Source organism: Clostridium nitrophenolicum (genome assembly GCF_055391695.1).
In genome coordinates, this window is record NZ_AP042469.1 from 1,672,474 (window position 1) to 1,730,144 (window position 57,671).

At 30.6% G+C, this 57,671-nt stretch carries 64 protein-coding genes (2 of these 64 only partly in view); 46 read left to right on the forward strand and 18 right to left on the reverse strand.

Translation table 11 applies throughout. From position 1 onward, the window contains the following. Positions 1-122 carry the 3' portion of a dipeptidase PepV gene (gene pepV, locus ACZ5N4_RS07780; protein WP_464208700.1) on the forward strand. It extends 1,270 nt beyond the left edge of the window, so only the last 122 of its 1,392 coding nucleotides appear in the window; its start codon lies beyond the left edge, outside the window; it ends in the stop codon at positions 120-122. Continuing rightward, positions 112-705 carry a hypothetical protein gene (locus tag ACZ5N4_RS07785; protein ID WP_464208702.1) on the forward strand — a complete coding sequence of 198 codons (594 nt, stop codon included), beginning with the start codon at positions 112-114 and terminating at the stop codon, positions 703-705. The genes pepV and ACZ5N4_RS07785 overlap by 11 nt, the downstream gene beginning before the upstream one ends. Before the next feature lie 184 nt (positions 706-889). Here the strand turns inward: ACZ5N4_RS07785 and ACZ5N4_RS07790 are convergent, their stop codons facing one another. Both ACZ5N4_RS07790 and ACZ5N4_RS07795 read right to left on the reverse strand, forming a co-directional pair. After that, on the reverse strand, positions 890-1,261 hold the full coding sequence (locus ACZ5N4_RS07790; RefSeq protein WP_464208704.1) for a pyridoxamine 5'-phosphate oxidase family protein: 372 nt from the start codon (positions 1,259-1,261) through the stop codon (positions 890-892). Positions 1,262-1,283: 22 nt separating this feature from the next. Then, on the reverse strand, positions 1,284-1,703 hold the full coding sequence (locus tag ACZ5N4_RS07795) for a CGGC domain-containing protein (protein ID WP_464208706.1): 420 nt from the start codon (positions 1,701-1,703) through the stop codon (positions 1,284-1,286). Positions 1,704-1,882: 179 nt separating this feature from the next. Here ACZ5N4_RS07795 and pdxR point away from each other — a divergent pair, with 179 nt between their 5' ends. The 5 genes from pdxR (at position 1,883) to ACZ5N4_RS07820 (ending at position 7,096) form a co-directional block, all read left to right on the forward strand. Then, positions 1,883-3,301 (forward strand): MocR-like pyridoxine biosynthesis transcription factor PdxR, encoded by a 1,419-nt coding sequence (gene pdxR, locus ACZ5N4_RS07800; RefSeq protein ID WP_464208708.1) that lies wholly within the window; start codon positions 1,883-1,885, stop codon positions 3,299-3,301. A gap of 77 nt (positions 3,302-3,378) precedes the next feature. Continuing rightward, positions 3,379-3,558, forward strand: coding sequence for a YcxB family protein (locus ACZ5N4_RS07805; protein ID WP_464210866.1), 180 nt, complete (start codon positions 3,379-3,381; stop codon positions 3,556-3,558). Between the two features lie 477 nt (positions 3,559-4,035). After that, on the forward strand, positions 4,036-5,445 hold the full coding sequence (locus ACZ5N4_RS07810; RefSeq protein WP_464208710.1) for an amino acid permease: 1,410 nt from the start codon (positions 4,036-4,038) through the stop codon (positions 5,443-5,445). A gap of 226 nt (positions 5,446-5,671) precedes the next feature. Further along, entirely contained in the window at positions 5,672-6,418 is a 747-nt protein-coding gene (locus ACZ5N4_RS07815; RefSeq protein ID WP_464208712.1) for a DUF434 domain-containing protein, read from the forward strand. A gap of 246 nt (positions 6,419-6,664) precedes the next feature. Beyond that, positions 6,665-7,096: a hypothetical protein gene (locus tag ACZ5N4_RS07820; protein WP_464208714.1), complete on the forward strand. Its 432-nt coding sequence runs from the start codon at positions 6,665-6,667 to the stop codon at positions 7,094-7,096. A gap of 148 nt (positions 7,097-7,244) precedes the next feature. On the opposite strand, the gene ACZ5N4_RS07825 is transcribed toward ACZ5N4_RS07820, so the two are convergent. From ACZ5N4_RS07825 to ACZ5N4_RS07850, 6 genes are all read right to left on the reverse strand, one after another. Continuing rightward, positions 7,245-7,460, reverse strand: coding sequence for a hypothetical protein (locus tag ACZ5N4_RS07825; RefSeq protein ID WP_464208716.1), 216 nt, complete (start codon positions 7,458-7,460; stop codon positions 7,245-7,247). A gap of 214 nt (positions 7,461-7,674) precedes the next feature. Next, positions 7,675-8,949: a hypothetical protein gene (locus ACZ5N4_RS07830; protein WP_464208718.1), complete on the reverse strand. Its 1,275-nt coding sequence runs from the start codon at positions 8,947-8,949 to the stop codon at positions 7,675-7,677. A gap of 1 nt (position 8,950) precedes the next feature. Next, on the reverse strand, positions 8,951-9,703 hold the full coding sequence (locus ACZ5N4_RS07835; RefSeq protein ID WP_464208720.1) for an ABC transporter ATP-binding protein: 753 nt from the start codon (positions 9,701-9,703) through the stop codon (positions 8,951-8,953). 18 nt (positions 9,704-9,721) lie between these two features. Further along, on the reverse strand, positions 9,722-10,759 hold the full coding sequence (locus ACZ5N4_RS07840; protein WP_464208722.1) for a sensor histidine kinase: 1,038 nt from the start codon (positions 10,757-10,759) through the stop codon (positions 9,722-9,724). A gap of 18 nt (positions 10,760-10,777) precedes the next feature. After that, positions 10,778-11,461 (reverse strand): response regulator transcription factor, encoded by a 684-nt coding sequence (locus ACZ5N4_RS07845; protein ID WP_464208724.1) that lies wholly within the window; start codon positions 11,459-11,461, stop codon positions 10,778-10,780. Positions 11,462-11,557: 96 nt separating this feature from the next. After that, positions 11,558-13,549 (reverse strand): serine hydrolase domain-containing protein, encoded by a 1,992-nt coding sequence (locus ACZ5N4_RS07850; RefSeq protein ID WP_464208726.1) that lies wholly within the window; start codon positions 13,547-13,549, stop codon positions 11,558-11,560. 261 nt (positions 13,550-13,810) lie between these two features. Here ACZ5N4_RS07850 and ACZ5N4_RS07855 point away from each other — a divergent pair, with 261 nt between their 5' ends. From ACZ5N4_RS07855 to ACZ5N4_RS07880, 6 genes are read left to right on the forward strand one after another with little or no spacing between them, the layout of a single operon-like run. Then, on the forward strand, positions 13,811-14,488 hold the full coding sequence (locus ACZ5N4_RS07855) for a Crp/Fnr family transcriptional regulator (protein ID WP_464208728.1): 678 nt from the start codon (positions 13,811-13,813) through the stop codon (positions 14,486-14,488). Positions 14,489-14,502: 14 nt separating this feature from the next. Then, on the forward strand, positions 14,503-15,246 hold the full coding sequence (locus ACZ5N4_RS07860) for a nucleoside phosphorylase (RefSeq protein WP_464208730.1): 744 nt from the start codon (positions 14,503-14,505) through the stop codon (positions 15,244-15,246). Between the two features lie 14 nt (positions 15,247-15,260). Beyond that, positions 15,261-15,863 carry an ECF transporter S component gene (locus ACZ5N4_RS07865; RefSeq protein WP_464208732.1) on the forward strand — a complete coding sequence of 201 codons (603 nt, stop codon included), beginning with the start codon at positions 15,261-15,263 and terminating at the stop codon, positions 15,861-15,863. A gap of 22 nt (positions 15,864-15,885) precedes the next feature. Continuing rightward, complete coding sequence (locus tag ACZ5N4_RS07870) at positions 15,886-16,653, forward strand: energy-coupling factor transporter transmembrane component T family protein (protein ID WP_464208734.1); 768 nt, start codon at positions 15,886-15,888, stop codon at positions 16,651-16,653. Continuing rightward, entirely contained in the window at positions 16,650-17,495 is an 846-nt protein-coding gene (locus tag ACZ5N4_RS07875) for an energy-coupling factor ABC transporter ATP-binding protein (RefSeq protein WP_464208736.1), read from the forward strand. The genes ACZ5N4_RS07870 and ACZ5N4_RS07875 overlap by 4 nt, the downstream gene beginning before the upstream one ends. Then, a complete protein-coding gene (locus ACZ5N4_RS07880) occupies positions 17,488-18,300 on the forward strand; it encodes an energy-coupling factor ABC transporter ATP-binding protein (RefSeq protein ID WP_464208738.1) in 813 nt (270 codons plus the stop codon). The genes ACZ5N4_RS07875 and ACZ5N4_RS07880 overlap by 8 nt, the downstream gene beginning before the upstream one ends. A gap of 129 nt (positions 18,301-18,429) precedes the next feature. Here the strand turns inward: ACZ5N4_RS07880 and ACZ5N4_RS07885 are convergent, their stop codons facing one another. Next, entirely contained in the window at positions 18,430-18,810 is a 381-nt protein-coding gene (locus tag ACZ5N4_RS07885; RefSeq protein ID WP_464208740.1) for a VOC family protein, read from the reverse strand. 313 nt (positions 18,811-19,123) lie between these two features. Between ACZ5N4_RS07885 and ACZ5N4_RS07890 the strand changes: the two genes are divergently transcribed. Continuing rightward, a complete protein-coding gene (locus ACZ5N4_RS07890) occupies positions 19,124-20,209 on the forward strand; it encodes a diguanylate cyclase (protein WP_464208742.1) in 1,086 nt (361 codons plus the stop codon). Positions 20,210-20,359: 150 nt separating this feature from the next. Then, positions 20,360-21,574 (forward strand): MDR family MFS transporter, encoded by a 1,215-nt coding sequence (locus ACZ5N4_RS07895; protein ID WP_464208744.1) that lies wholly within the window; start codon positions 20,360-20,362, stop codon positions 21,572-21,574. A gap of 101 nt (positions 21,575-21,675) precedes the next feature. Here ACZ5N4_RS07895 and ACZ5N4_RS07900 read toward each other — a convergent pair whose 3' ends face one another. Then, entirely contained in the window at positions 21,676-22,353 is a 678-nt protein-coding gene (locus ACZ5N4_RS07900) for a DUF421 domain-containing protein (protein WP_464208746.1), read from the reverse strand. A gap of 352 nt (positions 22,354-22,705) precedes the next feature. Between ACZ5N4_RS07900 and ACZ5N4_RS07905 the strand changes: the two genes are divergently transcribed. From ACZ5N4_RS07905 to ACZ5N4_RS07945, 9 genes are all read left to right on the forward strand, one after another. Beyond that, on the forward strand, positions 22,706-23,125 hold the full coding sequence (locus ACZ5N4_RS07905) for a PTS sugar transporter subunit IIA (RefSeq protein WP_464208748.1): 420 nt from the start codon (positions 22,706-22,708) through the stop codon (positions 23,123-23,125). 12 nt (positions 23,126-23,137) lie between these two features. Next, positions 23,138-23,632 carry a PTS sugar transporter subunit IIB gene (locus tag ACZ5N4_RS07910; RefSeq protein ID WP_464208750.1) on the forward strand — a complete coding sequence of 165 codons (495 nt, stop codon included), beginning with the start codon at positions 23,138-23,140 and terminating at the stop codon, positions 23,630-23,632. 12 nt (positions 23,633-23,644) lie between these two features. Further along, positions 23,645-24,466 (forward strand): PTS mannose/fructose/sorbose/N-acetylgalactosamine transporter subunit IIC, encoded by an 822-nt coding sequence (locus ACZ5N4_RS07915; protein WP_464208752.1) that lies wholly within the window; start codon positions 23,645-23,647, stop codon positions 24,464-24,466. 1 nt (position 24,467) lies between these two features. Then, positions 24,468-25,286, forward strand: coding sequence for a PTS system mannose/fructose/sorbose family transporter subunit IID (locus ACZ5N4_RS07920; RefSeq protein ID WP_464208754.1), 819 nt, complete (start codon positions 24,468-24,470; stop codon positions 25,284-25,286). A gap of 110 nt (positions 25,287-25,396) precedes the next feature. Further along, the gene (locus tag ACZ5N4_RS07925; RefSeq protein ID WP_464208755.1) at positions 25,397-25,651 is read left to right on the forward strand and encodes a hypothetical protein; all 255 of its coding nucleotides are present in this window, start codon (positions 25,397-25,399) and stop codon (positions 25,649-25,651) included. Between the two features lie 23 nt (positions 25,652-25,674). Further along, positions 25,675-26,448: a glucose-6-phosphate isomerase family protein gene (locus ACZ5N4_RS07930; protein ID WP_464208757.1), complete on the forward strand. Its 774-nt coding sequence runs from the start codon at positions 25,675-25,677 to the stop codon at positions 26,446-26,448. Between the two features lie 14 nt (positions 26,449-26,462). Continuing rightward, a complete protein-coding gene (locus ACZ5N4_RS07935; RefSeq protein ID WP_464208759.1) occupies positions 26,463-27,023 on the forward strand; it encodes a glucose-6-phosphate isomerase family protein in 561 nt (186 codons plus the stop codon). Between the two features lie 25 nt (positions 27,024-27,048). Continuing rightward, entirely contained in the window at positions 27,049-28,806 is a 1,758-nt protein-coding gene (locus ACZ5N4_RS07940) for a class I mannose-6-phosphate isomerase (RefSeq protein WP_464208761.1), read from the forward strand. Between the two features lie 123 nt (positions 28,807-28,929). Continuing rightward, positions 28,930-29,658 (forward strand): GntR family transcriptional regulator, encoded by a 729-nt coding sequence (locus ACZ5N4_RS07945; RefSeq protein ID WP_464208762.1) that lies wholly within the window; start codon positions 28,930-28,932, stop codon positions 29,656-29,658. Positions 29,659-29,765: 107 nt separating this feature from the next. Here the strand turns inward: ACZ5N4_RS07945 and pyk are convergent, their stop codons facing one another. The 5 genes from pyk to ACZ5N4_RS07970 all read right to left on the reverse strand — a co-directional run bounded on the left by pyk (position 29,766) and on the right by ACZ5N4_RS07970 (position 35,284). After that, positions 29,766-31,187 (reverse strand): pyruvate kinase, encoded by a 1,422-nt coding sequence (pyk, locus tag ACZ5N4_RS07950; RefSeq protein WP_464208764.1) that lies wholly within the window; start codon positions 31,185-31,187, stop codon positions 29,766-29,768. A gap of 152 nt (positions 31,188-31,339) precedes the next feature. Beyond that, positions 31,340-32,350, reverse strand: a complete 1,011-nt coding sequence (locus tag ACZ5N4_RS07955; RefSeq protein ID WP_464208766.1) for an ABC transporter ATP-binding protein — start codon at positions 32,348-32,350, stop codon at positions 31,340-31,342. 12 nt (positions 32,351-32,362) lie between these two features. Beyond that, the gene (locus ACZ5N4_RS07960) at positions 32,363-33,175 is read right to left on the reverse strand and encodes an ABC transporter permease (RefSeq protein WP_464208767.1); all 813 of its coding nucleotides are present in this window, start codon (positions 33,173-33,175) and stop codon (positions 32,363-32,365) included. Then, complete coding sequence (locus tag ACZ5N4_RS07965) at positions 33,168-34,046, reverse strand: ABC transporter permease (RefSeq protein ID WP_464208769.1); 879 nt, start codon at positions 34,044-34,046, stop codon at positions 33,168-33,170. Before ACZ5N4_RS07965 ends, ACZ5N4_RS07960 begins: the two co-directional genes overlap by 8 nt. Then, entirely contained in the window at positions 34,043-35,284 is a 1,242-nt protein-coding gene (locus ACZ5N4_RS07970; protein WP_464208771.1) for an ABC transporter substrate-binding protein, read from the reverse strand. The genes ACZ5N4_RS07965 and ACZ5N4_RS07970 overlap by 4 nt, the downstream gene beginning before the upstream one ends. 298 nt (positions 35,285-35,582) lie before the next feature. Between ACZ5N4_RS07970 and ACZ5N4_RS07975 the strand changes: the two genes are divergently transcribed. The 10 genes from ACZ5N4_RS07975 (at position 35,583) to ACZ5N4_RS08020 (ending at position 44,658) form a co-directional block, all read left to right on the forward strand. Beyond that, positions 35,583-36,476, forward strand: coding sequence for a nucleoside hydrolase (locus tag ACZ5N4_RS07975; protein ID WP_464208773.1), 894 nt, complete (start codon positions 35,583-35,585; stop codon positions 36,474-36,476). Positions 36,477-36,483: 7 nt separating this feature from the next. Then, on the forward strand, positions 36,484-36,852 hold the full coding sequence (locus ACZ5N4_RS07980) for a PadR family transcriptional regulator (RefSeq protein WP_464210868.1): 369 nt from the start codon (positions 36,484-36,486) through the stop codon (positions 36,850-36,852). Positions 36,853-36,945: 93 nt separating this feature from the next. Continuing rightward, positions 36,946-38,274 carry a protease complex subunit PrcB family protein gene (locus ACZ5N4_RS07985; protein ID WP_464208775.1) on the forward strand — a complete coding sequence of 443 codons (1,329 nt, stop codon included), beginning with the start codon at positions 36,946-36,948 and terminating at the stop codon, positions 38,272-38,274. Positions 38,275-38,279: 5 nt separating this feature from the next. Then, positions 38,280-39,047 (forward strand): SIMPL domain-containing protein, encoded by a 768-nt coding sequence (locus tag ACZ5N4_RS07990; protein WP_464208777.1) that lies wholly within the window; start codon positions 38,280-38,282, stop codon positions 39,045-39,047. A 230-nt stretch (positions 39,048-39,277) separates the two neighbouring features. Then, the gene (locus tag ACZ5N4_RS07995; protein ID WP_464208779.1) at positions 39,278-39,964 is read left to right on the forward strand and encodes a response regulator; all 687 of its coding nucleotides are present in this window, start codon (positions 39,278-39,280) and stop codon (positions 39,962-39,964) included. Positions 39,965-39,966: 2 nt separating this feature from the next. Beyond that, on the forward strand, positions 39,967-40,941 hold the full coding sequence (locus tag ACZ5N4_RS08000) for a sensor histidine kinase (protein ID WP_464208781.1): 975 nt from the start codon (positions 39,967-39,969) through the stop codon (positions 40,939-40,941). A gap of 127 nt (positions 40,942-41,068) precedes the next feature. After that, a complete protein-coding gene (locus ACZ5N4_RS08005) occupies positions 41,069-41,206 on the forward strand; it encodes a hypothetical protein (protein WP_464208783.1) in 138 nt (45 codons plus the stop codon). A 51-nt stretch (positions 41,207-41,257) separates the two neighbouring features. Further along, positions 41,258-42,016 (forward strand): ABC transporter ATP-binding protein, encoded by a 759-nt coding sequence (locus tag ACZ5N4_RS08010; RefSeq protein ID WP_464208785.1) that lies wholly within the window; start codon positions 41,258-41,260, stop codon positions 42,014-42,016. Then, positions 42,003-43,919, forward strand: coding sequence for an ABC transporter permease (locus ACZ5N4_RS08015; protein ID WP_464208787.1), 1,917 nt, complete (start codon positions 42,003-42,005; stop codon positions 43,917-43,919). The genes ACZ5N4_RS08010 and ACZ5N4_RS08015 overlap by 14 nt, the downstream gene beginning before the upstream one ends. A 13-nt stretch (positions 43,920-43,932) precedes the next feature. Then, positions 43,933-44,658 (forward strand): TraX family protein, encoded by a 726-nt coding sequence (locus ACZ5N4_RS08020; RefSeq protein WP_464208788.1) that lies wholly within the window; start codon positions 43,933-43,935, stop codon positions 44,656-44,658. Positions 44,659-44,706: 48 nt separating this feature from the next. Here the strand turns inward: ACZ5N4_RS08020 and ACZ5N4_RS08025 are convergent, their stop codons facing one another. Beyond that, on the reverse strand, positions 44,707-44,856 hold the full coding sequence (locus ACZ5N4_RS08025; protein ID WP_464208790.1) for a hypothetical protein: 150 nt from the start codon (positions 44,854-44,856) through the stop codon (positions 44,707-44,709). Positions 44,857-45,051: 195 nt separating this feature from the next. Between ACZ5N4_RS08025 and ACZ5N4_RS08030 the strand changes: the two genes are divergently transcribed. The 5 genes from ACZ5N4_RS08030 to ACZ5N4_RS08050 all read left to right on the forward strand — a co-directional run bounded on the left by ACZ5N4_RS08030 (position 45,052) and on the right by ACZ5N4_RS08050 (position 48,347). After that, positions 45,052-45,504 (forward strand): GNAT family N-acetyltransferase, encoded by a 453-nt coding sequence (locus tag ACZ5N4_RS08030; RefSeq protein ID WP_464208792.1) that lies wholly within the window; start codon positions 45,052-45,054, stop codon positions 45,502-45,504. 72 nt (positions 45,505-45,576) lie between these two features. Continuing rightward, positions 45,577-46,065: a pantetheine-phosphate adenylyltransferase gene (gene coaD, locus ACZ5N4_RS08035; protein WP_464208794.1), complete on the forward strand. Its 489-nt coding sequence runs from the start codon at positions 45,577-45,579 to the stop codon at positions 46,063-46,065. Between the two features lie 81 nt (positions 46,066-46,146). Beyond that, positions 46,147-46,749: an HAD family hydrolase gene (locus tag ACZ5N4_RS08040; protein ID WP_464208796.1), complete on the forward strand. Its 603-nt coding sequence runs from the start codon at positions 46,147-46,149 to the stop codon at positions 46,747-46,749. A gap of 77 nt (positions 46,750-46,826) precedes the next feature. Continuing rightward, complete coding sequence (locus tag ACZ5N4_RS08045) at positions 46,827-47,438, forward strand: DJ-1/PfpI family protein (protein ID WP_464208798.1); 612 nt, start codon at positions 46,827-46,829, stop codon at positions 47,436-47,438. A 111-nt stretch (positions 47,439-47,549) separates the two neighbouring features. Beyond that, the gene (locus ACZ5N4_RS08050) at positions 47,550-48,347 is read left to right on the forward strand and encodes a helix-turn-helix domain-containing protein (protein ID WP_464208800.1); all 798 of its coding nucleotides are present in this window, start codon (positions 47,550-47,552) and stop codon (positions 48,345-48,347) included. Between the two features lie 7 nt (positions 48,348-48,354). Here ACZ5N4_RS08050 and ACZ5N4_RS08055 read toward each other — a convergent pair whose 3' ends face one another. Continuing rightward, positions 48,355-49,392: an acyltransferase family protein gene (locus ACZ5N4_RS08055; RefSeq protein ID WP_464208802.1), complete on the reverse strand. Its 1,038-nt coding sequence runs from the start codon at positions 49,390-49,392 to the stop codon at positions 48,355-48,357. A gap of 189 nt (positions 49,393-49,581) precedes the next feature. Between ACZ5N4_RS08055 and ACZ5N4_RS08060 the strand changes: the two genes are divergently transcribed. The 4 genes from ACZ5N4_RS08060 (at position 49,582) to ACZ5N4_RS08075 (ending at position 52,288) form a co-directional block, all read left to right on the forward strand. Beyond that, entirely contained in the window at positions 49,582-50,007 is a 426-nt protein-coding gene (locus ACZ5N4_RS08060; protein ID WP_464208804.1) for a GNAT family N-acetyltransferase, read from the forward strand. A gap of 199 nt (positions 50,008-50,206) precedes the next feature. Then, positions 50,207-50,758: a helix-turn-helix domain-containing protein gene (locus ACZ5N4_RS08065; protein ID WP_464208806.1), complete on the forward strand. Its 552-nt coding sequence runs from the start codon at positions 50,207-50,209 to the stop codon at positions 50,756-50,758. Between the two features lie 129 nt (positions 50,759-50,887). Continuing rightward, a complete protein-coding gene (locus ACZ5N4_RS08070) occupies positions 50,888-51,604 on the forward strand; it encodes an alanyl-tRNA editing protein (protein WP_464208808.1) in 717 nt (238 codons plus the stop codon). A 138-nt stretch (positions 51,605-51,742) separates the two neighbouring features. Beyond that, a complete protein-coding gene (locus ACZ5N4_RS08075; RefSeq protein WP_464208810.1) occupies positions 51,743-52,288 on the forward strand; it encodes a GNAT family N-acetyltransferase in 546 nt (181 codons plus the stop codon). A gap of 77 nt (positions 52,289-52,365) precedes the next feature. Here ACZ5N4_RS08075 and ACZ5N4_RS08080 read toward each other — a convergent pair whose 3' ends face one another. Further along, entirely contained in the window at positions 52,366-53,178 is an 813-nt protein-coding gene (locus ACZ5N4_RS08080) for a polysaccharide deacetylase family protein (RefSeq protein ID WP_464208812.1), read from the reverse strand. 255 nt (positions 53,179-53,433) lie between these two features. Between ACZ5N4_RS08080 and ACZ5N4_RS08085 the strand changes: the two genes are divergently transcribed. From ACZ5N4_RS08085 to ACZ5N4_RS08095, 3 genes are all read left to right on the forward strand, one after another. Further along, positions 53,434-54,723, forward strand: a complete 1,290-nt coding sequence (locus tag ACZ5N4_RS08085) for a WYL domain-containing protein (RefSeq protein WP_464208814.1) — start codon at positions 53,434-53,436, stop codon at positions 54,721-54,723. 1,024 nt (positions 54,724-55,747) lie between these two features. Then, positions 55,748-56,971, forward strand: a complete 1,224-nt coding sequence (locus ACZ5N4_RS08090) for an RtcB family protein (protein WP_464210870.1) — start codon at positions 55,748-55,750, stop codon at positions 56,969-56,971. A 219-nt stretch (positions 56,972-57,190) separates the two neighbouring features. Then, positions 57,191-57,671 carry the 5' portion of a TetR/AcrR family transcriptional regulator gene (locus tag ACZ5N4_RS08095; RefSeq protein ID WP_464208816.1) on the forward strand. Its footprint extends 131 nt past the window's final position, so the window shows 481 of its 612 coding nt (coding positions 1-481); the start codon lies at positions 57,191-57,193; its stop codon lies beyond the right edge, outside the window.

Sequence of the window (57,671 nt, forward strand, 5' to 3'; positions counted from 1 at the left end):
TTGGACCGATATTCCCAGGAAAGCCAGATCTTGACCATCAGGCTAATGAGTATATTGAAATTGGCGATCTTGTTATGAATGCTAAAATATATGCTCATACATTATATGAACTTGCAAAATAATTTAAAATTAAAAGCGACTGGTAAAAGCCAGTCGCTTTTTTCGTTATTATTGAAAAAATTATTTACAGTAAATTATATGATATGGCATAAAGTTTTTAATAAAGGAGAAATTATAGAAATGAACAAAGCGGAGGTGCAGTTCATGGTTTTAAATATTGTTTTAGGCTTTATTATTCCTTGGATAATTGCTTTAACTATTATTCGTGAATATAAAATTATATATTATATAGCTCCCTTTGCCAGTGTTATATCATTTATAGTTAACGATTTAGGATTTTACTATTTTTGGCGCCTATATCCTTTTAATCTTAATAATCTTTCAGCACTACCCTTTAGCATAGGGTTATTTTGCCTCTATCCATGTGTTACTATTGAACTTATGAGAAAATATCATATTAGAGCTTATATTCTATTACCGGTGACGGGTTTAACGCTTACATTAATAGAGTGGTATGGAGTATGGATGGGGAGAGTAGTTTACTATAATCATTGGAATATAATAGCGACATACTTTTCATATTTTATTTCATTAGTTAATTCTTACGCATTTTATAAATTTTTAAAGAAACAAAATCTTATTTGATTATAAACTTATATATTTTTTCTTTGAATTCGTCTTCTAGAAAAGCTTCAAAATTCATAATACAAAAATTAACAGATTACTAGTGAATTATACACCCGCTTAGTGGGAAGGTTGGTGCTATGCTAGCTTAATGAGCACTTTATTTAATAAAAGTGCTCATTTTCTGGAGCTAGATAACATAATGCTAAAGTGTTTGCTTTGCAGATGTAACTGTTATCTCTAACACTCTACTTAGGAAAGGGTATTTTTCTTTCATCATATCAAATTCTGAACCTGATTCAACAAATTTTGCAGTTCCTTCAATTAGGAAGCCTGTACCTAAGTATTTATATCCCATAACTTCTTTACTTCCTACAGTTACTTTAACTTTATTATTTAATTCTACGTTCTTTTGTGTTTTACGCATCCCAGCAGCTGGTATTAATAATCTACCATCTTCAGTAGTATTAATATATGAGTTCCAAGTATTAACTACATGCACTTCGTTATTACTGCAAGAGGCGATAGCTGTCACTCCTTCGTGAGAAATAACTTCAAGTAATTTTTCGTTTAACATTTATGATTCCTCCTCTGAAATTCTATGAATCGCTGTAACAATTATAAATACCTTCTTCTCTCTTCTTTTCTGCATTTTTACTTATGAAAGATCCCTCTATAACATTTTTATAACCCTTTTTTAATACAATATCTTTGATATATTCAATATGAGGGCATCTATCATAATGATGATGGTCCGTTGTCATACAAGAAGATAAGTGTATAGCAACTTCATCTTTGCCTATATTATTTTCAATTCTCAATTTTTTAGAAAGATGTTCTAATTTAGCGGCAATTCCCTTTCCACAGCAGCCGCCGCAGGTAAAGGAAATATATCTAGTGGTGTCATCATAGTTCTTAAAGACTTCCTCTTTATTATAAAAAGCATTTGTACAAGCGAAACCGCTGCAGCGTCTATGTGCAATATCACATTGAATAATAACCACATATTTTGTATTCATTGATTTCTCCCCCTCTTTAAAAATAATTATCTAATTTTTTAAAATAAACTACCTGAAAAGTCTTCATTACGAGCCCGTTGACTTTTCCATAGAACAATTATACAATCAAACTGTAATGTTCAAAAGTGCCAGTTTTAATTATTTTATAGGATACAGTTTGTGAGGGGTGGTTTATAAAGATGATTATTCTGCATAGTGATTCCAGTACTCCATTATATTTGCAAATTTATGAACAGATAAAAGAAAAAATAATTTCAGGACAAATTTCAGAAGGCAGTAAACTCCCTTCAACACGAACGCTTTCAACAACATTAAATGTCAGCAGAAACACAGTTGAAAGTGCGTATCTACAGCTTTGTTCAGAAGGATACATTGCAAGTAAGGCAGGTAGTGGGTTTATTGTTTTAAAACTAGATAGCTTAATAATCTCAAAGCTAAAGGGAGAAAAATTTAAGAATAATCAAGAACATGAAAAGATAACGGCTGAAGCAGATTATAAGAATCATAAATATGATTTTCAGTATGGAAGTTTAAGTGCTGATGATTTCCCATTAAGTTTATGGAAGAAAATTTCAAACAAATGTTTATCATCTATAAGTGCTGAAAATATGACTTCATACAAAGCAAGAAAAGGGGAACCGGAATTACAAATAGAAATTATGAAATACTTGAATAAATCAAGAGGTGTTTCTTGTAATCCGGAACAAATCATTATTTCCTCAGGTATGGAATACTGTTTAAGCATACTGTGCCAATTATTTAGAGGAGATTCTAATCAAATAGCTTTAGAAGACCCGGGGTATGTTGGTGCAAGGGATATATTTATCAATAACGGGTATGATGTTATTCCAATTGGTTTAGATAAAGATGGAATTAATATTGAGGAATTAGAAAATAGTTCAGCGAAGATAGTTTATATAACACCTTCCCATCAATTTCCAACAGGAGCAGTGATGCCAATTCAAAAAAGATTAAAGCTATTAGATTGGGCTATAAGAAAAAATGGAATTATAATTGAAGATGATTATGATAGTGAGCTTAGATATAATTCAAGACCTATTCCATCAATACAAAGTATTGATTCAAAAGAATCTGTTGTCTATATAGGCACATTTTCAAAATCCTTGTCACCTAGCTTGCGTGTAAATTATATGGTATTACCACAATCATTAATGGAAAGATATGATAAACTTTTTAATAGGTATCAGGCAGCCGTTTCAGTAATTCAACAAAAAATAATTCAACAGTTTATGTATTTAGGTCATTGGGATAGACATTTAAGAAAAATATGTCTTTCAAACAAAAGAAAACATGATATATTAGTTCATGCAATTCATGAATTAATGGGAGATAAGATTATTATCCATGGGAAAAACGCGGGCTTGCATATTTTACTGAAGTTCAATAATGGAATGTACGAAGAAGAAGCAATAAAAAAAGCTAGAGATCATGGTATTATAGTATATCCAGTATCACCATTCTGGATTAGGAAAGATAAATATTCTAATAATATGGTTTTGCTCGGTTTTGGTAGCAGTTCTGAAAATGAAATTGTTGAAGGCATAAGGATACTTAACCAAGCATGGTTCAACGATTAATTATATAGATTGGACTAATAATGGGTAATTTTCTATCCAAAATATTTTAAATTAGTAGTAAAAAGAAGGAAAAACAAATTAACACTAACTGGAATGTCGTCGAGAGACTTATAGAGACTAAAGAATATATTTATATCTATATAAGTTCTGTAAATGCCTATATTGTTCCCAAAAGAGTTTTGCAAGATACAATGCATAAAGATGAGTTTATAAATTTAATTGAGCAATATAGTGGAGTAGTTAAGGAGAACTTATAAAATTTAAATATTGCTAACTTAGCGAATTCTTTTCATAAAAGTAAATAGCAAAATTAAGCCTGTATCCACTAAGTATACAGGCTTTTAATTTTTAGCTTAATTCTCTATACCTTTTCAAAATTGGTGGGGTTATCTCTTTAAAGCAAATATAAATTACCGAGTATTTCAACAAGTTTGAAATTTAAAACAATACTTGTTTAGTAGCATTTAATGTATATTTATGCATAATGAAATATAGTTTTAGAAATATGTGAATCAGGACACTTTTCGAATTATATTAACCTTTCTGAATAATTTAAATCAAATTGTAAAAATAGTGATGAATTTTTAAGCGTTTTAAAGAAAAACTTAAATAATTTCGATGAAATGTTAGTTTCATAATTTGACGGATTATAATATATTTTTTATTATTATAAAGTATTTGGTTAATTTATAAACAAAATTTTTAGTAAGAGATGAAAAAGGAGATTAAAAAGAATGGGCTCTATTTTTAAGAAAAAAAGTGTAGATTCGGTTTTAGAACGTCACGAATCTGCATCACTAGAAAAAACTCTTGGTTCCTTTGACGTAACCTTAATGAGTATCGGTGCAGTTATAGGAACAGGTGTTATGGTTCTAACAGGACTTGTAGCATCGAGAGATGCAGGTCCAGCAGTTGTATTATCATTTATTTGTTCTGCAATAGTATGTATGCTTGTTGGTTTATGCTATGCTGAATTTGCGGCATCTATACCAACCTCGGGTAGTTCTTATGCTTACATCTATGTATCTTTAGGTGAAATAATTGCCCACCTTGTAGGATGGTCGCTTGTTATAGGATATACCGTAAGCACATCCTCTGTTGCAGGTGGTTGGGCAGCTTATTTTAATGGCTTTATAGGTGAATTTGGGATACATATACCTAAACAGTTTGTAACTATTCCAAGTCAGGGAGGTATAATGAATCTCCCAGCAACTATAGTAATACTATTGGTTACTTACCTACTTTCAAGAGGAACAAAAGAAAGTAAGAAAGTAAACAACTTTATGGTTATAGTAAAAGTTGCTGTTATAGTTTTATTCATAGCTGTAGGTGCTTTCTTTATAAAACCTCAAAACTGGCATCCATTTATGCCATTTGGTTTAAAAGGAGTGTTTGCAGGAGCGGCATCTGTTTTCTTTGCATTTACAGGATTTGATGCAGTTTCAACTTCTGCTGAAGAAGTAAAGAATCCACAAAGGGATCTTCCGATAGGAATCATTGCTTCATTAATTATTTGTACAATTATATATGTTGTGGTTTGTTTAGTTTTAACTGGTATTACTCATTACTCGCTATTAAATGTTGGAGATGCAATGGCATTCGCACTAAATGAAGTTGGACAAGGCTGGGCTGCCTCCATTCTTTCAATTGGTGCAGTCGTAGGAATTACAGCAGTTATGTTAGCCTATATTTTTGGTACATCCCGTATACTATTCTCAATGAGTCGTGACGGATTACTTCCAAAGGCATTTTCTAATATAAATGCAAAAACAAATGTGCCAACTTTCTCAACTTGGCTAACAGGTTGTACTGCTGCTTTAATAGCAGGTGTTGTTGATCTTAAACAATTAGCAGACCTTGCAAATATGACTCTTATATCAACATTCATGCTTGTTGCTGCATCTGTAATCGTATTAAGAAAAACTCATCCAAACCTAAAGAGAAGCTTTAAGACTCCATTAGTACCATTAGTGCCAATACTAGCAGTAGTATTCAGCCTATTCTTAATGTCTAACTTATCAAAGACAACTTGGATATATTTCTTAACATGGTTAGCGTTAGGAATTATAGTTTACTTTACATATTCACGTAAAAACAGTTCACTACAAAATGCGAATAAGTCTTCAATAAAAAAGGCTGCATAAATAAATCGCTATTATAAATATATATAAATAAAAGGCTTATCTTGCTTTAAGGATCTCTCTTAAAGTAAGGTAAGCTTTTATTATATTTGATTATAAAATATATATTATTAATTTTCTTAATAAATCTTGAGATTTTTCTAATAAGAATAATAACATTTAATATTTAGAGTATAATGAAGCTAAAGACTTGGAATATATACGATATCAAATGAATGGGGTGTTATATTTGAATTTAGATGAAATGCCAACAGGAAGGATAGCTAAAAGAGGTGTTGATCCTCAAGATGATAGATGGTTTTCAAAGAAAGCTGTTTTAAAACTACAAAAGGCTCAGGAAGAAGTAGAGTGGCTTCTTAATAGAGGCTATAAAATAAATGGGATTATGGATTTAGTCGGTGGAAGCTATCAATTTTCGGCACGCCAGCGTCAAGCATTAAAGCGTTCAACAAGTACCAAAGATGAGTGTGAGAAGAGAAAGCTAAACTTGCTCCCGTATTCTTCTGCAAAAGATGGAACCATTTATATTGACGGATTTAATTTAATTATAACCCTTGAAGTTGCTCTTTCTGGAGGAGTCTTAATACTTGGCAATGACGGTGTTGTTAGAGATATTGCAGGTTTACAGGGAAGTTACAGACTTATTGATAAAACAGATAAAGCACTAGAGCTTATTGGAAAGAGCTTTAGCGAGCTTAAAGTACCTCATGCCAAGTTTTTTCTTGATGCTCCTGTTTCGAATTCAGGAAGGCTCAGAGAAAAGATACTGAAGCACTCTCTAAATTGGAATTTTTCTACTGAAGTTGAGCTAGTGCCCAGTGCTGACCCTATTTTGTGGAAATTAGAGAGAACTGTAACGGGAGACTCTGTAATACTTGATAACTGCCTAAGTTGGTTTAATATGTCAAGGAAGATTATAGAGGATTATATAGAGAATGCAAATCTAGTGGATCTAAGTGGTGAAAATAAAAATTAAGTAAGGTACTCCAAAAAGTATAGCTATGATACAAGTTTAGATAAGGTGCTTGTAATATAAAACTTCATTATAAGCTCTAGAGTCGAATAGTAAGTTAACTTAAAAGAAAAATTAATGGGCCTTTATACATGTTTTGAAACAATATTGGAATATTTGTTTAAATTAGGAAGGTTTATTTGTAATTTTGTAGAATATTAATTAAGGTGGTAGAAAGTTAAAGGCTATTTTAGATTTGGAGTGATAATAATGAAAATAGAAAATATTGAATTAGCATATGTGAAAATATTAGATATATTTAAAGATGGAACTATAAATTATCTTAAAACACTAGATGCAGCACAAATAGATGAAGTTTTAAACAATAGAGATTGTGAGGTTTTTTCAACACAGTGGACTCGAGTTTATAATGAAGTAGACAAAATTAAACAAAAGGAGAACTTAACAGAAATATATAGGAAACATGATGAAAAATTAAGAAGAGTCATATTTTTAGAAGTATATAATATTACTTTATCAGGGAATATGGCAGCGTATATTTCCGACGACTTTGGATTGATATTAGATAGTCTTGTATTTGACTATAAAGATGACTGGATAAACTCCTTATGGATTCAATATATTCGTGGGAAAATACCTCAAGGAGAATTAATGCCAACAGATAAAACAATAGAATTGTAATTTTAAGAATAATTCAATTAACCTCTAAAGATCAGGAGATAATGTATGATATCTTTTAATAAATCATTGAATAGAGCTGTAACTAAGTAAAGGGTGAAAAATGGAGAGGCCGCTAAATTATTTGGCCTCTTCATTTTGTATTATTGGTCTAAACTATTTCTTTCGTATCAATATCTTGTTTAGTGCTGCTGCAGCAACTTTTTTCTTTCTTGCCACTCATCATTGTAAAAATCATAGCAACCATCATTATTGGACATAAAAATGGTACTATTTTCCCAACGAAGCTGCCTGCGCTAGGACTAAGTCTTGTTATAAGTGGTAAAAATCCTACAATAAGTATAGGTAGCCCACAACATAAAATCATGTGCAGCATATGTTTTAATGGACTATGTTTATAATCTTTGAGATTTTATTTGTTGTTCTCATGACAGTTCATAACTATTCCTCCTATATTCCTCTAAGTTACATAATAGTACTAATCATTGTAATCACTCTATTTTTTAAAGTACATAATGCCTAAAATCAATTATTCTGTAACTAGATTTTATAATATTTATATAAAGAATATATGAAGAAATTTAAGATTTAAAAAATAATATTTTATTCTTAGTAATAATATATCCTAAAAATTGTATGCTAAAATAGCATAATAATATTTTAATAGTATTCATAGCAAACTCATTATTGATGTTCAAGATATAATTATATGAAACACATGCGAAAGCTGCTAAAATTACAGGCAAAAAAAATGTTAACTTAAGCTTGCATAATAAAATATTATGTACTTCTTTAGTTGTTAACCCAACTTTATGTAATTTAATTATTCTTGGCTTCCAGTTATATAAATCTATTTTACTTTTAAAGTACAGTATGTTGGCAAATACAAAAAAGCTTAATAAAACACTAAACACATTTATTAAATTAAAAGTATCTTTTTGAAAAATACTAAAGAAATCAAAAGTCGTTTTTATATTAGGTAGATGACGAATTCTTTCGCAAATAATAAACATAAAGTTCAAAAAGATAATAAAGAAAATTACAATGTTATCATCTTTTAAAAAAGCCTTAAGTTCTTTTATTAGCAAAATCTTTTTATAGTAAAAGTTCTTATTTCTTTCTATAAAATAGTTAAAAGTCTTTATAACAAATAAAAATATTATATAAGTTCCTATTATGCAAAAGAAAGCAAAATCAACATAATATCTAGCATCAGAAGTAAGATTAAACTTTTCCAGCCAATAAAGATAATACATTATTAAAGATACTAATACTATTTTTATTAGCTTTGAGATCTTAGTATGAGCTATTGATAGGCACTCACAATTTGATGTATTTGTTATACCTAAGTTATCTATGAACCTAAATGACCACAAAGTAAAAACAGTAGTAAGCACAGCATAATGTAAAGAGATGATTTTATAAACAACTGATTTAAACTGAAAAGTTAGGATATGTATACTGGAAAAATTGAATAAAGAAAGAGCTATAATTTTTGAAAAAATTAAACCTAAAACTAAGCCGGTGGGTATACATACTAAAAAAATCAAAATGTTTTCTAAAAAGATTAATATTTTAAGCTCTCCGCATGTCATACCTAAGGTTAAGAAACGTATAAACTCTCTTTCTCTATATTTAGAAAAAGAAATATACATATAGACATACCATAAAGATGTGTTAAACACACTAATTGTTGGAACTACAAAAAAGTTATTTTCACCGATTACCACCTGTGAATTATAGAGTATTGATTGAATAAAGAAGCATAAAATTGAGGTTATTAAGGAAAAGGTATAGGCAGCATATTGCTCTAAATTTGATTTTATATTTTTAAATAATATTTGTTTAAAATTCATATCATTCCCCACTAATCACTGAAAGTGTATCTAATATTCTATTAAAGAAGGCACTTTGATCCTCTTTACGATATATTTCTGTACATATTCTACCGTCTTTCAAAAAGATAACCCTTTTGCAATAGCTTGCTGCATACATATCATGTGTGACCATAAGAATTGTTACCTTTTTTTCAGCATTTAAGGCTTCCATATACTTCATAAACTTCTTTAAAGTCTTTGGGTCGAGACTTCCTGTTGGTTCATCAGCTAAGATAACACAAGGACTGGTTAGCAATGCTCTACAAGCTGCTGTTCTTTGTTTTTCACCTACGGAAACATTATAAGGGTACTTATCTTTAATATCATATATATTGAAAAAGGTAAAATACTCTACTATCTTTTCATCAATTTCTTTAGAACTTTTTCCTTTAAATATAAGTGGAAGAGCAGCATTTTCTGCTAGAGTCATATTATCGAAAAGATTAAATTCTTGAAATATAATTCCAAGATTTTCACGTCTAAAGATTGTGCTTTCTTTTTTACTTAATGAGGTTATGTATTTATCTAATATCTTTACAGTTCCGCTGTTAGGCTTATCAATACCGGATAATATATTTAGTAGGGTTGTTTTTCCACTTCCAGACTGTCCAATAATAGCAATAAACTCTCCCTCTTCTACACTTAGATTTATGCCATTTAACACATTTGTACAATTAACTTCTAAGCTTCCTTCGTATACTTTAACGATATCTTCCGCACATAAAACTTCCATAGGCTCACTCCATTACCTTTAAACTTTAGACATATATGTAATTGAAAGGGTGGTTCCAATATTAATTTCTGACTTTATAGCTATACTGTGATTTAATTTTTTTGCTATCATTGCGCATATGTATAAACCTATACCTGTAGAGTCTCTTAATTTTCTGCCATTTTCCCCTGTAAAAAAGGGTGTGAAAATCCTTTTTATATCATAATTAGGTATGCCAATTCCTTCATCTCTAATTGTAAGTTTGGTTTCTTTATCATTAATATTTATATCAAAATACACATAGCTCTTTTTATCAGTTTTTTTAGAGTATTTAATGGCATTAGATAAAATCTGTTCAAGCATGAATTTATTCCACTTTTTATCAGTGATAATTAATGCTTCATTACATTGAAACTCCACTTTAGGAAAAACATTATTATATATAAACTGATTTTTTTTACTATTTATAACTTCTTTTATAAGGGTAACAAGGTCTACTGTCTGAGGTTCGTAATCCTTTGAAAAATCGTCAAGTCTGCTAATATTTAGTATTTGCTCTAAGCCATTTTCTACTTTATTATTTTCTTCCCGTATATCATAAAATAACTTTGATATATTTGTTTTCCAATCTTCTTTATCAAAATCTAGTTCTTTAATACATTTTAGAAGAATGAGATTAATTACTGAGACCGGAGTTTTCATATTATGAACCCATTGTGATAGAAAATATTTATATTCGGTGTTTTGTGCAGTAACTCTACTTATTGTATTTGTATAGTTTTCATGTATTTTGAATATAGCTTTAGAAGCTTCCTGCTGCTCAATTGTTTTAGGGCTTAAATTAAAGTACTTATTTTCTATGCCTTCATTAAGACTTCTATTAAACTTATAATATTTAATCCACTCATTTAATATTAAAAATAAGTAGATTACTACAGATATTAACAAAGGGTATAATATATCAATTTTTCCATTAAGCAAATGACAGTAAAGAATAATCAAAAGTGTATTAAAAAAATAGGCAATGGTAAGCTGTAGCTTGTCTTTTAAAAAGTTTATTAATATCTTCTTATTCATATTAATACCTCTTGATGATTAATGAAATTGAAACATATAGCCAATGCTTCGCTTTGTTTTTATAGCTTCGTTAATACCTATTTCTTTAAGTTTGCTTCTAATCCTTACTATATTCACTGTTAAAGTGTTGTCATCTACAAAAACAGTATCATCCCAAAGTTCTTCTAAAAGCTCTTCTCTGGTAACAATTTTATCTTCATTCTTAATAAGTTTGCTCAAAAGTTTAAATTCGTTTTTACTAAGTTCAACCTCAATATTATTATAAAGCATTTTAAAAGTATCCTTATTAAGTTTAATACCTCCAACACTCTCTATTAAGCTTGTCTCCGTTGAATATTCACCATATACTCGTCTGAGTACTGCTTGTATCTTAGCAAGAAGAAAGTCAAAATCAAAGGGTTTGACAATATAATCATCTGCACCCAACTCAAGGCCCCTAATCTGTTCGTTATTTCCGTTTCTTGATGAAATAATAATTACAGGTATTGTGGAGGAACGTCTAAAGGTTTTACACAACTGAAATCCATCATAATATGGGAGATTTATGTCTAAAAGAACTAAATTAGGTTTTAAGCTTTTTATATCATCTTCCACATTTATAAAATTTTCTATAGCAGCAACATCATATCCATATTTCTCAAGGTATTCTTTTATAAGCTCAGTCAATTTAACATTATCTTCAATAATAAGTATTTTATACAAAATAGCTTCCTCCTTTTTAAAGTATAGTTACAATATTCCAGTAGTCGTAATAAATATATTATACTTTAATTATAGAAGGAAGCATATAACCTTTAACTAAAATTTGAAGCCAAATAGATTCCAGTAATTTAGGTATAGATTAAAAATTAAAAATATGCAGCAGACTAATATAGTCCATATCTTTGAAACCAAAGTATCACTTCGCTTATTCCAGTATATGAATGTTGAAATTATTAAATATAAAGTTAATATTGTAGTGATTATCGGAATAAACAGAAGACAGATAACTATTTTAGGTAATTCAGGTAAAAACATAAGCATATGTGATAGAGAGAGACACTCTTTAATCATGCCAACTAAAAATAATGAATTTAAGATGCACACAAGTAGTGTAATATTTTTATTACGAAGAGTTTCTTTAGTATCATCCTTTCTCTTTATAATTAATATTACTTGTACCAAAAGTAGCAACAAAAATAGTATTGTAAAGGACATAAAAATTATTCTATGAAGTGCAGGATTTTGGTACCAATAAATTTTTTCAAAGGCCACTGTTGTTGACCCCTCTGGAAGCATGTAGCATATATTTCCTTGTTTATCTGCTTTAAAGGCAATAGCATCTCCTGTCTTAACATTCTTAAAAAGTAAAGGCTCTATTTCCATATATTTATCTTCCCCGCCAGAATATTTTATAACTAGTGCATCATTAGTGCTTTTTATATTTATAGCTGAAGGCATTAGTAGAAACAATTTTCCTATTTCATTTCTTGGATATCTAGTACCTTGATAGCTTCCTTCAAATTTTTTCAGATCACTTTTTACAAAGTTAACTTTATTATTTATATTAACTTTTGTATTAGATTGACTGAAGTACTTAGCTATAAACTGATCTGTTATACTAACACACATATTGATTCCCGCTTCACCATTAGTTGAAATGAAAAATCCTATATTACTGTCAGGTATTAAACATAACATGCTGTGAAAACCATAATCATCCCCACGATGATAAATTATTCTTGTACCATTTGTATACTTTTCTGAAAAGCCATAGCATACTCCAAGGGTATTTTCATTAAAGGAAAAATGCTTTTTATGCATGTCTTCTACGGTGTCTTTATTCAATATGCGTGTATTCTCATATGCGCCATTATTTAAATGAGCAATCATAAATTTAGTCATATCATCTGCTGTGGTTTTCAATCCGCCTGCTGGTGGGAGGACTCCTCCGTAAACAGGTACTTTTTTATACATACCATTTTTGTAATCATATCCTTGTGATAGATTGTTTAGTATTTTATCATTAAAAGCAAAGCTACTATTATTCATATTAAGGGGTTTAAATATACTATCCTCTACATACTTGTTAAAAGGAGTACCTGATACACTCTCGACAGCATAACCAGCTACAGACATACCATAATTACTGTACTGAGGAGCTTCACCTGGTTCTCGAATTATGGGACGTGTATGAGATATTAAGTTATCTTTAAGTGGCTTTTCCTCAAGATAACTTTTTGTTTGTTCTCCCACAATTCTTTCATCAAAACCACCTGTATGAGTCAAGAGATTTTCTAATGTTACAGGTTTTGAATAAGTATTTTTTATTTTAAAATCTTTCAAATAGTTATTTACATCCTCATTTAAATTTACCTTACCTTTTTCTTTAAGCTGCATAACAGCTGTAGCTGTAAAAAGTTTTGAAACAGAAGCGGCTCTAAAAACAGTTGTTTTAGGGTCAACGAGTGTTTTTTTATCTATATCAGAATATCCATATCCTTTCTCAAAAAGTACAGTGTTATCTTTGACAACAGCAAAAACTGCTCCGGGCACGTTAAATTTTTTTAACTGTTCATTGAAAGTGTTATCAGCAAATTTTTCTACATTCTCCTTATTTAAAGGTTCTTTATTTTGGTTATTTAATAAAGGTGGAGTGCTTTTTTCTTTACTTTCTTTTGCTGAAACAGTTTGTGTGGTATTAAACACATGATATATTACAGCTGCTGAGGAATAGAAATAAGGGAAAATATAAGCAATAAGTACAAAGATAATTAAAAACCTTTGTGTGTAAGCTATAACTTTTTTCATATTATTAAACCTCCATAAATCTAGATTTAGAATATATTTCTATTACAAATAAATTCTAAATTAGATTTAAAGGAGAACAAATTCATTTATATTCAAGTAAACTTACAGTTTTGTAAGTTTAGAGCCTTTAATATGCACTTAGGAATATTGTCTTAAATTTTTAGTAGTTTTTTTATTTTCAATTGTTGCTATAATTCTAATTGGGACATTTGTCCTGTATGTAAAGGTTTAAATATATTATCATAAAGGAGAAAACAAGAGATGAGTATTTTGAAAGTAGTAGAGGTTATTGAAAAAGAAAAAGTTATTTATGATATCTTAAAGTCTTGCCCCTATGAAATACTTAAGCAGTGGGAGATATTTAAATATAAAAAAGGTAAAGTGTTTTTAAGACAAGAAGAACTATATCCATACTTTTTTATCATAATTGAAGGAGAAGCTAATATATTTATTATGTCTGACCATGGAAAGAGATACTCTCAGTCTATATATAAGAAAGGGAATTTTATTGGAGAGCTAGAGATATTCAACAATGTGCCTTACAGTTGTTCCATTGAAGCATTGACAGATATAAAACTTTTAGCTTTAAAAAGAGATTACTTTTTAAAGTGGTATGATATGGACAAAAATATATCCAGATATATTACAGAACAGATATGTGCAGCATTTTACACTCTTTCTCAGAAATCAGCTGTAGACACTTTATATACACTAAGAGAAAGAATAAGCAGTTATCTTTTAAAAGCTTATAATAAAAGCGGCAGTACCACTATAAAAATAGACAAGGATACTTTAAGTGGACAGTTTGCGGTAACAAAGAGAAGTTTAAATAGAACTTTCATGGAGCTTAAGAAAAAAGATATTTTAGAAATAAGCAATTCTCAGGTTTTCATTAAGGATTTGAATAAACTTAAAGCACTGACAAAGAAAAATGCATAAACGGAGGAATAATCATGTCATTAGTTCAACCACATATAAGATGTTCGGAGGATTTAAAGGTAAAATATGCTATACTTCCTGGAGATCCTAAGAGGGTAGACAGGATAGCAGAGTTTCTAGAAAATGTTGAAGAAGTTGAGTTTAACAGAGAGTATAAATCCTTAGTAGGATATTATAAAGAGATAAAGATACTTGCTATGTCTACAGGTATGGGAGGAGCATCTACAGGCATAGCGGTAGAAGAACTTAAAAATATAGGTATTGAGGTTTTAATAAGAATTGGAAGTTGTGGAGCTAACCAAGAAGGAATAAAGCTTGGAGATCTTATTATACCTAATGGAATAGTAAGGGATGATGGAGCTTCCAGGGCATATGTTGAAGAAAAATACCCGGCAGTACCTGACACAGAGCTTCTATTTGAAATAATCAATAGTGCAAAAAAGCAAGGTTTTTCTTATCACATAGGCATAGCAAGAAGCCATGACAGTTTTTATACTGATGAGGAAGAAGCTATAGATAGCTACTGGAGCAAAAAAGGAATTTTAGGTGCTGACATGGAAAGCTCCGCGTTGTTTGTAATAGGAGCTTTAAGAGGACTAAAAACTGCGTCCATTTTAAATGTAGTTGTAGAAATGGATGGTAACTTAGGAGAAGACATAAACAGTTATGTTGATGGGGAGAATGGGACTTTAGATGGAGAAAAAAAGGAGATATTAACTGCATTAGAAGCGGTTTATGAATATAATAATAAAATTTAAATGGAGGGGATGTTATGAGTAAAAACAAAGGCTGGTCATTAAAGCTTTCAACTACGTCTTTAGTTCTTATTCCAGCGGCAGTAGGCATAAATTACATAGGTAAGCTCTTCGCAGGAATATTAAAGCTGCCATTATGGTTAGATGCCATAGGAACTATGCTTGCAAGTATTTTAGCAGGACCTGTAGTTGGAGCCATAAGTGGCGCTATAAATAATATCATTTATGGATTAACCATGGACCCAATATCTTTCATATATGCCTTAACTTCAATTTCTGTAGGACTTGTATTAGGTTATTTAAGTTATAAAGGTTTTGTAAAAAACTTATTTACAGCAGTTGTTGCTGGAATCATAGTAGCGTTAGTCGCAGCTTGTGTATCTACTCCAATAAATATAGCCTTTTGGGGTGGACAAACCGGTAATCTATGGGGAGATACCCTATATGCATTCTTAATATCTAAAGGACAGCCTATTTGGATAGCTTCATTAATGGATGAATTAGCGGTAGATATTCCAGATAAAATAGCTACAGTTTTAATAAGCTATGCTATATTTAAAGGCTTACCAAAGGCATTAACGGTTTTATATCAAAACAACGAAGTTTATGATTTAGATTAGTATTTAGAAGTGAGGTGATCACATGAAAAGTTTAAGTTTGTATCAAGAGGGAAATAGTTTTGTACATAACATTGATCCAATTAATAAACTTATATATATAGTAGCAGCTATAGCTATTACAGCAATAATTCCAAATGAAATATCAGCTTTAGCATGTATATTAGTAAGTTTTATATTAATATGCAATGCCAAGGTTTTTAAAAAGGTTATGCCTATTATAAATTTCAGTTTACTTATTCTTATATCTATAGTAATAATTCAGGGACTATTCTTTCCGGAGAATAAGAACGTTGCATTTTCGATTGGGAAGATAAGTTTTTATAAGGAAGGCTTATACCATGCTTTTCTTATATGTTTAAGGGTTATTAATATACTTTGTGCTTTTTCCATATTAGTTTTAACTACAAGGCCTTCAGATTTAATAGAAGAACTTGTTCAGAAGGGTTTATCACCTAAGATAGGGTACGTTTTAAGCTCAGTGCTGCAAATAATTCCTCAAATGACATCTACTATGGAAACCATAATGGATGCCCAAAAATCAAGAGGCATGGAAACAGAGGGGAAGTTAACTACCAGATTAAAAGCCTTCTTTCCACTTATAGGACCTGTAGTTATGAACTCTTTAATAGCAACTAGAGAAAGAGCTATGGCTCTAGAGGTTAGAGGTTTTTCCTCTACAAGACAAAAGACTTTTTTAAATGAAAGAGTTTACCCTAAGTTTAATGGCGTACTTAGAATATCTATGATTTTACTAATAGTTGCGGCTGTAGTAGGGAGGGTAGTCCTATGAAGAAAATAGTAGTGGAAAATCTAAAATACAAGTATCCTCTAGCAAAGGACTTATCATTAAAGGGTATATCCTTTGATATAGAAGAAGGAGAATTTATAGGGGTTATAGGTAGAAATGGGGCAGGCAAATCAACCTTATGTCAAGCTTTAACTGGGTTAGTACCTAACTTCTTCTTTGGTGGATATGGCGGTAAAGTTTTAATTGATGGATTAGAAGTAAGAAAAACCCCAATAAGTGATTTATCCTTAAAGGTAGGAATAGTTTTTCAGAATCCCTTTACTCAAGTTACAGGTTCTAAGCTCACTGTGTATGAAGAAATTGCATTTGGACTTGAAAATATGGGACTTTCAAGAGAAGAAATGAAAAACAGAATAGACTATGCTTTAGAACTTTTGGGCATGGATAAATTTAAGGACAGAAATCCTTTTGCACTATCTGGAGGACAAATGCAGAGAATGGCCATTGCAAGCATTATAGCAATGAAGCCAGATATAATAGTTTTAGATGAACCTACATCACAGCTTGACCCTCAAGGTTCTGAAGAGGTGTTTAAAGCGGTTCATAAATTAAGTAAAGAAGGCATGACTGTAGTAATGGTAGAGCACAAGATTGAAAAGATAGCTCAATACTCTGATAAGGTTATGCTTTTAAATGAAGGTAAGTTAATAGATTATGATGTACCAGAAAAAGTTTTTTCAAGAGAGGACTTAAGAGAGTATGGCGTTAAAGAGCCTTCCTATACTGAGATATGCAAAAAGTTACACTTAGTAAATCCTAAAACTGGGCTGTATCCGGTAACCTTGGAAGAAGCTTATGATTTGGTGGTGAATTCAAATGGATAAAAAAATTCAAGTTAAGAATCTTCGTTTTGAATACAATGAAGGTAGCGAGATTTTAAAAGGAATAAATCTAGAGTTAGACAATAGAAGTACGGCAATAATTGGCCAAAATGGTGCAGGAAAAACTACCTTTGTAAAGCTTCTAAAAGGACTTTTAAAGCCTTCCAGTGGAGACATATACATTGGTGGAGTAAATACTAAAGAAGCAACTGCTGCTAGTTTAGCATCAAAAATAGGACTTGTTTTTCAAAATCCAAACGACCAAATATTTAAGAACAAAGTAATAGATGAAGTTATGTTTGGAGCTTTAAATGTTGGACAAGGCAAAGATTTAGCCCATAAAAATTCTATAGAGGCTCTAAAAATGCTAGGCCTAGAGCACTTACAAGATAGTAATCCTTATGATCTAAGCTTGTCTGAAAGAAAACTTATAACTATAGCTTCTATAATATCTATGGATACAGATATCATAATATTTGATGAGCCTACTATTGCTCAGGATTATGAAGGAAGAGAAAAAATAAAAGATATAATATTTAAGCTGAGAGAGAAAAATAAACTTGTAATAACTATAATTCACGACATGGACTTTGTTGCAGAATGCTTTGAAAGAGTCATTGTATTTACTCAAGGGAAAATGCTTATGGACGACTGCACAAGAGAGATCTTTTCAAGAGAAGAGGAACTAAAAAAAGCTTACTTGGAAGCTCCTCATATAACTAAGCTTTGCAAAAGATTGGGGTTTTATGAGACATTCCTTACGGTGGATGAGTTTATAGAGTATAAGAAAAAAATAGCTGTAAGATAGCTAAAAAAGTGTGATAACTATAGGATGGTTATCACACTTTTTGCTAAGATAATTCGTTGATTTAGTTAAAGCTCCTTCTATAAGCAATAAAAGTTGCTCTTCAAGCTCTTGGTATGTATTTAATAAATATTACATGTCTTCACGTAGTAAGTATTCATTTCCATCTTGATCTTTAAATGAAAACATCTTTCCATATGGCATATTCATAAGATCTCCTACCTCAACATCATTTTCCTTTATTTTGTTATAAGCATTCTCAATATCAGTAGTGCTTAATATTATAGAAGGATGTGAAACGTTAGTTGATGGATTTTGAGACATCATTAGATTTTTATCATATAAAACAAAGGTTGTAAATTCACTTTCACTTGGTCCAACTTCTAACCATTTCATGTTAGGCCCCATTGATTGCTCAAATTTAACTACAAAATTCAATTTTTCAGTCCAGAACTTTTTAGCTTCATCTTGGTTGTTTACGTATAGTGTTATTTTTCCTATTTTGTTGATCATTTTTGTTTCCTCCTTTAAATACTACTCTGTTCTAATATATTAATTATTTTTTCATTATACATTAGTATAAATTAATTATTATAATTAAGCTACTTTATTATATAGATTTCACCCAAAGCACCAAAATATACATTCACGAAGGCGGTTGGAATATAATAGGCATTAATAAAGTATTAGTTAGTCTTTTATAAATTCATATAGGAAACTTGAGGAATAACTTACCATAAAATAAATTGTAGAATTAGAATGAAATAGTATATAATTAATATGCTTATTTAGAATGGTCACTTTATACTTTGGGGAGAGTATTACAATGGTTGTTGATTTATTTATTAATGCATGTATTTTAATCACATTTATAAGTGTTTCTCATAATTTCGTAATAAATAGAAATATATCTAGGAATCCATCAATATCTTTAAAAATATTAATTGGGGCATGCTGTGGTTCATTAGGGGTCTTATTAATGTTGTTTGGAGTACATATTACTTCCACAATAGTAATGGATTTTCGAACAGTACCAATTATGCTATCGGCTATTTTCGGTGGAATTATACCACCTATAATAACCGTTATGATGATGTGCTTTTTTCGAACTTTGTATTTTGGAATTTCTACAGCTGCTGTAGTTTCTATAATAGCTACTATGTTTTCTGGAATAGGCTTTGGAGTTATCTCCATTATTAAAAAAACAAGAAGGGAAAAATGGATTTATTCTGTTATATATTCAAATTTAGTTAGTACTATTTCATATATAATTCTTATTAAGGATAAAACATTTTTACTCAAGCTTCTACTAGTATACTATATTGGGATTTCATTTGTATCTTATTTTGTATATAGATATACTGAGTACTTATGTGAGCTTGTTGAATTTTATAATAGATTGAGAAATGAAGCAACAACGGACTTTTTAACTGGCTTAAATAATGTAAGGCAGTTTGACAAGATTTTTAATAATGTTTCTAAGCAAACAATTAAGAATGGAAAAAATCTATCTTTACTATATTTAGATATTGATTATTTTAAAAAGATAAATGACACTTATGGACACATTGCAGGTGATACTATACTAAGGAATTTAGCTGATATTTTACGTAATGCATGCAGAGAAATTGATATTATATCCCGTAATGGAGGGGAAGAATTCACTGTATTATTACTAGATTGTTCAGCTTCTAATGCAGCTAGAATTGCAGAGAGAATAAGAAAAAATGTTGAAGCAAATAAATTTTATATTTCTGATAAGGTTAGTATTTATGTGACAGTTTCTATAGGAGTTTCAATGTATCCTGATAAAACTAATAATATAGACATGCTTCTTGAAAATGCAGACCTTGCATTATATGAAGCTAAAAAAACAGGTAGAAATAAAGTGATGGTATATGATGGAAAATAGTACCATAAATAACATAACCTCCTTTAGTGTAAATAATTTGTATGGTAATTTTTAATAATTTAATATATAATTTTCATATATTTAACATAAATTACTACAGAACATGAGAATGTAAATTTATATATTAACTTTAGAAGGGATAGGCAAGTAATGTTTAAAAGGTTTAATATCTACAAAGGATTACCGAAAGGCGTATACATATTGTTTTTAGTTCAGGTAGTAAATAGATTCGGGGATTTTGTGCTGCCATTTATGACATTATTTTTGACGAAAAAACTAGGACTGTCTTTCCAGATAGTTGGAATAATTGTTATGATTGAATCTATTCTCAGTATACCTGGGGCTATAGCAGGAGGTAAATTCGCAGATCAAATTGGAAGAAAAAAGACCTATATTTTTGCTCAGACAACAGCGGCTTTAGCACTAATACCCTGTGCCTTTATAACCAATCCATATATTATTGTCTCTTTTCTTTTGACCTCAACTTTTTTTAATGGGGCTGTTAGACCGCCTTTAAATGCAATAATTGCAGATGTTTTGCCTCCAGATAGGAGACAAGCTGGTTACTCACTTCTATATTTAGGTATAAATTTGGGAGTATCCATTGGTCCTATTGTAGCAGGCTTCTTATTTAATAATTTTCTTCCTATGCTTTTTATAGGTGATGCATTAACATCATTAACAGCAGTGATTCTATTTATTGTATATATAGATGAAACTAAGCCGTCAAATGAAACAGAAGCAGCAGCTTCAAAAGAAAAAGCAGAAGAAGGTAATGTTTTTGAAGTTCTTTTAAGACGTCCACAGATTTTAATATTTCTAGTTATTTACATCATATATAGTGTAGTATACACGCAGCATAGATTTTCTTTACCTTTGATGCTAGACAATGTTTATATGGGAAATGGAGCAGAGAAATTTGGTTTTCTAATGAGTGTAAATGCTTGCACAGTTATTTTCCTAACTGTATTTATTACTAGCTTCACACGAAAACTACATGCCCTACCCAATATGATAATAGCAGGAGTACTTTATGCTGTGGGTTTTGGTATGATTGGAATAGTAAGATCTTTTCCTCTATTTATGTTATCAACAGTACTATGGACAATTGGTGAAATACTAACTGTTACAAATTTTGGAGTGTATGTGGCTAACAATAGTCCTGCTAATTATAGAGCTAGATTCAGCGCAGTTGGGAACCTGAGTTGGGCTACAGGGGCTGCTCTTGGAACATCACTTATGGGAAAATATATAGATTTATCAGGAATTACTGCTGTTTGGCCGTTAACCTTTATATTGTCTTGTATTGCTGTTTTCTTTATGGTGATGCTTTATATGTATTCATATAAAAAAGGAAATTTGTAAGTGAGTTAATATTCAGCAGAAATAGGATTCTAATTTATTTTGTTCCCTCAGATTGAGTTTGAGGGAACTTTTTATTATAGTGTTGGCGTCTTTAATAAGATTTATTTCTTAATTATATAAAGGCTTCCATCTTCCTGTAGTTGTGCGTAAAAAATATCTGACACTGTACCTACGTTTGATTGAGTTAACTGTTGACCAAGCCATGCATTATCCAAATTCTGTTCTCTCAAGTTTCTCTCTATGATTATACCATCTACAATAATTTCTGTAGGTAAATATCTCCGTGGACTGGTGTGAATCCTTAAGTCACTTTTTGTAATTACTTCTCTTTCAACTTTTTTAAGTACGCTTAATTGACCATTGGGCTCTAAAATTGCGTAATCTACATCCTTGATAGAAAAAATACTATTATTTCTTAAAAGCATACCAAGATCATCCATATTTATTCCATGGGAATCTAGTATGTCATGTAGAATAACTCCATTTTTTATTACTATAGAAGGTTCACCATTAATTATTCTTCTAGCCTTCATGGATTTTAAACTCACGTATCCAAGCAAAAATGTAAGAGCTACCCAAAGAGTTATACCTATAAAAGCATTAAGGGGCTTTACATCTTTATGTACAATCATATCGCCAGCAATATTTCCTAATGAAACACCAGTAATATAATTAAAAAAAGTTAGTTCACCTAACTGCTTTTTTCCTAAAAAACGAATATAAATTAACAGCATTGAAAATCCAAATAATGCTCTTAGTAAGGTTTCAAGAATTGTCATGTAGATACCTCCAAGTATTAATAATTATTTATAGTATGTGTAAATAATATGAATTTTAAATTGATAATTTCCTATTTAATATGATTCAATTCGCCAAGAACATAGCCTTATTATGAAGTAGTTATAGCTAAAATAATTAATATGAAATAAAGGAGTATAAAATTTTAAGAAAACGTTGACAATATATTTAACGTTATACTATAATAACATTATAATGTTATAACATTATAATGTTATAAATTTAATCGGACTAATAATTAGGACAAACTTCTTTTCACTAATTAATTGATTTTTTAGATAAGGAGGTGGAATTGCCATATTTTTAGCAGAGCTACGAAAGGGGAAAGTATGAATGAGAAAGATATTTTTAGTAAGTCACGGAACTCTAGCAAAAGGTGTATTTGAAGCTGCAAATATGATTTATGGAGATTTGAAAGATGTATGTTATTTGGGTTTAGAAGAAAATATGGGTATTGAATTGTTTAAAGAGAAGTTAAATGAACTTATTAATAATAGTAAGGATTGCAATGAAATAATTGTATTGGCTGATCTAAAAGGTGGTTCACCATATACATCAGCAGTAACATTACTTTCGCAAAAAGAACTTTTAAACAAATCAAAAGTAATTTCAGGATTAAATTTACCTATGCTTCTTACAACATTATTCATGGAAAATGAATTAAGTGAAGATGACGTAGAAGAATTAATTAAAGCTGCGAGAGATGGAATAGGTAAATTTGAAATAGAAGATGAAGAAGATAGTGATTTATAAGGAGGAAACATTATGGCTATAACTTTCGTAAGAATAGATGACAGAATAATACATGGACAGGTTGTTACAAGATGGTCCATGGAGTATCCATGTGATGGTATATTAGCAGTAAATGACAAAGCAGCAAAGGATAATATATTAAAGTCAGCTTTAAAAGCTGCTTCTACTAAAAAAACTTTGATCTACACATATGAAGAGTTCTTAACTAAAATGGAACAAGCTATTAAAAGTGAAAAGAAATACTTTCTAATAACAAAAGAGCCGATAACTATGGCTAAGCTTTTAGTAGAAAATGACTTAAAAGTAGAAATAAAAAACATAAATGTAGGCCCTCAGAGTGCTCGTCCGGAAACTAAAAATGTAAATAACAATGCAGATATAACAGAGGAAGAAATAGAAGCATATGAAAGAATGTTCCAAAAAGGATATGATATAGATTTTAGACTTGTTCCAGATGGGAAAAGTGTATTATGGAGTAATGTAAGAGAAAAAATGATAAAAAAATAGAGGGGGATTAGTATGCATATTAATATGTTTCAAGCATTTCTTATTGGTATTTTTGCCTATTTAGGCTCACTTTCCGTTCCTTGGGTATTAGGACTTACAGGAGGATGGTATACATTAACTCGTCCTCTAGTATCTGGGTTTATAATAGGATTAATATTGGGAGATGTTCAAACTGGTATATTAGTAGGAATAGCTGTTCAAGTTGTATTTATAGCACTTGTCACACCAGGAGGACAGATGCCGCAAGATTTAAATGCTGCAGCTTATATAGGTGTAACCCTTGGTGTCATGGCAGTAAAGGGAGGTGCTACTGTACAATCATCAGTAGCTATAGCGACAGCAGTAGGTGCAATAGGAACAATATTCCACAATTTTATGATGTTGTCAAACTCTTTCTGGAATCATAGAGCTTTAAAGGCCCTACAAAATGGAGATTATAATGGTTTAAGATTCAATCATTATATAGGTCCGCAAGTAACTCAATTCTTATATCGTTTCATACCAACTTTTTTAGTAGTCTATTTTGGTTCTGGCATAGCAACAAATATAATAAATTATTTTCCAGTAACTTCATTTACAATGCGTACATTAACAGCGTTAGGCGGAATGCTTCCAGCAGTTGGTGTTGCAATTCTTTTAAGACAAGTAACTAAGAAGGATATAGAGTTAATATATTTCCTTATAGGTTTTACATTTATAGCAGCCATGAAACTTAACATGATTGCTTTAGCAATAGTTGGAACTTTCTTTGCATATTTAAATTTCAAGTATAGCGCTGTAAAAACAGTAGCAGTATCTGATAACAACATTTCAGATGTAGAGGAGGAGTTATAGGATGGCTGAGAATGTAAAAAAATTAAGTAAAAAAACTCTTAGAAAATCTTGGTGGTCATGGCAAGTTGGGAATTTATCCTCAATGTCATTTGAATGGTTAGAAACTTTTGGTTTTGCTGTATCTATGATTCCGGTAATTAAAGAATTATATGGTGGAAATAAAGAAGAGGAGATAAAAGCGTTAGAAAGACATGCTACTTTTTATAACACTGAACCGCAGTTAGGATCAATAATTAATGGTATTATGTGCGGATTAGAAGAAGAAAGAGCCAATGGTACTGAAATAGATGATGAAGTTATAAATGGTATAAAAATAGGTCTAATGGGACCATTAGCAGGAATAGGAGATGCTATGATTCCTGGAATGTATATACCTTTATTACTTTCAATAGCAATGGGATTATCACAAGATGGGAGTCCGTTGGGGGCAATATTTTATATAGTAACATATCTTGGCACAATGACGGCATTAAGCTATTTTGTATTTTTAAAAGGATATCAATTAGGAACAAAATCAGTAGATTTAATTATTGGAGAAGCAGCACAACGTGCCCGTGAGTCATTTAATTTATTGGGTTCTATAGTTGTTGGTGGTGTAGCAGCTTCTTATGTAAACCTATCAACTGCATGGAAAATTCCATCTGGTAGTAAAGAACTTATCATCAATGACGTTTTAAATGGTATATTTCCTAAAATATTGCCATTGTTATTAGTTGTATTTTGTTGGGCATTAATGGCTAAGAAAAAAATGTCACCATTAAAGGTTATGGGAGTACTTATTTTATTAGCTATTGTTGGAGTTTTAGTTAGATTTTTTTAATAATTATACTGAGATTGAGAGCAAGATCTCAATCTCAGTATAATTGCAAGCATTTTAATACTTTAAGATTTATACTCTTTCAAGTTGGAAGAATGAAATAAGGAGGAGCTATGAAAGATAATAATGAAATAATAAGAAAGTATGATTTATATAAACGAGCAAAGAAAATGATAATATTATTTGGAATAATTACAACAATAATGTTATTTGGATACATGGTAATGGCTAAGGCAGGTGTAAAGGTAGGTTCCATATTAATGCTTGTTTTGAGTATTATTTCATTTGCACTATTCATAGTGCTGTGGATAGCATTACGACCAATGAAAAAACACATATTGAATCTTATTGAGGAGTATAAAAAATAAATTAATTTTTGGGGGTTAGCAAAATGTTTTATCCAGGATTTGACATAAAGCCTAAGTATAATCCATTAGGGTTTATTTATGAAGCGGGAGTTTTTGGACCAGAGGTAGAAAATCGAAAATTAAATGATATAAGGAAAAGCTTATTAGACCCAAATTGTGAGGGCCCAGAAGTAGTTTATTCCATAGCTATGGATGTTGGAAAAGAAGAAGATAAAAAAGATATTTTAGATAGAAATCTACTATATGGAGCAGTTACGTATGCTGCTGGTAGATTAGGTAAAGAACCAGTAAGATCTCAGGGACATATACATGCTATATCAAAATCATGTAATAGTTCAACTCCTGAGGTTTACGAAATATGGTGTGGTGACGCTATTATTTATATGCAGGAGACAGCAGAAGATAACCCAGGAAGATGTTTTGCAGTTCATGCAAAAAGTGGAGAAATAGTTATAGTTCCTCCAGGTTGGGCACACTGCACTATAAGTGCAAATCCTAATGAAGCATTAAGTTTTGGTGCATGGTGTGTAAGAGACTTTGGATTTGAATATACAGGAGTAAGGAAGCATAAAGGGTTAGCTTGGTATCCTGTATTAGAAGATGGAGAAATGAAATGGTTAAGAAACGAGCTATATAAAGAAAGTGAATTAATAATAAAAAATCCAAGAGAATATAAAGAATTTTATATAGATAAAGAAGCAGCTATATACACTCAATTTCAACAAAATCCAGATAAATTTTTATTTGTATCAAATCCTGAATTAGCTAAAGAAAATTGGAATAACTTTATTCCATAAAGGAGGAATTGAAATTGAAAGTTTTTGAACCAAAACTATGGCATAAAGTTACAGAAGGTATTATGAGCGGAGAAGGGGTAGAATATTATAAAAAATATTTAAAAGATGTAGAAAGTCTTTATAAGAACAAAGAGCTATTAAAGTTAAAAGACCCTGAAACCGTTGTTTACGAGGTGTATTCTTTCGGCGAAGGAGAAGCTGAAAAACAAGGAAACTTATATTGGGGCATGACAGTTATGAATCCTATATATGTTGATGGAGAATGTAACATGACTAGAGGCCATTTTCATCAAGATAGAAATTGTGCTGAATACTACTTTGGTATTGAGGGTGAAGGCTTACTATTATTTATGGATGATGCAGGTGAAATGTGGGCTGAAAAAATAGTAAAGGGATCATTACATTATATAAATGGACAATATGCACATCGACTTGTAAATGTAGGTAACACTGTATTAAAAGTAGGTGCATGTTGGTCGACTACAGCAGGACATAATTATGCTGCCATTGAACATAGAGAATTTCCATATAGAGTTTACAAAGTTCATGGAGAAGTAAAGTTTGTAGAAAGATAAAATGCAGCAACAAGGAGTGGTGATATTGGTAAATAAAAATAGAATTGCAAATTATGATAAGGAGCCTGAAGTAGTTGTAGAAGGATATGAAAACAGCGCATGGAAAGGTTATGACCATATAACAAATGAAATAAAAAGTAAGATAAACAAGGATAAGTTTATAATTACAGTAGATTGTTATCCAGGAGTTAAGGATAGTGAGGTATTGACTGCCTTAATAGGCGGATTGAAGCCTCAATGTGTTATAAAAAGCGAAGACGTATTTTATGATGGAGACAAGCTAACGAGCTTAATTAAAAGAAATTTAACTGATGACAGAGTCTTTGGAGTTATGTACTATGGAGAAATAAATGACTTTATAGACAAGGAAAGAATTGAAGAAATAAAGAAAAAAGTTGAAGAAGTAAAGAGTGGAATAGTTCTAATCTATGGTGTAGCAGCTAGCTTAATAAATCCAGGAGATACACTTATTTATGCAGATTTGGCAAGATGGGAAATACAGCAAAGGTACAGAAGAAAAGAATTAGGAAATTTTAAAACAGATAACTATGACGAAGATACCTTAAGAAAATATAAGAGAGCATTTTTTATAGAGTGGAGAGTAACAGATAGACACAAAAAAAATCTATATGATAAAATAGACTATTTATTAGATACAAACATATATGATGATCCTAAAATGATTACTGGCGATGCTTTTAGAGAGGGCCTTGTTGAAGCTACAAAGAGACCTTTTAGAGTTGTACCATATTTTGACCCAGGGGTATGGGGTGGACAATGGATGAAAGAAGTTTGTGATTTAGATAGAGATAAAGAAAATTTTGCATGGAGCTTTGATGGTGTCCCAGAAGAGAATAGCTTATATTTAAGATATGGAGATGTTAGAGTTGAAGTTCCCTCAATAAATGTAGTATTATACAGACCTAAGGAATTATTAGGAGAAAAGGTTTATGCTAGATTCGGAGCTGAGTTTCCAATAAGATTTGATTTTTTAGACACTATGGAAGGACAAAATTTAAGTTTACAGGTACATCCGCTGACTGAATATATACAAGAAAATTTCGGAATGCATTACACTCAGGATGAAAGCTATTATATATTAGATGCGAAAGAAGATGCTTGTGTCTATTTAGGTTTAAAAGATGGTGTAGACAAGGAGGCTATGATAAATGATTTAGAGAGAGCTCAGAGGGGAGAAATAACTTTTAACACAGAAAAGTATATAAATAAGTTTCATGCTAAAAAACATGATCATTTTCTAATACCAGCAGGAACAATCCACTGCTCAGGTAGAGATAGTATGGTACTTGAGATAAGTGCAACACCGTATATCTTTACTTTCAAACTTTGGGATTGGGGTAGAGTAGGACTCGATGGATTGCCAAGACCTATCCATATAGAACATGGAAAGAATGTTATACAATGGGATAGGACAACGGAATGGATAAAAAATAATACTGTAAATAGAATAGAGTTAATTAGCGATAACGGAAAAGTAAAAGAAGAAAAAACTGGCTTACATGAGTTAGAATTTATAGAAACAAGAAGACATTGGTCTGATGATCTTGTTCAACACAATGCTAATGGTGTAGTAAATGTATTAAACTTAGTTGAAGGAGAAGAAGCAGTGGTAGAAAGTCCAAAGGGTGAATTTAAACCATTTGTTGTACATTATGCAGAAACATTTATAATACCGGCAGAAGTTGGCGAGTATACTATAAGCCCATATGGAAGAAGTAAGGGGAAAACCATAGGAACGATAAAGGCTTATGTAAGATTTTAAAAATTTGAGGATTTTAAAATTAGATAATTGATTTTAATTAATAAGATGGTAAAATATACTTGAGGTATTTATATTATATTTATAAATCTTTACCTTTAGTAGAAAAGAGGTGACGTATATTAGATGGTGTTAGATTACAGTAAAGGAGCTTCCCCTTTATATTATCAAATAAAAGAGCTGTTAAAAGATAAAATTGAAAATGAAGAATATTTACCAGGAGATGTATTGCCGCCTGAAATAGAGCTTCAAGAGAGATTTAATGTTAGTAGGATAACTGTAAGGCAAGCTATTAATGAGCTTGTAAATGAAGGGTATCTTTCAAGAACTAGAGGTAAGGGTACAGTTGTAATATCTAATAAAATAGAAGAAAAATTAAACAAAATAATGAGTTTTAAAGAAGAAATGAGGGTAAGAGGGCTTGATCAATATACAAAGTTTGCTAAAATTAGCGTAGTGAAATTAAGCAAAACAATAGCAGATTTTTTAGGGGTAAATAAAGGTGATGAAGCCTATAAGCTTGAAAGATTAAAATACGTAAACGATAGTCCAATGGTATTCTTTGTAACATATTTAAAGAAAAGTTTAAACCTTCCACTTAAGGATGAAGAATATATGGGGTCCCTATATGAGTTTTTAGAAAAAAACTACAATATTCAACTTACTAAGGCGAGGGAATATTATGAAGCTGTATTAGCAGATAAGCAAATATGTGAGTACCTAGATATTGAGATGCATGATCCAGTACTAAAGAGAACAAAAATATCTTACGATGATGCTGGAAATGTGGTAGAATGTTCAATTTGTTATTATAGAGCTGATAAATATAAATATTCAGTAGAAATAGGATTTTAATTTATTTTGTTCCCTCAGACTGAGTTTGAGGGAACTTTTTGTTTCAAGAATTCTATATTTAATGCTGTTATTCTATAATTTTATTATCTTTCCTGTAAATAAGTTTGCTATTGAACAATTTCAACTTTAAGCATATTTGTAGTGCCAGAATATTGAACAGGTACACCAGCAGCTACGATTATTAAATCGCCTTTTTTAATATAGTTGGCTTCCAGAGCTGTTTTTGTGGATTCTTCTATTAATTCGTCTGTAGAATCAACATTTCTTGATAATATAGATATTACGCCCCAACTTAGAGCTAATCTTCTTGCTACTTTTTCATTTGGAGTGACGGCGATTATTTGGCACTCTGGTCTGTGCTTTGATACTGCTTTAGCAGTACTTCCACTCTGAGTAGCAGTTATTATTGCTTTAGCATCAAGCTCTGCTGCAGTTAAACAGGTAGATAAACTTATTGCATCAGCCACATTAGTTAAAGTTGATTTCTTCTTTTGATCTAAGCAAGAAGCATAATTTATTTTATTTTCAGCTGTCTGGGCTATTCTTGCCATAGTCTGAGCGGCCTCAACAGGATATTTACCATTTGCACTTTCTCCGCTAAGCATTATGGCGTCAGTTCCATCTAAAATAGCATTAGCTATATCGGAGGCTTCAGCTCTTGTTGGTCTAGGATTTCTTATCATAGAATCAAGCATCTGAGTAGCAGTTATAACTGCTTTACCTGCTTTATTACATTTTTCTATTATCATTTTCTGAATTATAGGAACTTGCTCTATAGGAATTTCTACCCCCATATCACCTCTAGCTACCATTATTCCATCAGAGAATTTAATAATTTCGTCAATGTTTTTTATGCCTTCATGACTTTCAATCTTTGAAAATATTTGAATGTATTCGTCACTGTTGGCTTCTAATATTTTTCTTACTGATAAAACATCAGTTGCCTTTCTTATATAGGAGGCAGCTACCATATCAACATTCATTTGACATCCAAATATCAAATCTTCCTTATCTTTATCTGTTACAGCAGGTACATTTATTGAAACATTAGGCACGTTTACTCCCTTGTGATTTCCTATGAAGCCTGTATTGTCAGCTATGCAGTGAATTTTATTTCCTTCTATGGATTCGATAGTTAATTCTAAAAGCCCATCGTCTACTAAAAGTTTATCACCAACAGTAACATCTTTATACAAGTCACTATAACTAATTGAACAGTGAGTCTCATCCCCAAGTACTTCATCACCACAGATTATAGTAAATTTTGATCCTTTTTGTAATTCTACTTTATCATCTTTAAAATTATGAGTTCTTATTTTTGGACCTTTTATATCCATCATAATAGCTACATGTTTATTATATTTTTGTCTTAGTTTTTTTATAAGATCCATTTTCTCTTTATGTTCTTCATGAGTACCATGGGAAAAATTAAGTCTTGCTGCGCTCATTCCTGCTTCAATTAATTTTGATAAAATTTCCTCGCTCTCACTGGCTGGGCCAATAGTAAAAACCATTTTAGTTTTTTGCATACTAATAATCCCCTTACACTTTTTAAATTTTAACTAGGATTATTATTGCACAGAGAGTTATATTTTAAACCTATAAGGCATCTAAAAGAGTGACAAAAGTTGATTTATGAAAAACAAAAATGTTATTTGAATTTGCCTAAAATAGTTCTTAATTATAATTTGTAAAAAATGCCTTTAGAAAAATCTATTTCAATAGATACTAGATCACCAATTTTAATGTTACTATCTGAAGGCATAGTAATAAAAAGATTTAGGTTATTGCCTTCAACTCTAACATTATATTTGTCTCCAAGGTAATTCAGTGCTGTTATCTTATATTCGCCAGGTTTGTTTATAACTTTTATACAGTTTGGCTTAAGCATTAATGTATACTCTCCATCAGCAACTGAAGCCTTAAAATCACCAATTGGGCTCCTAAAAGTTTCTTTTTCAACCATTCCTTTAATATAATTCATTTCGCCAAAGTAATTGGCAACTTCAGGACAGGAGGGATGTTCATAAACATTTCTAGGAGTATCATATTGAACTATCTTTCCGTCAAGCATTACAGCTACTCTGTCAGACATCAATAAGGCTTCAGATTGATCGTGAGTAACCATAATTGTAGTTATTTTAAGCTGCCTCTGAAGGGTCATTACAAGCTCTCTCATCTTTTGTCTTAGGCTTTCATCAAGGCTTGAAAAAGGTTCATCCAGTAGAAGTACTTCTGGTTTCGCTGCTGCAGCTCTTGCTAAAGCAACTCTCTGCTTTTGACCGCCGGACAGCTCAAATACCTTTCTCTTTTCAAAGCCTGCTAGCTCAACTTTCTCAAGCATATCTAAAGCTTTAATTTTTCTGGTATTCTTATCAATACCTTTCATCTTAAGACTAAACTCAACATTTTCCAGCACATTCATATTAGGAAATAGTCTTAGGTCCTGAAATACTATGACTATCCCACGTTTTTCAGGGGCAACCCCTTTTATTTGCGCTCCATCAACTAGAATGTCTCCATTCTCTGGTTCAATAAGACCTGCTATTGTTTTAAGTAAAGTACTTTTGCCACAGCCTGAGGGGCCAAGTAAGGAGACAAGTTCCCCTTTCTTTACATCAAAATGAATGTCTTTTAATATCTCTTTTCTATTTAAATTAACATATAAGTTTTTTAAATAAAGTTTGTGCATTTTTTAATCCTCTTAACTAAAAAAATAAGTATTTTCTATTTTATAGTATCTTTTTAAGGTTTTTTCAAATAAAATAAAAACCAATAGGGTTGAGATTATGAATAAAACACTATATGCAGAGGCGATTGTTCTGTCTTCACTCTGAATATAAGGAAACATAAGCATGGCATAAGTAACAACATTTCCTCCTCCGATAAGGAAGGTAATAAAATACTGGCTAAAAGATACTATAAAAGCCATGCTGCCTGAGGAGATTATTCCCGGCATAGCAACTGGCAAAGTTATATTAATAAAGGTTCTCAAAGGGGAAGCACCAAGAACTCTCGCCTGCATTTCAAGCTTATCCCCTGTAGCTTCTGTAACCTCAGTCATAATTCTTACAGTATAGGGCAAGCAAAGAATTGTATGTACCAATATTACCCCAAGTATAGAGTCATTTAAGCCTATTTTAATAAAAAATATATGTATACCCATAGCAAAAGTAGTAACGGGCACAATTACCGGCATTAAAACAGCGAACTTAATGAAGCTTCTGCCGAAAAAGTCATATAATACAATAGCTCTAGCTGCCGGAATGCTTATTACAATGGAAAGTAGTGCTACAGCTATAGAAATAAGGACACTAGAAAAAAGAATTTTTATAGCACCGGAATAACCATCGAATAATTCCCCTAGGGCCCTTAAAGAAAAGCTTTCTGGAATAAGGTTGGGCCAAGGCCATATCCCTGTAAAGCTCCACACTAAAAGAATAGCCAAGGGGAAAAGTACAATAAAAAAGCTTAAATATATAATTATTTTCATCGTTATAGTATAATGCTTACTCATTAGTATCCACACCTACCTTTTGAAGGTTTCTTTGAAGTATTTTATAGTAAATATATGTAAGCAGCATAGAGATTGTCGTCATTAAACTATTTAATACCATAGCATAAGGTCGATGTGCCAAATCTGGGTGTGTATATTCAAGGTATGTCAAAACCGGCAGCGATTTAGGCGATGTTGCCCCCAGTAAAAAAGGAATTTCAAAGGCACCAAAAGAGTAGGCAAATACAATTATAAAGGAAGTAACAATTGAAGGAAGGCACAAAGGGAGAGTAATACTAAAAAAGGCCTTAAGCCTTGTTGCCCCGAGATTTATTGCCGCCTCACCTAAAGATGAATCTATATTTGCCATAATTGTTACTACCACTAGTGTAACAAAAGGTATCTCCTTCCAGAGATATGCAAGAATTATACCAATGGAACCTTTGTCAAATACTAAAGAAACAAACTGCTGCTGATTATGTATAATACCAAGATGATAAGATAACCTAGATAATATCCCGCTTTGTGAAAATATATTTATTACTAGCAGTGCTGCAACGGTGTGTGGAAGAATAATAGGTACTTTTAGAATCTGAAAGAATCTTTTTTTTACGATTCCTGATGCAGAAGCTGCAGCACTTATAAGTACACCTAGTATCACCGCAATCAACGATGATACTAGGGAAATGTAGAGACTCAAAAATAAGGACGACATCATGTCAGTTCTAGTAAAGACTTCCTTATAGTAAAGCAGGGTGAATTTTGTAAGTCCAGCAGCAGGAAGTATTCCGAAGCTTTGTATTAGACCATTTATGAGTGCATATATAAAAAGTACCATGAGTAAACTCACAGGAAGTACCATTATATATGGCTTTAATTTTGAATAAATCATTTCTTAGGAGCACTTCCTAGTACTTCAGATTGCCATATTTCTTCTATTACAGGAATAGTATCTGCTGGCATTTCAGGAAGTCTCTTCTTTAAAAGCTGAGATTGTGGTATTACACCCTTTCCAAGAGGAACCTTATCAAAAAGGTCTTTTTCATTCTTTTCAAGTTTTTCATAATCAAGAACTGGTAAATCGCCCCAATCAGCAGGGTTATATTTTGATGCTTGCATTTCCGGGCTAAGTATTGCGTTGATAACTGCAAGGGCTCCATCTTTATTAGAAGCATTAGATGGAATTGCAACAAAATGGGTATTACCTATTGTTCCTTTATCAAAAACAAAAGACCTTGAAGTAGCTTTAAATCTTCCCGATTCTATCATTCCTCCAACTGAATTTGGATTGTAGGACATTGTCATAACTGATTCATTATCTGCAAACATGTTATCTAACTGTGCAATATTTGCAGGATAGGTTTTTCCCTCTTTCCAGAGATATGGTTTTAATTCTTTAAGATAATCCATTGCAGGTTTTATAGCTTCTCTTATTTTTTTCTTATCATTTCCTACACTCATGAGTTTGTCGTATCCAACTATATCGTATACCACGTTTCTTACAAAAGCACTACCAGTAAAATCAGGTGGTGCAGGGTATGTAACTTTTCCTTTATATTTCTTTGCAAACTCCATAAGTTCCTTTGTGTTTTTAGGCGTCTCTGGTGTTGCTGATGAATCGTTTATAAGAACAAATTGAGCTTTTCCATAAGGCGCCTCATAGCCATTTATTTCATATCCAAAGTCATACTTAACATCATTGGAGCTTGTATTTATGTACTTTTTATAGTTTGGTAAATAGTCAACAAAAGGTCCATACAAGAGATCATTTTTCTTAGCTGTATAAAAGTTTTCTCCGTTTATCCATACCAAATCAATTGATCCTTTTTTGCTTTCAGCCTGTTTTTCACCAAGCATTTTATTGAGTATTTGGTCGATATCCATAGGTACTCTTTTTAAAGTGATATCATAGTTGTCCTTTACATACTTGGCAAGCTTGGTGTCAATCCACTTGTTAGTTCTTTCATCTCCACCCCAGCCATAAAAGTTTACTGTAGTGCCTTTAGCATTCTTTAGTACAGCATCAAAATTGCTTTTATCAGTATTTGAGCTTTGGGGAGCATTTTTTGAACAACCTACAGTAAAAATAATAAAAATAAATAAGATTATACTAGATAAAATTCTTTTCAAGAAAAAATCACCTCTTTTATAGTTTCTTGTCTAATAATAAAACCTTTACAAAACAAGTAATTATGCTATTAGACAAAGTCTAGTACTTGTGCTATAATCCTATAATATTATGAATAATTTGTCAACAAATTCTCCCAATGTGGATTTATAAAGAATTTTGATTAAAGGATCTCAATCTATAAGGTAAACTTACGCAAAGGAATATATTGGATAAATCAAATTTTCAGTTAGAAACTCTATATGAAGGAGCCTGTATTCTGGGTTTTTATTTTTAATAAAATAATTGGAGGACAAAATAATGAAGAAAGTCATATTTGATTGCGACAACACAATGGGAGTTGAAGGCTGCGATGTTGATGATGGCCTTGCTTTAATATATCTTTTAGGAAAAGAAAACATAGATCTATGTGGAATAACTACTACCTATGGAAATAGTGATATTAATACTGTATATTGCAATACAACTTCGATGCTAAAAGAACTAGGAAGAACTGATATACCATTATTAAAAGGTTGTACAGATAGTCAGGATTTAAGAAGTGAAGCTGTAGATTTTATAGTAAAAACAGTAAACTTACACAAAGGAAACATATCTATTCTAGCTACAGGTTCCCTTACAAACCTTTATGCTGCATATCTTGTAGATAATTTTATATTTGAAAAAATATCTGAAATTGTGCTAATGGGAGGAATAACAGAGAAACTTATTATAAATGGAAGAAATCTAGATGAGCTTAATTTTTCCTGTGATCCTGCCGCTACAGAGTGTGTTTTGAAAAATGGAAAAAAACTATCTGTAATAACCGGCAATAACTGCCTTAGTGCTTATTTTTCAGAGTTAGATTTTAAAACAAGGCTTCTATCAAAGGATAATGCTATGGCACAATATATAGCACAAAAAAGTATGTATTGGTTTGGAAACATGATGGCTTTCTTTGATATTAATGGTTTTCACAATTGGGATGTTGTTGCCGCTGCTTTTTTAGCTAATCCCTCTATTTTTAAAAACAATTTGTTTAATATAAATTCGGACATTAAATCCCTTGAGAGAGGATTTTTAAACAAAAGTTGTTCAGTAGATGAGTCCTTATCCTGTATTAACCTCCCTATAATACAGGACATTAAAAAGTTTACTGATGATATTTATGAAACATGGCTAAGTGTAAGCTTAACTAAATCAGGAGGTAATTAATATCGTGATGGTTCATGAAAAATGTTCCTGCAAGGGGGATAATTTAGATAAATTTGTTCAAACAATAATACTTAAAGTACTTTATGAGGGTGATACTTATGGTTACGCTATCCTGAAGAAAATAGCGGAATCTTCGATGATGAATGGGGCAAAGCCCGATCCTACTGGTATATACAGACAGTTAAAGAATATGGAAGAAAAAGGACTGCTTGTGTCAAAGAAGCAGATATCTGACAATGGCAATTTGGCAAAATATTATAATATTACGGAAGATGGTAAGCAGTGCCTTTTGAGTTGGATATCTACACTTAAGAATTATAGAGATTCAATAGATCTTTTCATTCTAGAAATAGAAAAAATAATTGATAAAACCTAGTATAAAAAATTTTTTTGATTTTTTGAAGCGAAAAATAATGTTTAATCGTCTATATTTATGAAGACTTAAAAGTTAAATCTAGGAGGTTTAAACATGAATAGGAAAAATGTATTAATACTGGCGTTAATCTTTGCAAGTGTCTCAGCAGCGCCTGCAAATCTAGTAAAAGCCAAAGAAATCAAGCCTGAGGTTACATCCACAGTGATCTATGGAACTACAACTCCTGTTCAGGGAATTACTACAAACAAACTAAAACCATATGTATTAAATGAAAAAGAAGTTCAAACTATATTAGGAAACTTTTCAAAGGAAATTGAAAACTTAAAGCATCATGAGGGGTATTATGTTTTCGACAATGCAAAATATGGTATAAAAGATTCTGAGGTTTATGTAATGATTTCGCTAGGAGAGAGGAATACAATTGGATATGGAATTAAAATACTTTCAGCTGAGGATATAGAAGGGATTTCTAAAATTACTATTCAAGAGACAAAACCATCAACGGGTACGATGGTAGGAGAGGCAATAACTTATCCATATGTAATTGTAAAATTTGCACAGGGGACTCCACATGTGAAGGTCGTAACAGATAAGGGGACAGAGTTACCTTCATTAGTAAATTCATCAGAACTGGAAAGCAAAGACTGGAAAAATTTAAAACCTTGTTGGGATGTCCCAGAAGATAAGGAATGGCTTATTACTTTTAAAAAAGATATTTCTAAGACAGAGGTTAATGACAATACAATCTATGTTAGGGACAGTAATGGAGGCAAGATACCAGTAAAACTTGTTATTGGAGAAAATAACAAAACAGTAAAAGTGATACCAACAGAAAAATATGCATTAGGGCAAACCTACTATTTATTTATTTCTGACAAAGTTTATTCACAAAAAGATTTAGATAATAACAAAAAAGGATATCGTATGGCCTTCAGTATTAAAGGTAATGTAACAGTAGGAGATTCTGTAAATCAGGAAGCAAATTCTTGTGTGGTACCAAGCAGAATAGGAAACGCACCTATTTTTGATGTTAGTACAAATCAACAAGTAGGAGTTATTTCAAAGGGTTTTTCAATTAATTTAAATGATATTAGAGATGGCAAGGTATACTTTTCTCTTCCGGTAACTGAAGGTAAAGGCAATGATATTCAGAAACAGTACTATGTGCCAATAAAATATTTAGATAAAGCTTATAAGGAGCCTTTTGCTGTTCCTTTGATCATTTCTACTGATATGATCAAAATAAAAGAAAATGCATCTATTTATACTATTGACAATGGTACTAAGCAGTTAATAATGAAGACTTCAAAGAATATTGGGTCTATGCATTATATAATGAAAACTGAAAATGGGTATCAATTTGTACTAGCAAATAATGTTGTTTATGTTCAACCAGAGGATGTTGAACTTATAAAAGAATAGAAGGAGTGATAAATTTGAAAAGTATTAACTTACTAAAGGCAAAATGGTCATTTGTATTTATGTCTGTAGCTACGTTTCTTTTCTTGATGGCAGTAGTTCCAACTGCAAATTACAAGGTATTAGCCGCAGAAGATAAAATGGCAGCAAGAACAATAAATGTTAATGGAGATGGTGAAGTAAGTGTGGCACCAGATATTGCATATGTTACACTAGGAGTAACTACAGAAAAGAGCAGTGTAGGTGAAGCTCAGAAAAGCAATTCAGATACTATGAATAATGTTATTGCTGCTATTAAAAAGGCTGGAGTGGCAAGTGAGAATATTGAAACATCTAATTACTCTATTAGTCCTAAATATAATTATGAGGATAAGACAGGAAACAGTACAATTGTTGGATACACAGTTACAAGTACTTTAAGTGTTACAGTTAAAAATATAAGTTCAGTTGGTAGTATAATTGATACAGCTATATCAAATGGAGCAAATAACTCTAATGGAATAGCTTTTGGAGTTAGTGATTATGGAAAATATTATAATATGGCTCTAACGAATGCTATATCAAATGCAAAAGCTAAAGCACAAGTAATAGCAGGTTGTATAGATGTTAAATTATCAAATCCAGCGAAAATAACAGAGAACTCAAGTGGTGTTCCTGTTGAATATCCAGTTTTATATAATTCAATTGCAAAGAACAGTTCTGCAGGACAAGGCATGACTGTGGAAGCAGGCACTTATAAGATAAAAGCTAATGTTAGCTTGGTTTATGAGTATTAAAACTAATTTTTATATTGTATAAGATTTAGACAAGCTTATCTGGGGTGAGAAAAGAGAGGTTAACAAATATAGACAGGGTAGAGAAAAAATCTCTGCCCTGTTTTGCTGTCTATAGATAAGTAACTCTAAAGGTCTATTTAGGCTTCCTATATTCGAAACATTTAGATTTATGAAACTTAATCGAAATATAGTATAATTGATAGTAGTCTATGTTGAGAGGAGATAGCTTTATGTATAGAGTATTAATAGTTGAAGATGATAATTCCATTTCTGAGCTATTAAAAAATCATATAGAAAAGTACGATATTGATTGCCTAGTATGTACGGATTTTAATAATGTTACAGAGGAGTTTACAAGATTTAATCCTCATATTGTACTTATGGATATTAATTTGCCTAAATATGATGGCTTTTATTGGTGCAGAAAACTAAGACAGATATCAAAATGTCCAATTATATTTATTTCAGCAAGAGTTGGCGATACTGAGCAGATACTTGCTATTGAAAATGGTGCAGATGATTATATTACAAAGCCTTTTTCCTTTGAGGTTGTTGTTGCAAAAATAAATGCAAACTTAAGAAGAGTATATGGAGAATATGCAAAAAATGGACATGATCGAACTTTATCAAGAGGTAACATCACATTTTATTTTGAGAGTCTTATTCTTGAAAATGGTGATAAAAAAGTTATGCTTACAAAAAAAGAAGCTGCACTTGCAGCTGCTTTAATGGAAAACTCTCCAAAGGTTTTAAGTCGTGAAAGTCTACTTTCTAAGCTTTGGGATGATGAAAGCTTTGTAGAAGAAAATACACTAAATGTTAATGTTGCAAGACTTCGTAAAAAGCTTGTGGAAATTGATGCTAATGTAGGAATTGAAGCGGTACGAGGACTGGGATATCGCCTATTTGAGGTATAAAAATGAAACTATTTTTGAAAGATAACTTATGGGTCATTATTTTATATATAATCAGTTTTATAGCTTTAATGTTTTTTTATAATAAGCTAGGAGGTTTTGAACAAAGCATAGGTTACTTTATCTTTTTAAACTCATTTTTACTTATTTGTTTCTTAATATATAGATATATTTCAAACAATCAAATTTACAAAAAGCTTTCAGAAAAACCAAAGCAGTTTGAAGATATGTTAACTATAGATCCCCATTCCTCTTTAGAAAGTGCTTTTTCTAAAACTATGCAAGAGTATATGAGACTTTATAATAGTGAAATAAATGCTATGAAAAACTCCCAAAATGAATATAAGATAATGTTAAATCAATGGGTTCATCATATGAAGACTCCTATTTCAGTTATAAGCCTACTTGCGGAGAATAATAATTGTAACGAAGATTATCAAAAGATACTATTTCAAACTAAAAGAATTGATTATAATCTTTCTCAAATACTTACTTTTTTACGTATGGATGATTTTGCAAGTGATATGAAAATTGAAAGGACAAATCTTAAAGAAATTACTTTGGAGATTGTAAATGAGCTAAAAGAGTTTTTTATTACTCAATCTGTATTCCCAAGGGTATCAGTACCAACAGAGATAACCGTTAACACGGATAAAAAATGGATAAAATCTGTTATTTATCAGCTTATAAATAATGCTATAAAATATAGCACAAAGAACAAGACTGTTGATATAAAGGCTTTTATGAAGCAAGATAGAATTATTTTTGAAGTTTTCAATGAGGGAGTCGGTATTAAAAAAAGCGATATAAACAGAATTTTTGATTTGTTTTTTACTGGTGACAACGGACGGATTTATGGAGAATCTACTGGAGTAGGATTATATATTGTAAAAAAAGTAATTGATATGCTTGGTCATGAGATTGAGGTGCAATCTAAGCAAGGAGAGTATGCAAAATTTTATATATATTTTAAGCTCTAATATAGGGCTTTTTTTATTACAAAAATGTAATGAAATTGTAATTATAATGAATGGCTTAGATTAAGGCCTTAGAGTAATATTAAAGTAACAAAACAAACAAAGGAGGTCTTCGTAAAATGTTTATCTGTTGGGTCATTTTAATGGAAAACCATCAGATGTAACTGATTTTATAATGGTTTATGATGTTCAAAGTAAAAAAGTACTTAAATTTGGACTTAGAACTTTAAAGGATGATAATATGGTGTATGCAAATTTAAAGAAATAATAGTAAAGAATAAATTAGGTAATAAAGCATGAAAAAGGAGAATTGATGTATATGAGTATATTAGAAGTAAAAAAACTTGAGAAAATTTATAGTAGAAAAATAAAATACACCGCATTAAATAGTGTAAGTTTTGCTTTAGAAAAAGGTGAGTTTGTTGCTATAATGGGACCTTCAGGCAGCGGAAAGACAACTCTTTTGAATTGTGTATCTACAATTGACCTTCCTACAGGGGGAGAGATTATAATAAACAGCAAAAAACCTCATGAGTTAAATGATGATAAGCTTGCAAAGTTTAGAAGACAGGAACTAGGTTTTGTTTTTCAAGATTTTAATTTAGTAAACACTTTAACAGTAGAGGAAAATATTATTTTGCCTCTCACTCTTGACAGTATTTCCAAAAGGACTATGAAAGAGCGATTGAAAAGCGTGACTTCATTGCTAGGTATTGAAAATCTATTAAAAAAACGCACCTTTGAAATTTCAGGGGGGCAGGCTCAGAGAGTGGCAATTGCTAGAGCAATAATTCATGAACCATCTCTTTTGCTTGCTGATGAACCAACAGGTAACCTTGATTCAAAGGCTGTTAAAGATGTAATGGAGATTTTTGCTTCAATTAATAAAACTCTTGACACTACAATTTTAATGGTTACTCATGATGCTTATGTTGCAAGTTTTTGTAGTAGAGTAATTTTTATTAAAGATGGAAAACTATATAATGAAATTCACTGTGGAGATAATCAAAGTGAGTTTTATGAAAAAATTATTAATATGTTAAGCTTCTTAGGAGGTGGCAGAAATGACATTAAATAGGCTTGCATTAAACAATGTATTAAGAGATAAATGGACATACCTTGCTTATTTCTTAAGCAGTGTATTTTCCATATTTATATTCTTTTGTTTTTCAGTTTCAATGTTTCATCCTGATTTAAGTGTTATACAAAATGGTTCAACACTTTCACTGGCAATGATGTCAGGAAATGCTTTAATTTATATTTTTTCATTTATATTTATTTCTTATTCTGTTAGAGCTTTTATGAAATCTCGAGAAAAAACCTTAGGACTTTTTATAATAATGGGTGCGTCAAAGAGACAACTGAACAAAATGATATTTAGAGAAAATATGATTATTGGAATTACAGCAATAATTACAGCAATTGTATTTGGACTTGTGTTTTCACCTTTATTTTTAATGATTTCAAAAAAAGTAATGATGGTTGAAGGATTCGCAATGTATATTCCAATCAAAGCCATGGTTTTGACTTTTGGAATGTTTTTAATGTTATTCTTCATTATCTCATTTATTTCGCCTATTTTTGTTCGTAAAAATAAAGTTATAAATATGTTGAAATCAGATAAAAAAGATGAAAAAGAAATGACATTTTCACCTTCAATCATGATAATTGGAGTATTAATAGTTAGTTGTTGTGTGCTTATATTTTCTTTTTATAATAAGGTTGCTGTATTAAAGAATTTTGCAAACTCAACCCAGGGTATTATGTCAATATTTGCTGCTATGCTAATTGCGATATATTTTTTATATACGCAAATGTCAATTTTAATTATAACAATTATAAAGAAAAGAAAATTATATTTTCGCAGAACAAATATGATTATAATTTCTGATATTAAATCGAAGCTTCGTTCTAATATAAATACTATGTATCTTGTCACAATTTTATTTACAGGAGCTTTTTTTGCAATTGTCATGCTTTATGCTGCAAATGCAGATGTAGAGAGAAAGGTAAAAGCTAGTTATCCTTACGATTACACTTATGTTTCACTTAGAAATAATAATTATGAGAAGGAACATGTAAAACTACTTCAGGATACATTAAAAGAAAAGAGTGGGTATATACAATACACATATACAATAATGTATAAAGGTGAAACTTATGAAGATGCTGTTGTAATGTCTGAAAGTGAATATAATAATGCTTTAAAAGGCATTGGCGGTGCTCCAATTTCACTAAAAAATAATGAGGTTTATATAATAAGTGGTTCACCAAGTATTATACCTAATAATAACATAAGTAAAGAGGTGGAGACTATTTTAAAAAAGCAGGGAGTTACTCCAACTGTATTAGGTATAAGTAAGAGAAATATAATGCCAGAGGGCTTTTTTAGAAGAATTCATGTATTAAGTGATGAAATATCAAAGAATTTTAATAAAAAAGAAAATTACGATAATATAAAAGTTTATGCATTTAATATCAATAATTGGAAAGAAGAATCAAAAGTTTCAAAGAAATTAAGTTCAAAGATAATAGGTGGTAAGGAATATAAATTTGGTTTTTTTAATGCTGAAGAACTTTTTACAACTGAAAAAAATTCTAAAAATCTTATGTTTTATATAGGATTTTCTATGAGCGCAATTTTTACAATTGCAGCATCAAGTATGATTTATTTTAAGCTTTTCACAGAACTCGAAAAAGAATGTATAAAATTTAAAGGAATTGCAAAGCTTGGACTTTCAAAAAAGGAACTTTCAAAAATTATATCTACACAGATTTTTACGCTGATGTTTGTTCCATTTTTTGTAGCTCTAATTTTGCTTTTTACCATAGGAGGTTTTTTAGGTGGCGAAATAGTAAAATCATATTTTACAGTTGCAATAGTATGTTCAGTAATTTTTCTTATAATTCAAATTTTAGGATATATCATAGTAAATTCAAAATATAAAAAGGCTGTATTTAAAGAGGTTATTCAATCATAGAAAGGAAAGATATATGAAAAAATTAAACGCATTTCAAATTAAAGTTTTTGCACTGATATTAATGCTGATGGATCATTTGTATTTTCAATTTCCTAAAATATTCTCACTATGGTTTCACCCATTATCAAGAGTTGTAGCACCTATTTTTGGATTTCTTTTAGTGGAAGGATTATTTCATACTAGAAACAAATTGAAATATAACATTAGACTGATTGCCTGGGCAATATTTATGGAGGTAGGAAATAGAATAATAAATATTGCATTAGCTTCAAAAGATATTAAAGCTCATAATAATATATTTTTAACTTTAGCACTAGGTCTTACTATATTAAATATATTTGAATTAAGTAAGAAAAAGCAGGACGGTAAAAAAATTGTATTAATAGTATTGGGAATGATACTTATACCACTTGCAGCTTTTACAGAAGGTGGACTAGCTTTAATTCCTTTTATATTAATAACCTATTTATTTAGAGGAAATATGAAAAAATCTATACTAGCGTATATAATATTGTCTATAGCTCTGTTCATGACAAGTTATACAACATATCCAACTATAAACGATACTATAGATATGCTAATGTTTAATTCAGACTTTCTATTTATATTAGTAGTTCCCTTTATTGTTTTGTACAATGGTGAGAGAGGACTAAACAATAAGTTTTCTAAGTATTTATTCTATGTTTTTTATCCACTACATTTGTGGTTACTAGCTATTATAGACTTTATGATTAAATAATTCAGACAAAAATTAAGCCTGCATTCATTGAGGATGCAGGCTTTCAACTTATTCTTTATGTTTGTCTATGTATATATCAAGTGCTTTAATTCCTCTGTTTGCAAGCTTAACAAATAATATAAATCCATAAATGCTCATACCTAACATCATTAATAAAATAATTAAATTAAATAGAGCAAATGAGGTAGCCAGCATCATAATAGTATCCCCCTAACTACTTTTATATACTGATTATACAATTTCTACCGATGAAAATAAAGGAAAGTAGCATTATTTTATAGAATGTATATATTCAAAGATTCTTTTGGGAAGAGCAATGTTCTTTAAAACTTTATTATGAAAATATGGCATTAGACCATTCTGGTAAATAACATAAAACAAAGGAGCAGTAAAATGAATATTATATCAGTCAAAGAAAGCCCTAAACATAAGGACAAAGCAATTAAATATTTTCAAAACAAATGGGCAAGGGAAGATAGCTTAATGGTATATGAGGATTGCATTGCTAATTGTATAACAACAACTAATCCACTGCCTCAGTGGTATTTGTTAGAGAATAATGGAGATATTATTGGTTGTGCTGGACTTATTACTAATGATTTCATCAGCAGAATGGATTTGTATCCTTGGGTTTGTGCTTTGTATATTGAAAAAGAATATCGCGGAAATGCTTATGGCTCATTGTTGCTAGATAAGGCAAAGGAAGATGCAAAAAAGGGAGGCTTTTCTAATTTGTATCTTTGTACCGACCATGTTGGATATTATGAAAAATACGGTTTTACCTATGTTGGAACAGGATATCATCCTTGGGGTGAAAGTTCTCGAATTTATGTAACAAATTTATAGCATAATAAGAATAAATTGAATTTAACATAATTTAAAGTTTTATATATTGTAAACAATTGGAGGAAAACGAGTATGACAATAGCTGTATATGCAGGTTCTTTTGATCCATTTACTATAGGGCATCTTCAGGTTCTTACAGAGGCAAGTTATCTATTTGATAAAGTAATAGTTGCTATAGCTAATAATGCTGATAAAAAACGTAGAATTGATTCTCAATTAATGCTTGGAGCCATTGAAGACACAGTTTCCAACTTAAGCTATGGTAATAAAATTGAAGTCATTAGGTTTGAAGGCCTTATAGCGGATTTAGCTAACGAAAATAAGGCTGATTATTTAATTAGAGGTATTAGAAACGGAATTGATTATGAATATGAAGAAAACTTAGCAAGGATTAATGAATCCTTTGGACTAAAGACTATATATATAAGGGCTGGCAGTCTAAGTCACGTAAGCTCCTCAATGGTTATGGAGCTTTATAAGTATGGACGTGATATATCTTCATATGTTCCTTCATCTGCATTAAAAGTAATAAGTGAAAATTGTGATGTAATTTATAAATAAACTTAACATCAAGGAGTTTTCAAAGATATAATTTAGTTTTTGATTATACAAAAATTGAAGGGTGATAAAGGGGAGTAGATTGTGTATAAAAATATTATATTTGATTTAGGAAATGTATTATTGGACTTTAGACCAGAAGAATATCTAAAGACAAAGATTGCGGAAGTTGATAAAGTTTCAGAGGTACATAAAGAATTATTTCAAAGCGAAGAGTGGGTAATGCTCGATAGAGGAACACTTACTGAAGAAGAGGCCAAGAGTATTATAATTAAGAATAGCAATAAAAATGGGCACTTGATAAAACTCGCTTTTGAAAATTGGTATGAGCTTCTTACACCTATTGAAGAGTCGGTTAAGGTTTTGAAAGAATTAAAAGATGCAAAGCATAGGGTTTATTTTCTATCTAATTTTCATTTACTAGCATTTGAATATGTAACTAAGAGATATGACTTTTTTAATCTTTTCGATGGTGGAATTGTTTCCTATAAGGAAAAGTTAATAAAGCCTGAAGATGGCATTTATAAGAGAATAATAGAGGAGTACCAGATAAAGCCTGAAGAATCGATTTTCATAGATGATGCGCAGGGCAATATTGAAGGTGCCAGAAAACTTAATTTTGAAACTATACTTTTTAAAAACTCTAAGGATTTAAGAGAAAAATTAAAAATTTATAATGTTTTATAGTATAGATGGGAGACTAATTGAGGAATTTTTTATGTAAGGTTTATCAATTATAATTATTTTTATTTGGAGGATAAAAAATGAAATATGTAGTAAATATAATTTTGTTTGAACAATTTGAAACACTAGATGTGTTTGGACCTGTTGAGATATTTGGATGTTTACCTGATATATTTAAGTTGAATTTTGTTTCTCTTAATGGAAAAACTGTCTCGAGTACTCAAAATGTAAAAGTAGAAACTAATAAATATGAGAAGAAGAATGATGAAAATACTATTATATTTATTCCAGGAGGCATGGGCATAAGGGAGAAGATCAATGATAAAAACCTAATTAATTTTATAAAGGATATTGCAATAGAATCAGAATATATCATGAGCGTTTGTACAGGTTCAGCACTATTGGCTAAAACAGGGTTATTAGATGGTAAAAAAGCAACTACAAATAAAAAGGCATTTGACTGGGTAGTATCGCAAGGAAAGGACGTGTTATGGGTAAGGAAATCAAGATGGGTAAATGATGGTAATATTTTTACATCCTCAGGGGTTTCAGCTGGGATTGATATGACTTTAGGCTTTATATCGGAATTACTTGGAAAAGAAAAAGCAAAAGAAATTAGTAATAAAATTGAATATAAATGGAATGAGGATAAGGAGTGGGACCCTTTTGCTGAATTATATGGGTTAGCATAATATTATCAAGAGATATGAAATGAATCAAAGTACTTTAAAGTATAATTTAATTTTTAATTGAATTGCTAGAGTATATAATAGTTCTAAATTATAAATAATGGAGGATTTTATTTGAGAGAACATATTACAATAAGTGAACTTGCGAGATTGATGAATGTTTCTACTCATCAAATAAGATATTTTGAAGAAAAAGAGGTTCTTCTACCTTATAGGATTGATGAAAATGGGTACAGACTATATGGTTTAAATGAGATCTATAAACTGGCCCACATACTGCTTTTAAGAAAGTTTAACCTTCCCGTTAACAGTATTAAGATGTGTTTTAATAATTATGCAGTTGAGGATTATACGCAGTTATTAAATACTTCTGTAGATTGTATCAATGAACAGATAAACAATCTTATAGCATTAAGAGATTTTACTATGAGTATAATTGAAAAAATAAATATGATTGATATTTCAAAGGATAAATATATTATAAAAGATATTGAAGAACGTAATCTTAAACAAATCTTCAAAATGAATTGTCAAGCACCATTTTCAGCCAAGCAATTCTATGACATTATGAGTGAATCTAGCAAAACATTAAGTCTATATGAAACTGATATCATCAATCTCTATGACAATACCAATGTGTATATGTGTATAGGAGAGGATGAGAAAAATTCTGGTACTAGCCATAAACTAGTTGCAGGAGAGTATCTATGTTATGAGTTCCTTGCGGAGAATGATGAGGAGTTTGAAAAACAAATTAATAAATTTTTTGAATATGCAAAAGTGAATAATATAAATATTAAAGGTAATCTCGTTGTTATAGAAAATTCCATGATTTCGATTTTTTATAACAATGGGATATATTATGAACTTCAAATGCTTATTGAAAAGAATAGTTTAAATTTAGAGCTGTAGCCTTAAGCTACAGCTTTGGTAAAAAATATTTTAACTTCGTGTACTTTAGTGAAAAATGAGTGATGAGTAATACAATGAAGCCAATGATCATAGCCACATAATCTGTCATTTGATTTGCACCTAAGAGCAAAATACTCCATCCAAATATTATCCATTGAATGATGTAAACTCCTGTAACATTTTTACTCCAGAAATAAATTGCATTTAAGAGTTTGTCAAATCCTTTTTTCCTTAGCTTTGTAACAAGATAATCAGATAGTGGTAACCATAAAAATATAAAGCTCACCATTAAGAAATGAATACTTAACCCACTTCTATAGTAATCACCTATAGGGAAGAATGAAGTTGTTGCAATGCCTATTGTGCCTAAAAATAAACTACCTAAAATTAGCTTTTTCTTTATCTGTTTTTCTAAGACTTGATTTTGAAGGTGTTTGCTTAAATACATACCTAAAAGAAAATATACTGCCCATGGAAATAGTGGAAAATCAGTATTTTTACCAGCACCCCATAGTGGATCAAAAATGAAAATACGACCTTGTAATCCCCATAAATATGGCGATACGAGCAATATGATTAGGATTACTGTTGGCAGTATATATAAGTTATCGGCATATTTTTTAAAAGCAGAGAAAAATATAAGTGATAATCCTGCTAATTGAAAAATATCTACTAAAAATAATAGAGATATAGGACTTTGTCCAGGATTATAAGAACCTCCAGCTAAAAGTAAAGGAAAGGTAAATCTTATTAAATTGAGAACATATCCAAAGACAAATAATTTACAACCGCGTATTACATTTTCTTTTATACTCTTTTTTGATTGCATAAAGAAAATACCCATAATAAGAATGAACACGGGTGCAGCAGGTGCTGTCCCTAAGCAAATAAAGATATTACCTAAAAGAGTATTACCCTCTCCAGCTGTTCTTTCATGCATGATCATAGCATGCTGCATAATCATAAAAAAGACAGCTAGTCCTCTAGCAAAATCTAGATAAAAAATACGTTTTGAATTTGAATAGTTAACAGAATTATTTTCCATAAAAACCTCCCGAAATTATATTAATTTCTAATGAAACTTATTATAAAGACAATATACACCTTAGGTCTGACCTAAGGTCAACAGAGATTTTGATTATTTTCAAAAAGTATAAACCTCAACAATCATCTAATTAAGCATAGTAAATTAAGAAATTTTATTAATCATCTTATAAAGAAATAGGAGGTAAATATGAAAGATTATATTATAAGAGAAGGAAATAGTGAGGATGTAGATTTAATTGTGGATAGAATAGTTGAATACAATTTATCCAAAGTTCCTCTTAAACAACAAGTTTCTGTTTTATGGATCAATAGAGTTATCGAAAATACAAATGGAGAAATTATTGCAGGAATACTTAGTAAGATGTATTGTTGGAATTGTGTATATATAGATGTTTTATGGATTAAAGAAGAATATAGAAAAGATGGATTAGGTTCAAGACTCTTAAAAGAAGTTGAAAAAATAGCTAAGGACAAAGGGTGTCATTTAATTCATTTAGATACCTTTGATTTTCAAGCAAAAGATTTTTATATTAAACATGGATATGAGATCTTTGGAATATTAGATGAGTGTCCACAGGGACATAAGAGATATTTTATGAAAAAGATTATATAGCTTTTAATTATAAGTAAGTTCTTTAAGGCTATCTATTTAATGTGTTTTATGTCGTAAACATGTTAAGTAAATAGCTACTTTATTTTCTCACAATAATACTTGTAATTATAATTATGTTTGTGTATAATATGTTTAACAATCGTAAAATATAGTTTACAAATGCGTTTTAATATTTAGCTACTAACAGGAGGTTTTACATATGAATCTGAATCCAGTGATTGCAGAAAATCTTAAGCGATTGAGATTAGAAAGAAATTTAAGTTTAGGACAATTAGCAGAATTGTCTGAAGTAAGTAAAGTAATGCTTTCTCAGATTGAAAAGGGCGATACAAATCCGACAATCAATACCATTTGGAAAATTGCGAAAGGCTTAAATGTTCCATATACCGTACTGATTGATAAGCATGAAAATGACACTTTTGTAATTAAAAAGTCAGAAGCTAAAGAACAAACTAGTGAAGATGGAACATATCGTGTTTATTGCTACTATGGAAATACACCACATAGAAATTTTGAATTATTTTTACTTGAATTGGATTCAGGTGCAACCTATACTTCTGTTGGTCATTCCGAAAAGTCACAGGAGTACATCACTGTTCTTGAAGGGGAACTTGTATTAACAACAAACAACCAGGACTATTTATTGAAAAGAGAAGATTCTATTTGCTTTTTGTCAGCAACTTCTCATACCTATAAAAGTTGCGGAAAAACTACTCTTAAGGCAATGGTTGTAAACTTTTATCCAATTTAGCAAAAAAAGTAATATAATAGAAATAATAAATATACAGAATCTATCTTTTATATTTTTCTGAGTTCAAAACTAAGCGGACAGACAATAACTGATAAGCTATATTATTATAAATTTTAAGGAGGAACAAAAATGAGTGAATTAATATTCCAAAAAGACAGTTATGTAAAAAGTTTTGATTGCAAAGTCATTAAAGTAGATATGGAGGAAAATGCCGTTGTTTTGGATAGAACAGCATTTTATCCAGGGGGAGGAGGTCAGCCTTGCGATAATGGAGTATTAGAAACAGCTACAAATAAATATATTGTTAAAAAAGTTAAGAAAAAAGGCTCTGATATATATCATTATATTGATGGTGATCTTCCTAAAGTTGATGAAATTTGTACTGGAAAATTAGACTGGGAGCATAGATATAAGCTAATGAGAACTCATACTGCTATGCATATTTTATGCGGTGTTGTATGGAGGGACTATAAAGCTCAAGTAACTGGTGGAGATATGGATTGTCTCAAAGGTAGACTGGATTTCGAGTTTGAAAATTTTGACAAGGAATTAGTTGATGAAATAGAAATAAAAATCAATGAAGAAGTAAAATCTGCAAGAAATATTAGCGTAAATACTCTTGAAAGAGAAGAGGCTTTCAAAATTCCTGATTTAATAAGGACAAAAATAAATCTTCTTCCAGAAGGTATTAAAGAGATACGAACTGTTGAGATTGAAGGCTTAGATCTTCAAGCAGATGGAGGAACTCATGTAAAAAATACTGAAGAAGTTGGGAAAATAAAAATAGCAGACTATAAAAGTAAAGGAAAAATCAATAAAAGAATATATATTGAATTAGAAGAATAATTTAAGAAGAGCTGATGCTGAGGCTAAAGTATAGATAAAGAATAGAGATAACAGTTAAACTAATAATGCTATGAGGATTTTATTTATATAGTAGGAAGGGGGATATCGATAGATAGAGTTCAGGAATTCGATACAACAGTGGAAACGCCAGATAATAAGGATTATGTTATAGAAAAGGGAACAGTAAATGATGTAGATGAGCTGGAAAATTTATATGATGATTTAAATGATTATTTAGAATCAAGCATAAATTATCCAGGTTGGGCAAAAGGAATATATCCAATTAGAGAAACTGCTGTTACTGGAATTCAAGATAATAATTTATTTGTATTAAAAATGAATGATGAAATAGCAGGTTCTATAATACTAAATCATAAACCAGAAGCTGCATACTCTCAAGTAACTTGGGGGATTGAGGCAGACTATAAAGACATTATCGTAATACATACGCTTGTTGTTCATCCAAAGTATATGAAGAGTGGTGTTGGTAAAAAATTAATGGACTTTGCAAAAAAATATAGCCTTGAACAAGGAATGAAAGCAATTCGGCTAGATGTCTCTATCCATAATGCACCTGCAATATCATTGTACGAAAAGTGTAAGTACAAATATGTGGGAACTGTTGATTTAGGCTTAAATATTCCAGACTTAGTTTGGTTTAAACTGTATGAATTAGTTTTGTAAGCATAAAAATAAATTATGTAAAATATTTTTAAAAACGTAGATTAAAGTAGAGAAATCTGCTTCGATCTACGTTTTTCTTATTCAATACAATCCTTAGATGAAAATATAAAATCAAAGAAGTTAGATGTCTTTTTTGTTATTGGAAAATAAAGTTCTGGAGTATCTTCTGTAATTGGTTTAAATTCATAGCCTTTATCTTTATAATAGCTGATTATTTTAGGCAATGCTTTACAGGTATTCTTATGCATATAATCACAATGCATAAGTAATATTATACTGGACAATTCTTCGCTATTCTTTGTTGCTTGCCTATATAATCTATCAGGAGGGGTTTTGGGCTTTACTCCATCTATAGTCTCCATATTCCAATCATATATTTTAAAGTTACAACTATGAAGTTTATTAAGATAGGATTCAGTAAGATGCTTTCGGCTGCCGCCAGGAAATCTGATTATATTAGGAGAAATCCCAGCTACTTCATTTATTTTTTCACGACACTGTACCATTTCTTTTATAAATGTATTTTTATTTGAATAGATAAGTTTAAATTTATGTGTGTAAGAGTGTAACCCAATACTATGTCCTTCACTATGAATTCTTTTTACCGTATCTTCTAAACCATCTATTTGATTGCCAATGAGAAAAAAAGTAGCATTGACATTATTTTCTTTTAAAATATCTAATATTTTATTTGTTACAATACTAGGTCCATCATCAAAGGTTAAATATATAACTTTTTTTCCTTGATTTAGGTCCTTTTGATAGGTTGCTAAATCCACAATTGGTTTTGTAGTATTTTGCATTTCCATACTTTTTATATTTTCGTTAAAGCATAAAATTATAAAGAATATACTTATAAAAGACATAAAAAGTTTCAATTTGTTTTTCAATTTCTTATCCTCCAATGCAATTTATAAGATATGGTTTAATAAAAAATATTTATAATGATGATGTTATTATAAGTTGCACTTAATTTAGTATTGCTATTTTATAAATATTTAATAGCTAGTAAATTTTACAAGCATATACGTTTTTGGTAAATGGCAACCTTTTTGTCTGTAAAATATTACACATATAATTTATACTTTTACCATAGTTAGATTGTGTTAAAATGAATACAAATCGCCATTGAGGGAGAATATTAAATGTTTAGTGATTTTATAAAGCATTATAATATAATACGGACAATACTTAGAGATGTATTTCTTTATGGATGTTTTTCTAGAGAAGAATTAGAGGGAAAAAGAAAAATTAGTTCAAGAAAAATAAGCTATGAAATTAGAAGAATACAACAGTACATAGAAGAAGAGTACATAAGAATTGATAGGGACGGAAGATACAAGCTTCTAGCTTTAACATATGATTCTATAAGAAACACAGAAAATTTTTTGGTAAAAACATATATGACAAAAAGCTTTACTCGTACAGACTTAATATTATATTTCTGTCTTTTGGGGACTCTATATGCTCAGGGAAAACCATGCTGCTTTCGTGAGATAGAAGATGCTTTAATAGGAGAAGGATTAGTATCTTATGACAACATAAGCAGTAAGACAATTGAAAGAAAACTTAATGAAATGTGTACAAGTTTAGGGATTTTGGACTGTGAAACGGTAAAAAGAACAAAGCATTATAGTATATCTAAAGACATATTTGAAGTGCTTGATGATCAAGAGGTGATTGAACTTCTTACGGCCGTTTCTCTGTTTAAAAATATGTTATTCCCTGTATCAGCAGGTTATTATTGTGAAGACAATTTAAAAGATTATATACTCTACGAAAGAAAAATAAAGATTGATTTTGGAGATTATTTTCAATACAGAAACCTTCACTTTCATCCTGTTATAGAGGAAGAAATTTTATGGAAGTTATTAAATGCTATGCAGGAGAGAAAATGTATAAGACTTAATTATAAATTACCTCCAAATAGAAGTATAGATAATCCTAAAGAAACTCTGAGGCCTTTTAAGGTACGTTATGATATTCAATGTGGAAGATTTTACTTAGTTTCTTATGACAACCGTAATAGATGTGTAATATCAAGATTAGATAGAATTGAAGATATTGAAGTCTATAATAGCACCTATGAAGCTGAAGGTCTTAAAGAATTATATGAAAGAGATATGAAGTATAGCTGGTCTAGTGTACCACTAGGTCAAGGGAAAAAAACTGAAAGTGTAAAAATCGAAATTATTATTGATGAGTCTAAGGAAAAATATATTATAGACAAAATTCAAAGCGAGGTTCAGGAAGGCATTATTGAGAGAATAGAAGAGGGCTGCTACCATTTAACTATGAGAGTTAATGACAGTGGAGAGATGGTGCCATGGATAAGAAGCTATTCAGGCTACATGAAGGTTATCCAAGGAAGACACCTTGCAAAAAGATTAGCAGAAGACTGGAGGGAGATGCTTGAAAACTATGGAACTCTTTGATGAAGTAAAAAATAGATATTTTCACATAGTATTTAGAGTGCTTAATGAATGTAAAGATGGTCTTTCTAAAAAAGACATCATTAAGTTAATAGATGACGAAGATTTTGAAGAGAAAATTATAGGAAAAGATAACAAGACTTTTGAGGGGCTGCTTCTCAACGAGTACGAGGATTATGAAAACTATAATTTGCTTAAAGAAGAAAATGGTCTATTTTATCCTAAAGTTGAAGATAGCAATAAAATAGCTATACCAGTTAGATTCACAAATATAGAAAAGGCTTGGCTTAAGTCCCTTCTTGATGAACCTTTGCTAAAACTAATATTAAGGGAGAATACAATAGCTAAACTTAAAGAGGAGCTAAAGGATATTGATAGTCCTTCATTAAGTGAGTTTATTGAAACAACCAATAAATCAAAATTACCCGAGCTTTTAGACTCAGACCAATATGAAACTAATTTTAAAGTGCTGCTGAAGGCTATACTAGAAGAGAAGTCAATAAGGTATTGCAATACTGATAGACTAGGAAATAAATACTGTGACATGGAATCTCTTCCTGTAAGATTGGAGTGCTCTCTTAAAGATGACAGATTCAGAGTTTCAATGTATTCATTGAATGATAACAGGCCTATAATGGCAAATCTCTACACTATGAGCAATATAGAAATAATAGAAAAAGAAAAACTTTCTATAGATAGAGAAGTTGCAATTGAGCTTCTTCATAAGAATAGATATTCAGAAGAGCCTATAATACTTGAGGTTACCGATAAAAAGATGGCAATGGAAAGATGTTTCATGAGTTTTTCAGGAATGGAAAGATCCTCAAGGTGTCTTGAAGAGGATAGGTATGAAATAAAACTCTTTTATTATGTATTTGAGGAAGAAGAAATAATAAGAAAAATATTAACACTTGGTCCTTATGTAAAGGTCCTATCCCCTCAAAGGATTATAGATGAGGTGATTAAAAGAATAAGACGAGCAATTGAACTCAATGATTGCAGCAAAGTAGGAATGGGGGAGAATAATTTGATAGAATTAAAAGGAAAATATAACAGTGCAAAGGTATATACAGATAAGTTAGAGCCGGAAGTTATTTCACAGGTAGTTGAATTATGTAATCAGGAATTTTGTAAGGATAGTAAGATTGCAATAATGCCTGATACTCATGCTGGCAAGGGGTGCGTAATAGGTTTTACTGCAAACTTAGGAGATAAGGTTATACCTAATATAGTAGGTGTTGATATAGGCTGTGGGATGCTTACTGTAGAATTGGGGAAAATTGCAATAGACCTACAAAGTTTAGACGAAATCACTCGTAAATATGTACCTTCAGGCATGAATGTCCATGAAGGAAGAATGATTAAGTTTTCAGAGCTTCAAGAATTGCATTGCTATAGAGAGTTAAAAGATACAAAAAGAATTGAAAGAAGTATAGGAACTTTAGGTGGAGGAAATCATTTTATTGAAATAGATATTGATGAGAAGAAAAATGCATATTTAGTTATTCATTCAGGCAGCAGGAATCTAGGTAAGCAAGTAGCTGAGTACTATCAGAATCTTGCAGTGGATTTATGTGCTGGAAAAGAAGATTATTATATTCAAAGAGAAAATATTATAAGTGAGTATAAGAGAGAAGGTAAGAGGCATCAAATTCAATCTGCTTTAAAGTCTTTAAAAGAGAAATATGACAAGTTACTGCCTAGTTATCCAAAGGATTTATGCTTTTTAACAGGAAGTTATAAAGAAAAGTATTTAAAGGATATGAGTATTTGTCAAGAGTATGCTAATTTAAATAGGGAAACAATGGCTAATATAATATTGCAAAAGCTGTTCAATAAAAAATTGGAAGACTTTAAACATTTCCATACAATTCACAACTATATAAACTTTAAGGATAACATAATTCGAAAGGGAAGTATTTCTGCTTATGATGGGGAATTAGTGCTAATCCCATTAAACATGAGGGATGGAAGCATATTAGCTGTTGGAAAGGGTAATCCTGACTGGAATTATTCTGCTCCACACGGTGCAGGCCGCTTAATGAGTAGAAGTAAAGCAAAGGAAAGTGTAAGCATTGAGGAGTACAAAAGATCCATGGAAGGTATTTATACTACATCAGTAAATCAGGCAACTATTGATGAAGCGCCTATGGCATATAAGCCCATGGAAGAAATAATCAATAATATTGAAGATACAGTAGAAATAATAAAAGTTATTAAACCAATTTATAACTTTAAAGCTGGAGAATAGCCGTAGGATTTTGTAATTATAAAAATAATATAGATTTGTGTGTTAAACAGCTTGGAAGAGAAGAAAGCTTCTATATCCAAGCTGTTCTTTTATTCAAATTTACATGATATTAATAGACTTAAATCCTTGTTAGTGTACTTTACATAGACAATTGGGAAAATAAGGAGTATAATATAATTAAAAGAGAATAATTAATTCGCTTTTATAAAAGGAGTAAATATGGTTCAGTATAAAAAAGATAATATCAAAGAAAAAATTGATTCTGCCGCCTTAAAAATCTTTGGAGAAAAAGGATATGAAAATACAAAAATTTCTAATATTTCAGTAGAAGCAAAGGTTTCAGTTGGAAATATATATCGCTATTATAAGAGTAAAGAAGAAATCTTTTATTCAGTAGCTCCCGAGAGTGTATTGGAAAAATTGAAAAGTATTTTAATTAATAAAGTTATATTGGCGAAGAACAAGGAATTAAATGGAAGAGAATCAATCAGTAAGTTTCATCTTATCAATGAAGAGTTTATTGAATATATGATCTTAAACAGAGAACAAGTTTTAGTAATGATTAATGGAAGTGAAGGTACAAGATATGAAGGGATAAAGGATGAAGTTATAAGTTATATGATAGAAAATGTTAAGGAACATTATTCAAAGAAAAGTAATGAGATTATTCATGATTCTATGAACTATGGCATTATTAAAA

Bases quoted from the DNA above. Each gene is read 5' to 3' on its own strand.
- ACZ5N4_RS07790 (WP_464208704.1), bottom strand. From the start codon at position 1,261: ATGTTAAACGAAAAATTACTTGAAGTTATTTCTCACGAAGGAGTGACA.
- ACZ5N4_RS07795 (WP_464208706.1), bottom strand. From the start codon at position 1,703: ATGAATACAAAATATGTGGTTATTATTCAATGTGATATTGCACATAGA.
- pdxR (WP_464208708.1), top strand. From the start codon at position 1,883: ATGATTATTCTGCATAGTGATTCCAGTACTCCATTATATTTGCAAATT.
- ACZ5N4_RS07810 (WP_464208710.1), top strand. From the start codon at position 4,036: ATGGGCTCTATTTTTAAGAAAAAAAGTGTAGATTCGGTTTTAGAACGT.
- ACZ5N4_RS07820 (WP_464208714.1), top strand. From the start codon at position 6,665: ATGAAAATAGAAAATATTGAATTAGCATATGTGAAAATATTAGATATA.
- ACZ5N4_RS07825 (WP_464208716.1), bottom strand. From the start codon at position 7,460: ATGATTTTATGTTGTGGGCTACCTATACTTATTGTAGGATTTTTACCA.
- ACZ5N4_RS07830 (WP_464208718.1), bottom strand. From the start codon at position 8,949: ATGAATTTTAAACAAATATTATTTAAAAATATAAAATCAAATTTAGAG.
- ACZ5N4_RS07835 (WP_464208720.1), bottom strand. From the start codon at position 9,703: ATGGAAGTTTTATGTGCGGAAGATATCGTTAAAGTATACGAAGGAAGC.
- ACZ5N4_RS07840 (WP_464208722.1), bottom strand. From the start codon at position 10,759: ATGAATAAGAAGATATTAATAAACTTTTTAAAAGACAAGCTACAGCTT.
- ACZ5N4_RS07850 (WP_464208726.1), bottom strand. From the start codon at position 13,549: ATGAAAAAAGTTATAGCTTACACACAAAGGTTTTTAATTATCTTTGTA.
- ACZ5N4_RS07855 (WP_464208728.1), top strand. From the start codon at position 13,811: ATGAGTATTTTGAAAGTAGTAGAGGTTATTGAAAAAGAAAAAGTTATT.
- ACZ5N4_RS07860 (WP_464208730.1), top strand. From the start codon at position 14,503: ATGTCATTAGTTCAACCACATATAAGATGTTCGGAGGATTTAAAGGTA.
- ACZ5N4_RS07865 (WP_464208732.1), top strand. From the start codon at position 15,261: ATGAGTAAAAACAAAGGCTGGTCATTAAAGCTTTCAACTACGTCTTTA.
- ACZ5N4_RS07870 (WP_464208734.1), top strand. From the start codon at position 15,886: ATGAAAAGTTTAAGTTTGTATCAAGAGGGAAATAGTTTTGTACATAAC.
- ACZ5N4_RS07875 (WP_464208736.1), top strand. From the start codon at position 16,650: ATGAAGAAAATAGTAGTGGAAAATCTAAAATACAAGTATCCTCTAGCA.
- ACZ5N4_RS07880 (WP_464208738.1), top strand. From the start codon at position 17,488: ATGGATAAAAAAATTCAAGTTAAGAATCTTCGTTTTGAATACAATGAA.
- ACZ5N4_RS07885 (WP_464208740.1), bottom strand. From the start codon at position 18,810: ATGATCAACAAAATAGGAAAAATAACACTATACGTAAACAACCAAGAT.
- ACZ5N4_RS07890 (WP_464208742.1), top strand. From the start codon at position 19,124: ATGGTTGTTGATTTATTTATTAATGCATGTATTTTAATCACATTTATA.
- ACZ5N4_RS07895 (WP_464208744.1), top strand. From the start codon at position 20,360: ATGTTTAAAAGGTTTAATATCTACAAAGGATTACCGAAAGGCGTATAC.
- ACZ5N4_RS07900 (WP_464208746.1), bottom strand. From the start codon at position 22,353: ATGACAATTCTTGAAACCTTACTAAGAGCATTATTTGGATTTTCAATG.
- ACZ5N4_RS07905 (WP_464208748.1), top strand. From the start codon at position 22,706: ATGAGAAAGATATTTTTAGTAAGTCACGGAACTCTAGCAAAAGGTGTA.
- ACZ5N4_RS07910 (WP_464208750.1), top strand. From the start codon at position 23,138: ATGGCTATAACTTTCGTAAGAATAGATGACAGAATAATACATGGACAG.
- ACZ5N4_RS07915 (WP_464208752.1), top strand. From the start codon at position 23,645: ATGCATATTAATATGTTTCAAGCATTTCTTATTGGTATTTTTGCCTAT.
- ACZ5N4_RS07920 (WP_464208754.1), top strand. From the start codon at position 24,468: ATGGCTGAGAATGTAAAAAAATTAAGTAAAAAAACTCTTAGAAAATCT.
- ACZ5N4_RS07925 (WP_464208755.1), top strand. From the start codon at position 25,397: ATGAAAGATAATAATGAAATAATAAGAAAGTATGATTTATATAAACGA.
- ACZ5N4_RS07930 (WP_464208757.1), top strand. From the start codon at position 25,675: ATGTTTTATCCAGGATTTGACATAAAGCCTAAGTATAATCCATTAGGG.
- ACZ5N4_RS07945 (WP_464208762.1), top strand. From the start codon at position 28,930: ATGGTGTTAGATTACAGTAAAGGAGCTTCCCCTTTATATTATCAAATA.
- pyk (WP_464208764.1), bottom strand. From the start codon at position 31,187: ATGCAAAAAACTAAAATGGTTTTTACTATTGGCCCAGCCAGTGAGAGC.
- ACZ5N4_RS07955 (WP_464208766.1), bottom strand. From the start codon at position 32,350: ATGCACAAACTTTATTTAAAAAACTTATATGTTAATTTAAATAGAAAA.
- ACZ5N4_RS07960 (WP_464208767.1), bottom strand. From the start codon at position 33,175: ATGAGTAAGCATTATACTATAACGATGAAAATAATTATATATTTAAGC.
- ACZ5N4_RS07965 (WP_464208769.1), bottom strand. From the start codon at position 34,046: ATGATTTATTCAAAATTAAAGCCATATATAATGGTACTTCCTGTGAGT.
- ACZ5N4_RS07975 (WP_464208773.1), top strand. From the start codon at position 35,583: ATGAAGAAAGTCATATTTGATTGCGACAACACAATGGGAGTTGAAGGC.
- ACZ5N4_RS07980 (WP_464210868.1), top strand. From the start codon at position 36,484: ATGGTTCATGAAAAATGTTCCTGCAAGGGGGATAATTTAGATAAATTT.
- ACZ5N4_RS07985 (WP_464208775.1), top strand. From the start codon at position 36,946: ATGAATAGGAAAAATGTATTAATACTGGCGTTAATCTTTGCAAGTGTC.
- ACZ5N4_RS07995 (WP_464208779.1), top strand. From the start codon at position 39,278: ATGTATAGAGTATTAATAGTTGAAGATGATAATTCCATTTCTGAGCTA.
- ACZ5N4_RS08000 (WP_464208781.1), top strand. From the start codon at position 39,967: ATGAAACTATTTTTGAAAGATAACTTATGGGTCATTATTTTATATATA.
- ACZ5N4_RS08010 (WP_464208785.1), top strand. From the start codon at position 41,258: ATGAGTATATTAGAAGTAAAAAAACTTGAGAAAATTTATAGTAGAAAA.
- ACZ5N4_RS08015 (WP_464208787.1), top strand. From the start codon at position 42,003: ATGACATTAAATAGGCTTGCATTAAACAATGTATTAAGAGATAAATGG.
- ACZ5N4_RS08020 (WP_464208788.1), top strand. From the start codon at position 43,933: ATGAAAAAATTAAACGCATTTCAAATTAAAGTTTTTGCACTGATATTA.
- ACZ5N4_RS08025 (WP_464208790.1), bottom strand. From the start codon at position 44,856: ATGATGCTGGCTACCTCATTTGCTCTATTTAATTTAATTATTTTATTA.
- ACZ5N4_RS08030 (WP_464208792.1), top strand. From the start codon at position 45,052: ATGAATATTATATCAGTCAAAGAAAGCCCTAAACATAAGGACAAAGCA.
- coaD (WP_464208794.1), top strand. From the start codon at position 45,577: ATGACAATAGCTGTATATGCAGGTTCTTTTGATCCATTTACTATAGGG.
- ACZ5N4_RS08045 (WP_464208798.1), top strand. From the start codon at position 46,827: ATGAAATATGTAGTAAATATAATTTTGTTTGAACAATTTGAAACACTA.
- ACZ5N4_RS08055 (WP_464208802.1), bottom strand. From the start codon at position 49,392: ATGGAAAATAATTCTGTTAACTATTCAAATTCAAAACGTATTTTTTAT.
- ACZ5N4_RS08060 (WP_464208804.1), top strand. From the start codon at position 49,582: ATGAAAGATTATATTATAAGAGAAGGAAATAGTGAGGATGTAGATTTA.
- ACZ5N4_RS08065 (WP_464208806.1), top strand. From the start codon at position 50,207: ATGAATCTGAATCCAGTGATTGCAGAAAATCTTAAGCGATTGAGATTA.
- ACZ5N4_RS08070 (WP_464208808.1), top strand. From the start codon at position 50,888: ATGAGTGAATTAATATTCCAAAAAGACAGTTATGTAAAAAGTTTTGAT.
- ACZ5N4_RS08085 (WP_464208814.1), top strand. From the start codon at position 53,434: ATGTTTAGTGATTTTATAAAGCATTATAATATAATACGGACAATACTT.